The sequence below is a fragment of the Vibrio sp. Vb1729 genome, assembly GCF_033338655.1.
Taxonomy (GTDB): domain Bacteria; phylum Pseudomonadota; class Gammaproteobacteria; order Enterobacterales; family Vibrionaceae; genus Vibrio; species Vibrio alginolyticus.
In genome coordinates, this window is record NZ_JAWOTB010000022.1 from 288,358 (window position 1) to 346,028 (window position 57,671).

49 protein-coding genes and 1 pseudogene (1 of these 50 running past the window's edge) are annotated in these 57,671 nt (G+C 44.9%); 29 read left to right on the plus strand and 21 right to left on the minus strand.

Annotation, left to right across the window (positions count from 1 at the left end; genetic code table 11):
- The first annotated feature begins 263 nt into the window (after nucleotides 1–263).
- On the plus strand, nucleotides 264–971 hold the full coding sequence (locus R7E29_RS12535; protein ID WP_054576535.1) for a DUF445 domain-containing protein: 708 nt from the start codon (nucleotides 264–266) through the stop codon (nucleotides 969–971).
- A gap of 103 nt (nucleotides 972–1,074) precedes the next feature.
- Here R7E29_RS12535 and R7E29_RS12540 read toward each other — a convergent pair whose 3' ends face one another.
- Complete coding sequence (locus R7E29_RS12540) at nucleotides 1,075–1,551, minus strand: Lrp/AsnC family transcriptional regulator (protein ID WP_005374595.1); 477 nt, start codon at nucleotides 1,549–1,551, stop codon at nucleotides 1,075–1,077.
- A 292-nt stretch (nucleotides 1,552–1,843) separates the two neighbouring features.
- The gene (locus tag R7E29_RS12545) at nucleotides 1,844–2,092 is read right to left on the minus strand and encodes a hypothetical protein (protein WP_005374593.1); all 249 of its coding nucleotides are present in this window, start codon (nucleotides 2,090–2,092) and stop codon (nucleotides 1,844–1,846) included.
- A gap of 358 nt (nucleotides 2,093–2,450) precedes the next feature.
- Here R7E29_RS12545 and R7E29_RS12550 point away from each other — a divergent pair.
- Nucleotides 2,451–2,726: pseudogene (locus R7E29_RS12550) on the plus strand (GNAT family N-acetyltransferase); the annotation flags it as partial.
- Between the two features lie 5 nt (nucleotides 2,727–2,731).
- On the plus strand, nucleotides 2,732–3,166 hold the full coding sequence (locus R7E29_RS12555) for a hypothetical protein (protein ID WP_054576534.1): 435 nt from the start codon (nucleotides 2,732–2,734) through the stop codon (nucleotides 3,164–3,166).
- A gap of 91 nt (nucleotides 3,167–3,257) precedes the next feature.
- On the opposite strand, the gene R7E29_RS12560 is transcribed toward R7E29_RS12555, so the two are convergent.
- A complete protein-coding gene (locus tag R7E29_RS12560) occupies nucleotides 3,258–3,497 on the minus strand; it encodes an RNA recognition motif domain-containing protein (RefSeq protein ID WP_213906629.1) in 240 nt (79 codons plus the stop codon).
- A 148-nt stretch (nucleotides 3,498–3,645) separates the two neighbouring features.
- Between R7E29_RS12560 and R7E29_RS12565 the strand changes: the two genes are divergently transcribed.
- On the plus strand, nucleotides 3,646–4,179 hold the full coding sequence (locus tag R7E29_RS12565) for a GNAT family N-acetyltransferase (protein ID WP_017820066.1): 534 nt from the start codon (nucleotides 3,646–3,648) through the stop codon (nucleotides 4,177–4,179).
- A gap of 124 nt (nucleotides 4,180–4,303) precedes the next feature.
- On the opposite strand, the gene putP is transcribed toward R7E29_RS12565, so the two are convergent.
- The 4 genes from putP to R7E29_RS12585 form a co-directional block, all read right to left on the minus strand.
- The gene (gene putP / locus R7E29_RS12570; RefSeq protein WP_005374582.1) at nucleotides 4,304–5,797 is read right to left on the minus strand and encodes a sodium/proline symporter PutP; all 1,494 of its coding nucleotides are present in this window, start codon (nucleotides 5,795–5,797) and stop codon (nucleotides 4,304–4,306) included.
- 136 nt (nucleotides 5,798–5,933) lie between these two features.
- On the minus strand, nucleotides 5,934–6,641 hold the full coding sequence (locus R7E29_RS12575) for a delta-1-pyrroline-5-carboxylate dehydrogenase (RefSeq protein ID WP_005392153.1): 708 nt from the start codon (nucleotides 6,639–6,641) through the stop codon (nucleotides 5,934–5,936).
- Nucleotides 6,642–6,652: 11 nt separating this feature from the next.
- Nucleotides 6,653–9,784, minus strand: a complete 3,132-nt coding sequence (putA, locus tag R7E29_RS12580; protein ID WP_213906628.1) for a bifunctional proline dehydrogenase/L-glutamate gamma-semialdehyde dehydrogenase PutA — start codon at nucleotides 9,782–9,784, stop codon at nucleotides 6,653–6,655.
- A 406-nt stretch (nucleotides 9,785–10,190) separates the two neighbouring features.
- The gene (locus R7E29_RS12585) at nucleotides 10,191–11,003 is read right to left on the minus strand and encodes an AraC family transcriptional regulator (RefSeq protein ID WP_213906627.1); all 813 of its coding nucleotides are present in this window, start codon (nucleotides 11,001–11,003) and stop codon (nucleotides 10,191–10,193) included.
- A gap of 971 nt (nucleotides 11,004–11,974) precedes the next feature.
- On the opposite strand from R7E29_RS12585, the gene R7E29_RS12590 reads away from it, so the two are divergent.
- A complete protein-coding gene (locus R7E29_RS12590; protein WP_017820063.1) occupies nucleotides 11,975–12,694 on the plus strand; it encodes a PAS domain-containing protein in 720 nt (239 codons plus the stop codon).
- 73 nt (nucleotides 12,695–12,767) lie between these two features.
- Here R7E29_RS12590 and pdxH read toward each other — a convergent pair whose 3' ends face one another.
- Nucleotides 12,768–13,403: a pyridoxamine 5'-phosphate oxidase gene (gene pdxH / locus R7E29_RS12595; protein ID WP_005374570.1), complete on the minus strand. Its 636-nt coding sequence runs from the start codon at nucleotides 13,401–13,403 to the stop codon at nucleotides 12,768–12,770.
- Nucleotides 13,404–13,518: 115 nt separating this feature from the next.
- Here pdxH and R7E29_RS12600 point away from each other — a divergent pair, with 115 nt between their 5' ends.
- From R7E29_RS12600 to R7E29_RS12635, 8 genes are all read left to right on the plus strand, one after another.
- Complete coding sequence (locus R7E29_RS12600) at nucleotides 13,519–15,393, plus strand: ATP-binding protein (RefSeq protein WP_213906626.1); 1,875 nt, start codon at nucleotides 13,519–13,521, stop codon at nucleotides 15,391–15,393.
- Nucleotides 15,386–16,609: a sigma-54-dependent transcriptional regulator gene (locus R7E29_RS12605; protein WP_213906625.1), complete on the plus strand. Its 1,224-nt coding sequence runs from the start codon at nucleotides 15,386–15,388 to the stop codon at nucleotides 16,607–16,609. The genes R7E29_RS12600 and R7E29_RS12605 overlap by 8 nt, the downstream gene beginning before the upstream one ends.
- A gap of 173 nt (nucleotides 16,610–16,782) precedes the next feature.
- Nucleotides 16,783–18,174 (plus strand): HlyD family type I secretion periplasmic adaptor subunit, encoded by a 1,392-nt coding sequence (locus tag R7E29_RS12610; protein ID WP_005374562.1) that lies wholly within the window; start codon nucleotides 16,783–16,785, stop codon nucleotides 18,172–18,174.
- Nucleotides 18,175–18,288: 114 nt separating this feature from the next.
- Nucleotides 18,289–18,972, plus strand: a complete 684-nt coding sequence (locus R7E29_RS12615; RefSeq protein ID WP_005374561.1) for a transglutaminase-like cysteine peptidase — start codon at nucleotides 18,289–18,291, stop codon at nucleotides 18,970–18,972.
- Nucleotides 18,973–18,977: 5 nt separating this feature from the next.
- The gene (locus tag R7E29_RS12620) at nucleotides 18,978–20,891 is read left to right on the plus strand and encodes an EAL domain-containing protein (RefSeq protein ID WP_005383568.1); all 1,914 of its coding nucleotides are present in this window, start codon (nucleotides 18,978–18,980) and stop codon (nucleotides 20,889–20,891) included.
- A gap of 15 nt (nucleotides 20,892–20,906) precedes the next feature.
- On the plus strand, nucleotides 20,907–23,021 hold the full coding sequence (locus R7E29_RS12625; RefSeq protein WP_005374556.1) for a type I secretion system permease/ATPase: 2,115 nt from the start codon (nucleotides 20,907–20,909) through the stop codon (nucleotides 23,019–23,021).
- Between the two features lie 493 nt (nucleotides 23,022–23,514).
- Nucleotides 23,515–24,108: a mechanosensitive ion channel family protein gene (locus R7E29_RS12630; protein WP_017820061.1), complete on the plus strand. Its 594-nt coding sequence runs from the start codon at nucleotides 23,515–23,517 to the stop codon at nucleotides 24,106–24,108.
- A gap of 136 nt (nucleotides 24,109–24,244) precedes the next feature.
- A complete protein-coding gene (locus R7E29_RS12635) occupies nucleotides 24,245–24,829 on the plus strand; it encodes a flavodoxin family protein (protein ID WP_017635653.1) in 585 nt (194 codons plus the stop codon).
- Nucleotides 24,830–24,892: 63 nt separating this feature from the next.
- Here the strand turns inward: R7E29_RS12635 and R7E29_RS12640 are convergent, their stop codons facing one another.
- Nucleotides 24,893–26,518, minus strand: coding sequence for an ABC transporter substrate-binding protein (locus R7E29_RS12640; protein ID WP_193239610.1), 1,626 nt, complete (start codon nucleotides 26,516–26,518; stop codon nucleotides 24,893–24,895).
- A 141-nt stretch (nucleotides 26,519–26,659) separates the two neighbouring features.
- Here R7E29_RS12640 and mpaA point away from each other — a divergent pair, with 141 nt between their 5' ends.
- Entirely contained in the window at nucleotides 26,660–27,370 is a 711-nt protein-coding gene (gene mpaA, locus R7E29_RS12645; protein WP_053350131.1) for a murein tripeptide amidase MpaA, read from the plus strand.
- A 19-nt stretch (nucleotides 27,371–27,389) separates the two neighbouring features.
- Here mpaA and R7E29_RS12650 read toward each other — a convergent pair whose 3' ends face one another.
- Nucleotides 27,390–28,241 (minus strand): SIS domain-containing protein, encoded by an 852-nt coding sequence (locus R7E29_RS12650; protein ID WP_005383578.1) that lies wholly within the window; start codon nucleotides 28,239–28,241, stop codon nucleotides 27,390–27,392.
- Nucleotides 28,242–28,483: 242 nt separating this feature from the next.
- Here R7E29_RS12650 and murQ point away from each other — a divergent pair, with 242 nt between their 5' ends.
- The 3 genes from murQ to R7E29_RS12665 all read left to right on the plus strand — a co-directional run bounded on the left by murQ (nucleotide 28,484) and on the right by R7E29_RS12665 (nucleotide 32,073).
- Nucleotides 28,484–29,386 (plus strand): N-acetylmuramic acid 6-phosphate etherase, encoded by a 903-nt coding sequence (gene murQ / locus R7E29_RS12655; protein WP_054576526.1) that lies wholly within the window; start codon nucleotides 28,484–28,486, stop codon nucleotides 29,384–29,386.
- 28 nt (nucleotides 29,387–29,414) lie between these two features.
- Nucleotides 29,415–30,869: a PTS N-acetylmuramic acid transporter subunit IIBC gene (gene murP, locus R7E29_RS12660; protein ID WP_025500819.1), complete on the plus strand. Its 1,455-nt coding sequence runs from the start codon at nucleotides 29,415–29,417 to the stop codon at nucleotides 30,867–30,869.
- Nucleotides 30,870–31,017: 148 nt separating this feature from the next.
- Nucleotides 31,018–32,073, plus strand: coding sequence for a porin (locus R7E29_RS12665; RefSeq protein ID WP_054576525.1), 1,056 nt, complete (start codon nucleotides 31,018–31,020; stop codon nucleotides 32,071–32,073).
- 98 nt (nucleotides 32,074–32,171) lie between these two features.
- On the opposite strand, the gene R7E29_RS12670 is transcribed toward R7E29_RS12665, so the two are convergent.
- The gene (locus R7E29_RS12670; RefSeq protein WP_054576524.1) at nucleotides 32,172–32,828 is read right to left on the minus strand and encodes a peptidase E; all 657 of its coding nucleotides are present in this window, start codon (nucleotides 32,826–32,828) and stop codon (nucleotides 32,172–32,174) included.
- 37 nt (nucleotides 32,829–32,865) lie between these two features.
- Nucleotides 32,866–33,777 (minus strand): LysR family transcriptional regulator, encoded by a 912-nt coding sequence (locus R7E29_RS12675; RefSeq protein ID WP_054576523.1) that lies wholly within the window; start codon nucleotides 33,775–33,777, stop codon nucleotides 32,866–32,868.
- Nucleotides 33,778–33,865: 88 nt separating this feature from the next.
- Here R7E29_RS12675 and catC point away from each other — a divergent pair, with 88 nt between their 5' ends.
- Nucleotides 33,866–34,525 (plus strand): type C chloramphenicol O-acetyltransferase, encoded by a 660-nt coding sequence (gene catC / locus R7E29_RS12680; RefSeq protein ID WP_021821184.1) that lies wholly within the window; start codon nucleotides 33,866–33,868, stop codon nucleotides 34,523–34,525.
- 55 nt (nucleotides 34,526–34,580) lie between these two features.
- On the opposite strand, the gene R7E29_RS12685 is transcribed toward catC, so the two are convergent.
- From R7E29_RS12685 to R7E29_RS12700, 4 genes are all read right to left on the minus strand, one after another.
- Complete coding sequence (locus R7E29_RS12685; protein ID WP_054576522.1) at nucleotides 34,581–36,260, minus strand: DUF342 domain-containing protein; 1,680 nt, start codon at nucleotides 36,258–36,260, stop codon at nucleotides 34,581–34,583.
- Between the two features lie 252 nt (nucleotides 36,261–36,512).
- On the minus strand, nucleotides 36,513–38,540 hold the full coding sequence (locus tag R7E29_RS12690; protein ID WP_054576521.1) for a tRNA(Met) cytidine acetyltransferase TmcA: 2,028 nt from the start codon (nucleotides 38,538–38,540) through the stop codon (nucleotides 36,513–36,515).
- Nucleotides 38,541–38,645: 105 nt separating this feature from the next.
- Entirely contained in the window at nucleotides 38,646–39,620 is a 975-nt protein-coding gene (locus tag R7E29_RS12695) for a ParB/RepB/Spo0J family partition protein (RefSeq protein WP_054576520.1), read from the minus strand.
- Between the two features lie 7 nt (nucleotides 39,621–39,627).
- On the minus strand, nucleotides 39,628–40,845 hold the full coding sequence (locus R7E29_RS12700) for an AAA family ATPase (RefSeq protein ID WP_005374503.1): 1,218 nt from the start codon (nucleotides 40,843–40,845) through the stop codon (nucleotides 39,628–39,630).
- A 1,238-nt stretch (nucleotides 40,846–42,083) separates the two neighbouring features.
- On the opposite strand from R7E29_RS12700, the gene R7E29_RS12705 reads away from it, so the two are divergent.
- Complete coding sequence (locus R7E29_RS12705) at nucleotides 42,084–44,054, plus strand: replication initiator protein RctB domain-containing protein (protein WP_213906623.1); 1,971 nt, start codon at nucleotides 42,084–42,086, stop codon at nucleotides 44,052–44,054.
- Nucleotides 44,055–44,343: 289 nt separating this feature from the next.
- Here the strand turns inward: R7E29_RS12705 and R7E29_RS12710 are convergent, their stop codons facing one another.
- Genes R7E29_RS12710 through R7E29_RS12720 form a run of 3 tightly spaced genes read right to left on the minus strand, consistent with a single transcriptional unit; the run spans nucleotide 44,344 to nucleotide 46,594 of the window.
- A complete protein-coding gene (locus tag R7E29_RS12710; RefSeq protein WP_213906622.1) occupies nucleotides 44,344–44,811 on the minus strand; it encodes a transcriptional regulator in 468 nt (155 codons plus the stop codon).
- Nucleotides 44,811–45,743 (minus strand): ATP-binding cassette domain-containing protein, encoded by a 933-nt coding sequence (locus R7E29_RS12715; protein ID WP_054576518.1) that lies wholly within the window; start codon nucleotides 45,741–45,743, stop codon nucleotides 44,811–44,813. Before R7E29_RS12715 ends, R7E29_RS12710 begins: the two co-directional genes overlap by 1 nt.
- Nucleotides 45,744–45,745: 2 nt before the next feature.
- Nucleotides 45,746–46,594: an ABC transporter ATP-binding protein gene (locus R7E29_RS12720; RefSeq protein ID WP_005374497.1), complete on the minus strand. Its 849-nt coding sequence runs from the start codon at nucleotides 46,592–46,594 to the stop codon at nucleotides 45,746–45,748.
- A 361-nt stretch (nucleotides 46,595–46,955) separates the two neighbouring features.
- Here R7E29_RS12720 and R7E29_RS12725 point away from each other — a divergent pair, with 361 nt between their 5' ends.
- Nucleotides 46,956–47,153 carry a PA3496 family putative envelope integrity protein gene (locus R7E29_RS12725; RefSeq protein WP_005374493.1) on the plus strand — a complete coding sequence of 66 codons (198 nt, stop codon included), beginning with the start codon at nucleotides 46,956–46,958 and terminating at the stop codon, nucleotides 47,151–47,153.
- A gap of 238 nt (nucleotides 47,154–47,391) precedes the next feature.
- On the plus strand, nucleotides 47,392–48,453 hold the full coding sequence (ribA, locus tag R7E29_RS12730; RefSeq protein ID WP_005374492.1) for a GTP cyclohydrolase II: 1,062 nt from the start codon (nucleotides 47,392–47,394) through the stop codon (nucleotides 48,451–48,453).
- Nucleotides 48,454–48,521: 68 nt separating this feature from the next.
- Here the strand turns inward: ribA and R7E29_RS12735 are convergent, their stop codons facing one another.
- On the minus strand, nucleotides 48,522–49,277 hold the full coding sequence (locus R7E29_RS12735; protein WP_005383196.1) for a substrate-binding periplasmic protein: 756 nt from the start codon (nucleotides 49,275–49,277) through the stop codon (nucleotides 48,522–48,524).
- A 68-nt stretch (nucleotides 49,278–49,345) separates the two neighbouring features.
- Here R7E29_RS12735 and R7E29_RS12740 point away from each other — a divergent pair, with 68 nt between their 5' ends.
- The 3 genes from R7E29_RS12740 to R7E29_RS12750 all read left to right on the plus strand — a co-directional run bounded on the left by R7E29_RS12740 (nucleotide 49,346) and on the right by R7E29_RS12750 (nucleotide 52,406).
- Nucleotides 49,346–51,244: a hybrid sensor histidine kinase/response regulator gene (locus tag R7E29_RS12740; RefSeq protein WP_054576516.1), complete on the plus strand. Its 1,899-nt coding sequence runs from the start codon at nucleotides 49,346–49,348 to the stop codon at nucleotides 51,242–51,244.
- A gap of 100 nt (nucleotides 51,245–51,344) precedes the next feature.
- The gene (locus R7E29_RS12745) at nucleotides 51,345–51,554 is read left to right on the plus strand and encodes a DUF3283 family protein (protein ID WP_005374484.1); all 210 of its coding nucleotides are present in this window, start codon (nucleotides 51,345–51,347) and stop codon (nucleotides 51,552–51,554) included.
- Between the two features lie 135 nt (nucleotides 51,555–51,689).
- Nucleotides 51,690–52,406, plus strand: coding sequence for a YebC/PmpR family DNA-binding transcriptional regulator (locus R7E29_RS12750; RefSeq protein WP_005374482.1), 717 nt, complete (start codon nucleotides 51,690–51,692; stop codon nucleotides 52,404–52,406).
- A 73-nt stretch (nucleotides 52,407–52,479) separates the two neighbouring features.
- Here the strand turns inward: R7E29_RS12750 and rodA are convergent, their stop codons facing one another.
- Nucleotides 52,480–53,562, minus strand: coding sequence for a rod shape-determining protein RodA (gene rodA / locus R7E29_RS12755; protein ID WP_054576515.1), 1,083 nt, complete (start codon nucleotides 53,560–53,562; stop codon nucleotides 52,480–52,482).
- A gap of 392 nt (nucleotides 53,563–53,954) precedes the next feature.
- Between rodA and R7E29_RS12760 the strand changes: the two genes are divergently transcribed.
- The 5 genes in view from R7E29_RS12760 to R7E29_RS12780 are tightly spaced (at most 45 nt apart) and all read left to right on the plus strand, a layout consistent with a single transcriptional unit that may run on beyond the window.
- A complete protein-coding gene (locus R7E29_RS12760; RefSeq protein ID WP_005383200.1) occupies nucleotides 53,955–54,623 on the plus strand; it encodes a hypothetical protein in 669 nt (222 codons plus the stop codon).
- A 9-nt stretch (nucleotides 54,624–54,632) separates the two neighbouring features.
- A complete protein-coding gene (locus R7E29_RS12765; protein ID WP_206225787.1) occupies nucleotides 54,633–55,331 on the plus strand; it encodes an ABC transporter ATP-binding protein in 699 nt (232 codons plus the stop codon).
- Nucleotides 55,319–56,587 (plus strand): ABC transporter permease, encoded by a 1,269-nt coding sequence (locus R7E29_RS12770; RefSeq protein WP_017633808.1) that lies wholly within the window; start codon nucleotides 55,319–55,321, stop codon nucleotides 56,585–56,587. Before R7E29_RS12765 ends, R7E29_RS12770 begins: the two co-directional genes overlap by 13 nt.
- The gene (locus R7E29_RS12775) at nucleotides 56,580–57,365 is read left to right on the plus strand and encodes an outer membrane lipoprotein-sorting protein (protein WP_017633809.1); all 786 of its coding nucleotides are present in this window, start codon (nucleotides 56,580–56,582) and stop codon (nucleotides 57,363–57,365) included. Before R7E29_RS12770 ends, R7E29_RS12775 begins: the two co-directional genes overlap by 8 nt.
- A 45-nt stretch (nucleotides 57,366–57,410) precedes the next feature.
- Nucleotides 57,411–57,671 carry the 5' end (the start) of a hypothetical protein gene (locus R7E29_RS12780; RefSeq protein ID WP_213906621.1) on the plus strand. 1,068 nt of this gene lie beyond the right edge of the window, so the window shows 261 of its 1,329 coding nt (coding positions 1–261); the start codon lies at nucleotides 57,411–57,413; the stop codon falls past the right edge of the window.

The following is a 57,671-nucleotide window of genomic DNA, read 5'->3' on the forward strand; positions in this document are numbered from 1 at the left end:
ACAAGCTATTCGGCTACTCAGAAAGATGGAAATGCCAACTTTGTTGTAAGATCTACCGCATCTAAAATTAAAAATAGAATCTTAGTTTTTCTAAGAAAAAGCAGTGGCCCGACAGTAATTGTCGGGTTTTGTTTTTCTGTACATCCATTTTTATCCCTTCGCAACACGGTCACTCATCACGGCAAAACCTAGCATCTCAATGTGACTTAGGTATAGAATCAGGCCCACTTATTTATTCCGATATTCACATATAACTGGTCACTATGAACAAAAGTTTGCTAACGAATGTCCTCGCTATCGCTTTGATGGCTGGAGGTCATCAATTACAAAACGACTATCTTTGGTATGCAGGGCTGTTTGCGTTCTCAGGCGCCATCACCAACTGGCTTGCCATCCATATGCTATTTGAGAAAGTGCCTGGATTATACGGTTCTGGCGTGATCCCCGCGCGATTTGAAGAGTTTAAACTGGCTATCAAAAACTTAATGATGGAACAGTTTTTTACTGAAGCGAACATTGACCGATTCTTGAATAAAGAAATGGCGGGCGGTGTGAACATCGATCTTCAACCAGTAATTGAGAAAGTAGATTTAAATCCAGCATTTGATTCCCTAGTGGAAGTAATTGAAGGCTCTCAATTTGGCGGCATGCTAGCGATGTTTGGCGGCTCGGAAGCGCTACAACCCATGCGCCAACCTTTCGTCGAAAAGATGCAAGAATCCATCATTGAGTTGAGCAAGAGCGATAACATCAAAGAAGCACTGAAAGAGCAATTCGAATCTCCTGCAATGATGGATGAGATAAAGCAGAACATTGAAGGTATCATCGATCAACGTTTAAGCGAATTAACACCGGCATTAGTTAAAGAAATGGTGCAAAAGATGATTAAACAACACCTTGGCTGGCTAGTCGTTTGGGGCGGTGTTTTTGGAGGTTTAATTGGCCTTATCAGTACCTTTATCGGGGCATAATCGCTCACCGATTTATTAAAAAAGGAGCTTCGGCTCCTTTTTTAATCGAGAAAAAGTAATATACCAAGCCACGCTAAATAAGGAGGCTCAACACATGCCTCGCCTAACCAAGGAGCTCGGGATTAACACCAAATCCCGTTTTATGTTCTTCAATGACCACTTCACTACGAGTTTGAATCACGCCCGGAAGCGTGCCTAACTTGCTCGACATAAACTCCTGATACGCTTTCATGCTCTTAACACGAACTTTTATCATGGTATCGAAATCTCCAGAGAGCGAGTAGCACTCTTCAATTTCAGGCATCAATTCCACCGCTTTCGCAAACTTTTCAAAAATAGAAAAACTGGTTTGGTCTAAACGAATATGGATGAATACCTGCACATCCAGCCCCAACTTTTCCGCATTCAACTCTGCATGGTAACCATTGATATACCCTTCTTTTTCTAGTCGCTTTACACGGTCAGAACATGGAGAAGTCGTTAAGTTAATCAGCTTTGCTAGTTCTACAACTGGAATTCTGCCTCTCGAATGAAGCACTCTCAAAATATGTAAATCAATCCGGTCCAATTGATAACTCATTAACCCACTTCCTTGTAACCACTTAGAAAGCATCACATTAATCGTTGCTCAAAAAATTGCAAACCATCAAATGCACAGCATGTGAAATTCAGCAGAGAATAACCAGAAAACAACGAAGGAGGGAAAGTGCTATGATTATTGCCGCTCACTTAGTAACCGTGATATGAAGATAAAAAGCAACCTAGCGGCTCCCGCGGAGTCGCAAATTTGAAAGCGCATGACACGCCTGTATAGATATGTCGTTCGGGCAACGCCGCCCTATTTAGCCATTAATTATGGCTATCACTCAGAGTTAGAGTGCGGCCGATGTATGCCGTGTAGGATGTGGAACAACCTCTCCAATTGCACGATGATTACAACAACGGCAGTAGTATTGAGGCTCCATCTCGTAATAATGTTCACCTGATACAAATTTCGCCATCAGCTGTGTAAAACTCACCATTTTGCCTGTTAACGAGTCAACAGACTGAGGCTCGCAACGCTTCATAATCACTTTATGTTGCGTTGATTTTCTACAAGCTGCGCAATATATATCCGGCATTTCTCTTCTCCCTACTTTTTCGTCCTACTGACAATTGACATATTTTGTTCAAAATAATTCCACAATTAAAAAGCTCCTTTAATTTTTTGTGCCCTATCTTCAAAAAATTGAACGAAAGTATCAAAAAACTGAGACATTGGTCAGACCTCAACTTTTGTACCATCAATATGAGCAAACGTGCTTATGTGTGTAATAATACGACACATTACACATAAGCAATTGTTCGGGCTTATTATTTAGTAAGGCGCATGACAACTTTACAGCTGGCTAGATCGAGCTTTCGAGACGCCTTGTTATCTTGATTTACCCCGCAAACCAGTTGCTAGCAGCTATAGCCGTCTCATCAAGGAAGAAATGCATGACGATACAACCGATTCTCACTACCGAAAGACTCGTCCTCCGGCCATTCAATATCGATGACTGCCAACAAGTGGCTTTACTCGCTGGAGATAAGCGAATTGCCGACATGACAGCAAACATCCCTCATCCTTATGAGCGACCGATGGCGCAAGCATGGATAGATAGGCACGATCCGATGTATCAGCAGCATCAAGGCGTGGCGTACGCTATTACCTTGCAAAACACTGGGGAGTTACTTGGTGCAGTGAGTTTACCGCGTATCGAAGAGGGATATGTCGGATGATCATCCATGAAACTTCACAAAATCTGCCCAAGAACAACCCTTTCTTGCTAGGAACTGTATTTTTGTCGCTGTTCTATTTTTCCTACCTAGCAGACAAGATCGTCGAGTTTGGACTCGTAGCACTCACAATAATAGGATTGAAACTTCTCTCAACGTACTTCACGCGCCGCGTGTTCAATCCTAAAACGCTAGATATCGATGCAAGCACCAACACCTTGAAGTACCGCCAGGGCTCAACGGTTTACTTCCGTCTACCTCTTGATGACATTGTCAAAGTCCAAATACAGAAAGAGTTCTTCTCTAGCAAAAGTTTGATGCTCTACACAGTCAACGACGCTTACCAAGTGCCGAATTCAAACAATTTCGATTCTCTACAGTTAAAGGATTTAATGAAACAACTTGAAGAGAGAATTGATGATCAATCTCGCTAAAACGAAAAGAGAAGACATTCTAGAATGTTGCCAATTTGGTCTCTAAATAGAAAGACAAAAAAGCCAGCAATAACGCTGGCTTTTCTCTGTGTTAGTCTTGTGCGACTTTCACGCGAATTTTGCTTTTTTCTACGTTCGTCAAATTCAGTGCTTCAAGAGCAGAAATGGCTTCTGCTTCGTCCGGCATGATGACAAAACCGAAGCCTTTCGACAAACCCGTGTCTTGATCAAGCACTAGCGAACACAGTTCTACTTTGCCGTACGCTGAGAATAATTTGCGGATATCTTGCTCGGTCATGTGACGAGCCAAGTTTCTTATTAAAAGTTTCATAATGAACCTAGTTGGTTTGATAACGGTTCGATTCTCTCAGTTTCTCTCTGGCAAACCAAGTGAATAATATGACGGCGTTGACTAGATCATTCTAAGTACATCTGTTTAAATGATTTTCCGCTCATTTTTCACCCATAGGAGAGTCGGCATGGAAACGAAACGTCTCAAACTCATCCCTGCTTGTTTAGAACGAGCCGAAGAGGCGCATCAAGCTGTCGTTCGCAGCCAAAAGACTCTCGAAGTCTATCTGCCGTGGGTGCCTCATGTGCTGACATTAGAAGCGATGATAGAAGGGACAGAGAAAGCCATCGCAAACTTTGAAAACTTCGAAGAAGAGCTGCGTTACTACATCATTGAAAAGGAAAGCGATCGCTTACTGGGTGCGGTCGGCTTGATGATTCGAGATCCCGACGTACCATCCTTTGAGATAGGTTATTGGTTAGATAATGCTGCCGTTGGCAATGGTTATGTTGCCGAGGCTGTACTCGAAGTTGAGCGCTATGCGTTTGATGACTTGGGCGCCAAGAGAATCGCAATTCATGCTGATAGCACCAACCAAAAGAGCCGGGCTGTAGCCGAGCGCTGTGGTTATGAGTTCGAAGGAGAGCTCAGAAACGAACGTCTGACTACATCGGGAGAGTTGAGTAACACCGTTATTTACGCCAAAATTCGTCGCGACTAACACTCCAATCTAACCGAGCAATGCTAAGCTTTGATCTCAAGCTACCACCATTAACGTTAATTAAGTTTCAGATAAAACAAAGCCCGCTAAAATAGCGGGCTTTGTGTTCATATACGGGAAGTTACTAGTCTAGTTCAACCAGTTTTTTCTCGAACGACTGGTGTTGGTCTAACACGTCTTGCGCAGCACCGCCCGTTGCTTTACTTACCACAATGATAGCAAGCGTAGAGAAGATGATGCCCGGTACGATTTCGTACACATCAAACCAACCGCCAGTTAGCTGCTTCCAAACCACGATAGTGATACCACCAACAAGAATACCTGCTAACGCGCCGTTACGGTTCATACCGCTCCAGTAAAGGCTAAGTACAACCGCAGGACCAAATGCCGCACCAAAACCAGCCCAAGCGTAAGATACAAGACCAAGTACTGAGCTATCAGGCGTCATCGCTAGGAATAGCGCAACAAGCGAAATAACGATAACACCGATACGACCAATCATTACGATTTCTTCAGAAGACGCTTCTGGCTTGAATACTTGCTTGTAGAAATCTTCTGCAAGCGCTGAAGATGAAACAAGGAGCTGTGAGTCAGCGGTACTCATTACCGCCGCTAGGATTGCTGCTAACAACATACCCGCAACGACAGGGTGGAATACTGCGTTAACCAATAGCATGAAGATCTTCTCGCCGTCTTCTAGTTGAGTACCCGGATGACCCGTAACCCAAACCAGACCAACAAGACCAACAAGCATTGCACCAACCATAGATAGTGCCGTCCAAATCACTGCGATACGACGTGCAGTCGTTAGATCTTTGTTTGAACGAGACGCTTTAAAACGCGCTAGGATGTGTGGCTGACCAAAGTAACCAAGGCCCCACGCCGCTAGAGAGATAATGGCAATCGCAGACAATGGTTCGCCTTTCGCGTCATTCCATAGCGTTGCAAGTTCTGGGTTGATGTCATGTAGATCAGAACTTAGCTGACCTAAACCACCGTCCATTACCGCTATAGGAACAATCATTAGCGCAGCCGCCATTAGCAGACCTTGCACTAAGTCAGTCCAAGATACCGCTAGGAAACCACCGAATAGTGTGTAAGAAACGACACACACCGTACCGATGATAACAGCGTAGGTGTAATCTAGACCGAATACCGTCTCAAACAGTTTGCCCCCTGCGACCAAACCTGAGCTGGTGTAGAAAAGGAAAAATAGAAGAATGAAAAACGCAGAGATTGTCTGAATCAGTTTCGACTTATCGTTGAAGCGACGTGACAGGAACTCTGGCAACGTTAGCGCGTCAGTTTGGATACTGTAGGTACGGAGGCGTTTTGCACTGATGAGCCAGTTTGCCCATGTACCAAGAAGTAGACCGCCGGCTAACCAGAAGGCCTCGATACCCGCAGCGTACGCATAGCCAGGCAAGCCTAGCAGCAACCAACCACTCATGTCTGAAGCACCTGCAGATAATGCAGCAGGCCACGGACCTAGGCTACGGCCACCTAGGAAGTAGTCAGATGAATTGGAAGTCCTCTTATACGCGTAAACGCCAATAGCAACCATAATCAGTAAATACGCCACAAAAGTGGACGTGATAGCAAAGCTATTTTCTATCATTAGATAGTCCTCGTTATAATTATTTCCTTCCTTGCCTGCCCTGATATTTTACCGTCTCAGCAATACATCAGAGTATAAAAAACCAATCTGGACCGGCTCTCAGTCCAGTTACTCCAGATTGGCATTACAAGTCAGGTTAGTGAGTTTCGTTCCCCAACTCGAGTAGAGTTGCGTTACCACCCACCGCGGTAATATTTATCGTTCGAGTGCGCTCAGTAATGAAGCGCAACGAGAGATGAGGATCATGAGCCAATTTCGGTGACTCTAAATCCGTTTCAGAAACTAAGCCGACGATTGCACCGTCACGCTTAGCTAGTTGAAGATTGAGCGCATGCTCAATCTGTGAACGCCCAACATAACCCACACTACGTACATCGCTCTCAAGCAACGGGGCAGACGCATCGTACGCAACAACCTGGACTAAGTTAGATGGGAAGTTTGCCAACGCTACAGCTTGCTTAACCAATTGGTTTAGCTCTGCATTGTCACTGCAAACGACCACACTGTTGCCTGCAATTAAGGCACAGGTGATCATCGCAAAAGCACTGTATAACGCATTATCAGCAGGCTCGATGTTGTTTTCACAAATCACCAAAGCCACACCGCGTCCTGCGGCATACAGTTCGTTAGTTTCCCCTGTAGGGCCAACTAACTGGTGAGTTTCTGCAAGAAGAGCTGATGCTTGTTGCAAGTGGTAAGAAACCACTTTGGCAACGGTAGACTGCTGCCCTTCTAGTGCAGATTTAAATGCCAGAACATGCTCGCATTTGTAATCAAAATCAGTCAGATTCCACTGCTCCCACGCAGAGAATGCATCTTTAAAATAGGTGATCTGATGAACCATAATGCGACTCCTTATGCGTTTTCTGCTTGAGCAAGAAGATGTTGAGTAAATCGGAATAGGTAGTGTGGACCACCAGCTTTCGGGCCAGTACCTGACAAGCCTTGACCACCAAACGGCTGTACACCAACCACAGCACCAACTTGGTCTCGGTTGATGTAGCAGTTACCTACTCGTGCATGTTTCTCAATCCAACGGTACGTGGTTTCGTTACGGCTATGGATACCCATCGTCAAGCCAAAACCCGTTTTGTTGATCTGCGCAACCACGTTCGGTAATTCAGACGCTTTAAAGCGAACAATGTGCAAGATTGGACCAAATTGTTCTTCTTTCAGCACATCGATGCCCGAGATTTCAAACGCACTTGGTGAGACAAAGTCACCATGCTGGCACGATTCATCCAGCTGTAGCTGAGCGACTTTAGTCTGTGTTTTGCTCATTTGCTCAAGGTGAGCAAGGAGTTTTTGTTTTGCATTGCTGTCGATAACCGGACCAACATCCGTTTTGTGTAGGTAAGGTAAACCAACATGCAGCTCATTCATCGCACCTTGAATCAGGTTGATCATACGGTCTGCTACATCTTCTTGTACAAATAAAACACGAAGGGCAGAACAACGCTGACCTGCAGATGCAAACGCCGAACGAATCACATCACGCACCACCTGCTCTGGCAATGCAGTACTGTCCACAATCATTGCGTTTTGGCCACCTGTTTCCGCAATAAACGGAACCGGTTTCGCGCTGCGCTCCGCAAGCGTGACGTTAATGCGTTGCGCCGTTGCCGTTGAACCAGTGAATGCCACACCAGCAATAGCATCATGAGAAGTCAGTGCATGACCGATCTCAGCGCCGCGACCAGTAAGTAACTGAATCACACCAGCAGGGAAACCCGCATCAAGCATTAATTCAATAGCGCGAGCGGCAATTAAGCTTGTTTGCTCAGCAGGTTTTGCAACCACAGTGTTACCTGCAATCAGTGCTGCCGTTACCTGACCAAGGAAGATAGCCAACGGGAAGTTCCAAGGGCTGATACACACAAACACACCAAGACCTTCACGGCTAGAAATGCGTTTCACACCGTCAAAACCTTCTAGCTCAAATGGCTGTAGGTTTTGCGCTTGTTTCGCGTAATAACGACAGAAATCCACTGCTTCACGAACTTCATCAATGCTATCGTGAATCGTTTTACCCGCTTCTTTGTGACAAATCGCCACCAGCTCAGCCAGATTTTCTTCCATTAAGTCAGCAAGCTTTTCTAAACAAGCCGCTTTTTGCTCAACAGGAACACCTTTCCAATCAGAGAAAGCAGTTTGCGCCGCATCAATTGCAGCGGAAACATGATCAAGTGTTGCAAATGCCACTTTGCCGACTTCAATTCGGCGATCGTATGGTGCGGTGATGATCTCAGCCGCATTTTCCTTGATCATGCTTTCGGCAAAGCGTTCACCATTGATCATCGGGCCTGCAACCCACTGGTTGTCCATGAAGCTTTCGACCTGAGCTTCAAATGGCTTCGCTTCACTGTCGATGTCAATGTTGACGCCATATGAGTTCTTACGCTCAGGGAAAATATCGGCAGGCAATGGAATTTTGTCGTTGTGTAGCGTGTCAAAACCCGTCAACACATCCACAGGGTGGTGGGTCAACTCATAAATCGGACAACGCGCATCAACTAGACGGTGTACAAACGAGCTGTTCGCACCATTTTCAAGCAGACGACGAACCAAGTACGGAAGAAGATCAGCATGGCTACCGACAGGAGCATAAATACGTACTGGCTGACCGTACATTTTCATAACATGGTTATACAGTGAATCACCCATACCATGTAGGCGCTGGAACTCGTATTCTTTGTGCTCCGCCATGACAGCAATTGCCGTAACTGTGTGAGCATTGTGGCTTGCAAATTGTGGGTAGATATTACCGCGAACACCTTCGCTAAGTAGGAAACGAGCACAAGCTAGGTATGCAACGTCCGTCGCTTCTTTGCGAGTGTATACTGGGTAATTTGCATAACCCGCTTGTTGAGACCACTTGATTTCGCTGTCCCAGTACGCGCCTTTAACCAAACGCAGAGGAATAACGTCACCTTGCTCTTTTGCGAGTGCATTTAGCCACACCAAGACTGGTAGCGCACGTTTTGAGTAGGCTTGAATAACTAAACCAAACTTGCCCCAACCTTTCACAAGATCGCTACGGTACACTTTCTCAAATAGCTTCAGAGAAAGCTCAAGGCGATCCGCCTCTTCTGCATCGATTGTGATTGCAACGTCGACTTCAATAGCACGTTTTAGTAGTTGCATTAGTGAGTCATACAACTCTGTCATTACACGTTCTTCATTTGCGACTTCGTAGCGCGGGTGTAATGCAGAAAGCTTGATGGAAATCGAAGGCGCAGGGCTGGTGTCGTTACCGTAAGTCTCGCGACCTACCGCTTCGATCGCCATTAGGTAATCTTTGAAGTACTTGTTCGCGTCCGCTGTAGTTAACGCCGCCTCACCCAACATATCAAACGAGTAGGTGAAACCTTTGTCGCGCATTGGGCGACCGTTCTTCTGCGCTTCTTCGATCGTACGACCACGAACAAACTGGTGACCCATTATCTTCATTGCCTGATACATGGCTTTACGAATCACGGGCTCAGAGAATTTATTTACCAGACGGTTTACAGCCTGACCTGGGCTCTGGGTGCCTTGCTCACCAAGACCAACCACTTTACCTGTTAGCATAAGGCCCCATGTTGATGCGTTAACAAACACAGAGTCAGAGTTTTTCAGGTGAGATTTCCAGTCTGCGACACTCAACTTATCTTTAATCAAAGAATCTGCTGTCGCGGCATCTGGGATGCGCATTAATGCTTCTGCAAGACACATCAGCAAGATACCTTCTTGAGTATCTAAGCTGTATTCCAGCAATAAAGCATCAATCATCTGGATTGACTTCTTATCGGCACGAATGGCTTCGATAAGGTGGGTCGTTTGGGTAGTGATCGCCGATTTTTCATCCTCTGTCGGCGTCGCTAGTGGCAATAGTTGCTCTAGCCATTGAGACTCGTCCACCATATATAATGGCGAGATCAGTGACCACAACTTATCAAGCGGCTGCCCGATAAATTCCGGTGTCAACACGTTCGTAGCTGTAAACATGTGTGTTCCTCAATCTTACTCCTCGAAAACCGCTTCGAGGATTATCAATGGCTGGCAGTGTATTTTGAGGCCGATAAGAATACTTGTCAAAAACTACGACATTTTTGCCAAAAACTCGCTTTTATAACAAAACATCCACATAGTCACATTCAAATAGGTAATATTTTGTGTTGTAAATTTTAATTTTTTCATTGCATTCACAACAAAATATCAAGAATATCAATAAGATTTTTGTGAAGAGCTCGTTCTAAGAGAAAATGTAGGATCAAGTGGCATATCAACCACTGCAAAGAACAGAGAATTTAAAAAAACGAGAGATAGGTCACGTGAATAAAACATAAAAAAACCATGCATAGTGCATGGCTTTATTCTAATTGATGATTATTTAACCTAAAAAAACGCATTGTTATCCAACTTGTTTTTTATAACGGGAAGGTGATATTCCCTGTAAGCGAGTAAAAGTATGAGTAAAAGTACTCTGGCTTGAGAAGCCAGTAAACTCGGCAATTTGCCCTAAAGAAAGGTGACCTTGCTCGATTAATTCGCGAGCCATGTCGATTCGCTTTCCGAGAACATATTGATGAGGTGTAATCCCCATCTGCTCTTTAAACAAGCAATGGAACTGACTTTCCCCAAGAAACACTCGCCCGGCCAATTGAGCCACACTAATCTTATGACTCAGGTGCTGCTCAATGTAACGATCAATCGCCTCCAAATCAAAGCGCGACTCTTTTCGACTGGTCTCAAATGCCGAGATATGGCGCTGCATTAACGCAATCACAGTGTCGTTACACGCACGACTTAACAGCAGGTCATCCGGATGGTTGCGCATTTCCTGAACCAACATCTGTATCAGCTTCTGAATTTGACTATCTAACTGGAAGTAGACATGGTCTCTCTCCAGGTTATTGATTTTTTGAAGCATTTCAGGATCATCATTTGTCGGTTTGGGCATATTCAGCACCAAAATATCCGATTGATTGATGACGCCACCGAAAGCATGATCAGAGCATGCGGTAACCACACAACCTTGACCAGGGCCGACAAGATTACCTCGCCCGCGCACTTCAAATTCGGCTTGCCCTTTTAAACCAATCACGATCTGCGTATAAGAATGATCGTGGCAATCCATATAAGACGGAAGTGTGATCAGCTCCGCCGGCTTTGGCAGCATAATCTCTTGATATGAAAGGATTTTTTGTTTATCTGAGTCACTCATTTTAAACAGTCGTCTTTACACGGTCAGCTTACGTCTTCGCATCATATACCTTCTTTGTTGGGTTGCAACTTTTACCCAACTCAATCGACAAGATCAAATCAGCATGATCAAGTTCATTTACATGATCATAGTTCCGGAACGATGATCATGCGAGGTTAATTTACGGTCAGTGAGCAACCAATTTTATTAACAAAAACGGATAGATAGGCAACACCTTACGTATACATAATCAATCAATGTAAAGATCCTTATTACCGAACAATCTGTTATTTTGTAAAACACCGTGCTCCATATTAGATAAGTCGCCCCTGAAACGGATCGAAACCCACTCTTAAGCTCAACATAGAGGGATTTCCCCCCTTACTAATATGCCTCTGATTCAATACATTAGTTATCGAGCTTTAAGATGCATACGATCTAAAGCTCTCGGTATCTCATTGATACCTCTAACTTACTTAGCAGACCCTCGCTAGGTAATTTAGAACCTCTTCTACACGTCGACAAGATTATATCTTGTGTTGCCAGCCCGTCTTCAGGCTGGCTTTTTTTTCGCTTCTCAACAATGAAAACAATGGCATAAGCTGATATCATAGCTTTTGTCTCACTGTCCCTCTCATATGCTTAGGTGCTGCTCTTTCGCTCACAAGTGATATGAACGTCAACCACATTACAACTGAGTTGTAGGAAGCATGATCAAGGACGATACGAGTTGTAAGCCGAACATTGGCGGACATCCGTGAGCGCACATATCTGTAATGAAACAGACCATTTTCCCAATTAAACTCTTCGTTCCATTTCGTCGTTGTCTATGACTACCTGACGAAAACATCGAACACCATGAATTTAATTGGATTGAGCGCCAATCAACGAACGTGTTCTAGCAACGTAACTGCCTACTTGGCAACATCAATACGAGCCATGTAACACGGACGTCTCTGTATTGGTAAAAGCAGTATGTAGTGAGTCCTTTTGTGAATATTTCAGTCGATACCATAGAACAATCCCTCCTTAAACAGCTACCAGGTTGTTGGGGATGCAAAGATAAAGATTCGGTATTCCTATACGTAAACCAGGAATACGCAGAACTGTTAGGGCACACGTCGCCCGAGGAGTGCTTGGGTAAAACTGATTTTGATATGGCCAGCCCAACCACTGAATGCGCGCAAGAATTTCAACGCCAAGATAAACACGTTCTCGAAACTGGCGAGTCACTAAAAATTCTGGATATCCACCCTTATCCAGATGGCCGCTGGCGAGCACATATATTTACTAAAACACCGTGGCGAGATGACAAAGGCGACATCGTAGGCACCATTTTCTACGGAAGGGAACTCACCGACACCGCCGTGATTGAAGTCGGGTATTGGGTTTGTCGTGCAATCAGTACCAACCCAAATCAACAATCCATCTTTCGTTTTTCTGACTTACAACCAAAACCAGAGAAGCTCACATGCCGCGAGCAAGAAACGCTTTTCCTCTTGCTCTATGGCAAAAAGCCTCAATTTATCTCTCAGGTCATGGGCATATCAACAAAAACCGTTGAAGGTCACGTCGCACGCTTACGTAATAAGTTTGCAGCGAACAGCAAGAACGAGCTAATAGATAAAGCAATGGAAGCAGGCTACGGCTCTGTTGTACCCAAAACGCTGCTTAAGCATCAATTATCGGTTGTGTTGAATGGAGAGCGATAATTCGCATCGCTTCTACCTACAAAAACACCGCCCCAATTCGGCGGTGTTTGTTTATTCATGAGGAACCATAAGCCTATGGCGCTAAACGATCAATGTCCCAACTTCCATCATGCTGGGAGAAAAGAAAACGATCGTGAAGGCGATGCTCGCCACCTTGCCAAAATTCGATGCTCTTTGGTTTTACGCGAAAGCCACCCCAAAAGGTTGGTACTGGTATTTCACCCTTAGCAAACTTCTGTTTTAGCTCTAAAAACTTACCTTCCAACACACCTCTGGCAGAAATACGGCTACTTTGTTTGCTCGCGATTGCGGCCAACTGGCTCTCTTTAGGACGAGAAGTAAAGTATTTCATATTCTCTACGGCGGTAAGCTTTTCAGCCACACCAGTAATATGAACTTGGCGCTCTAACGGATGCCAAGGGAAGTGCAAACTAATATTGCTGTTATGCTCTAGCTGCTGGGCCTTGCGACTGCCTAGGTTGGTGTAAAACACAAAACCATCTTTGTCGACGTTTTTCAATAGAACAATGCGTTGAAACGGCATGCCATTTTCATCAACCGTTGCAACTGTCATCGCTGTCGGGTCCGTTAAACCCGCTTCAACTGCTTGCTCTAGCCACAGATTAAATTGATCAATAGGATCAGCTTTCAAATCTTTACGACGCAGCCCACCTTTGGTGTACTCACGACGAATATCAGCAAGTTCCATCTTTACTCCTTCACTCGTTTTTGTCGATTGTGCTCCCGATACTGAGGAAATACAAGGACATCATTGTGCTTGTTATCGTTGCCGCTCACAGCATCACAGTGCTTCATTTGATACCATGACACAAAAAACCAGTGAGCCGATCGTGAACTTACTCAACCCCAAAGCCCTACGTCATTTTTTACTGCTACTGTGTGCCGTTGGCATTTCAGGGCTTGCGCTTACTCATCATTACGCAACTCAATACCAACATGATCAATGGCAACAAAAGCTAGAGAGACAAGCCGCGCAAGTATCACAAGAAGTGGACTACGAGCTGGCAAAGTTTGAACAGATACCAAACCTATTAAGTCACGATCCGAGATTACTCCAAGCAGTAGAGCGCGGAACGCCCTCTCACGAGCTCAACCTATTGTTAGCAGATTGGTTGAAGCAAAGTTTGGCCGATACGATTTACGTTCATGACCGCACCGGGTTAGTCATTGCCTCAAGTAACTTTCAGCAAGAAGATACGTTTGTTGGCTCTAGTTTTAGCTATCGCCCCTATTTTAAAAATGCGCGACGCGGTGAGCCCGCTCAATACGTTGGATTAGGCGTTCGCTCGAATAAACGTGGGTACTTCTTCTCATCTCCGCTGTGGGTAAATGAGGAAGTCGTTGGCGTGATCACAGTAAAAGTGAATTTGGAGCAATTAGAACAGCGCCTTTCGCAAACCACGACTGACGTACTCATTACAGATAAACACAATGTCGTGTTTATGAGCAATTTACCAGACTGGCGCTATCGTGCACTTTTCCCACTGTCATCGAGTGCAATAAATGAACTTACCGAAACGCGTCAATATGGCGATACCTTACCCGAATATTTTGGTGAGTTAACGGCACACAGTGGTGTCACGGAGTTTGATGACAATCAATTGCTTCTATCACCGAATTACCTCGCATACGCAACACACTTATTGGATAAAGGGTTTCGCGTCGTTGCCTTAATTAACCACAACAGCGTTCTTGCCGCCGTTTTACAGGCCGATATCGTCTTCCTGATCTTATATGCGCTCATTGCTCTAATTGCGTTAGCGTGGTTCCAAACCCTAGTTAACAAAGCACGCCTTGCCCATCTCAATGTGAGCCTAGAAGAAAAAGTAGTGCAACGGACACTAGTTCTGAGTGAAGCCAACCAAAAGCTACAACAGACCATCCGCCAATATGAGCAAAGCCAACAAGAGCTTAAACAAACACAACAAGAACTGACGCAAGCCGCGAAATTGGCACTGTTGGGCGAGCTATCAGCCAGTATTAATCATGAGATAAATCAGCCACTTTCCGCACTAAGAACCTATACCGAAAACTCGCAGCGTTTGTTGGCAAGGGAAAAATACCCAATGGTCGCCGACAATTTGGACAAAATGCTGACACTTAATGACACCATTTCGGAAGTCATTGCCCGCTTAAAAGTCTTTACTCGGAAAACCACGCACGATTCACACAATGAAATCTCAGTACTGCACGACGCGGTACATACTGCCACCAGCATTTTGAGCAACAAGCTTATTAAGCAAGGAGTAACACTAAAAGTTCCGGCCATCGACTATGATGTGAAGCTGGCCATTCACAGCGTTGAATTAGAACAAGTGCTGATCAATCTCTTCCACAACGCGGCACAAGCGATGGAAAACCACTGTATCGATCCGCAAATATCCATTGCTGTTCAGTGTCATGATGACAGTTGCGACATTCTTGTTTCCGATAACGGACCAGGGATGTCAGACGAAGCCCTAGCAAAAGTGTTCGACCCATTTTTTACGACTAAGCCGGAGGGTCTTGGATTAGGTTTAACAATCTCCAAGCGGATTATAGAGAGCTATCACGGCTCCCTCTGTGCCTATAAACATCAGAACACAGAACAACAAGCAGGAGGGATGACCTTTATCGTGACGCTACCAATAGTCAATCAGAATAAACGTACCCCAGAAGTGGAAAACGACCATGAATAACCCAGTTTTCTTTGTTGATGACGAACCACACATTCGTGATGCCGTGTCTCAAGCCCTGCTGATTGAAGGGATAGACGTCACCTGCTTACCAAACGCAGTAGAAGCCTTACGCGTAATCGACTCAAATACACCTGCGATTATCATTACCGATATCCATATGCCCGTGATGGATGGCTTGGAGTTTATGCGAACTTTGCGAAGCAAAAACGATCACTTTCAATTCATCGTACTTACTGGACATGGAGATGTGAAAACCGCGGTAGATGCGATGAAAAGCGGCGCGTACGACTTTCTAGAAAAACCGTTTTCAACGGAACAGCTCATGAAATCGCTCAACAATGCCAGCGATAAACTGAACTTGTTGCAAGAAAACATCTGGCTTAAGAAAGAGCTCGACATGCAAACTCATGTTGGTCCGAAAATGATTGGTCACAGTAAGGCCATGGTTAGTATTCGTCGCGCCTTGATCAGTGCGCCCACAAGCCAGCAGCTCATTTTTGTAGGTCAAGATGGTACGGGTCGGCGACTCGCTGCACAATTTGCCCACGACATACATGCAACACCGGATAGTGAGCTAATCGCCGCTTCTGGTGAAGACCTCTATGAGCTTTCATTAGAAGCGCTCGACAAAGCCATACACCGCTTAAGTGAAGGAAAACGCCACTGCAGTTTGTACTTACATAGCGCAGAGCATGTATCATTTGAGCAATGGGAATACTTATTCAAGCACCCAAAACTTGAACGTGTTTTTGGCGCGACCACCCAAGCCGAGCCGCCTCTAAAATCCCTGGCGACTCTAATTCACTTACCGACGCTCGATGAGAGAAAGGAAGATATAGGGCCTTTATACAAGCACTTTGTGCGCCACACCGCGAGCCGATATCAGTTACAGCCGCCACATATCAGCCTAGAAGAGGTCAAACACCTCACCAGTCTCGAATGGCCAGAAAACGTTAAGCAGCTACGCCAATTTGCTGAACTTCGTGCCCTCAAGCCAGATACTTTTAGAATGGAAGATTGGAACAGTGAGAAAAGTCTTGAAATTCAGAGTATGACTCAGCGCACAGAATACTTTGAATATTGCTTGTTATTCGATGCATTGCAAAGACATCGCGGCAGACTCAAAGAGGTTCAACTAGAATTACAGGTATCACGCAAAACCTTGTACGACAAACTAAAAAAACATCAGTTGGATAAAGCCAAGTTCAAGGCGTAATAGCTATACTCCGGCGCTAATTATGCTTTTGTTTGATTTAGAAAGTGTAAGAAAGCTCATTTGAAGAGAGAATAACCCTCTTCTCATATTTTATTAGCCGAGCATGCTGACACGATCGGTTAATAATAATAAGATCAAAAAGATAATCCGTAATTATATAAGCAGGGACTGTGATGAGCCGAGATAACTACAACAAACTCAACGATGAAGAGTTGGATTTTGTTGATGACAAAACTGCAGCATTGCTCCTCAATACCCCCAACAGCGCGCGTTTTATGCTTTGGGTTATGGTGCTATTTTTCATTGCAGCAATAGGTTGGGCATCTTGGGCTGAAATCGACAAAGTCACGGTTGGTCAAGGCAAAGTGATTCCCTCCTCACAGATACAAGTAGTCCAAAACTTAGAAGGTGGCTTAGTCAAAGAAATCTTGGTCAAAGAAGGTCAGTTGGTTGAAAAAGGCCAACAGTTACTGCTTATCGACGACACCCGCTTTCGCTCAGATTTTCGTGAACGTGAGCAACAAGTTGCCAACCTTACCGCATCTGTGCTGCAACTATCCGCTTCTATTAACAGTGTTGCCGTTAATCGTGATTTTGAAACGGAAAACTGGCGTCAAAGTGTACTACTTGATTACGGTAAACTGACCTTCCCACCAACCTTGGAAGAGACTCGACCTCAACTCACACAGCGTCAAAAAGCAGAATATCGCGAAGATCTAGATAATTTACGCAACCAACTTTCTGTTATTGACCAACAAGTGCAGCAAAAGCAGCAGGACTTGGTAGAGATCCAAGCACGAGTAAGGAACTTGCGTCAAAGCTACCAATACGCGAAAAAAGAACTCGATATCACCAAACCTTTGGCAGACGAGGGCGTTGTTCCTCGTATTGAACTGCTCAAATTACAGCGCCAAGTCAACGATACCCGTCGTGAAATGACGTCCAGTGAGCTCAAGATTCCCGTATTGCAATCAGCGATTCGAGAATCCATGCTCAACCGTATTGATGTTGCACTCAAATTCCGCTCTGAACAGCAAGAGAAACTCAACAGCGCCCAAGACCAGTTATCTGCCTTGGTTGAATCAGCGGTGGGCTTGGAAGATAGAGTAAACCGAACGGTTGTGAATTCGCCAGTAACAGGCAAAATCAAAACACTGAACATCAATACTGTCGGTGGTGTTATCCAACCTGGTATGGATATCGTCGAGATCGTACCAACAGAAGACACACTATTGGTAGAGGCGAAAATTGCGCCAAAAGACATCGCATTTTTACGCCCAGATCTTCATGCTATCGTGAAATTTACAGCTTACGACTTCACAAAGTACGGCGGTTTAGAGGGAGAGTTGGAACATATCAGCGCGGATACCACTCAAGATGAAGAAGGCAACAGCTTCTACATTGTTCGTGTACGCACCGAAAAAACAAACTTTGGTCAAGATGCAGATTTACCAATCATTCCAGGAATGACAGCATCGGTCGATATCATCACAGGGAAGCGAACCGTTTTGGAATATCTACTTAAACCGATTTTAAGTGCCAAAACGAACGCCTTGAAGGAGTAAACCACATTAAGATACTCGCGATAGGGAGTATTGAGCGATAAGTGATTAAATAAAAAGCACTTATTTCTCACTGACGAACTCTCTAGAAGAGTATACTTGTGATACGAGTCGAATATGCGATCCAATTTGCAGCGTAAAGTTACATTATTAATCAGCTTAAGTTGTTTGTCGTTCCAACTTGGTGCGCTGAACAGTAAAGAACAACGATGGGTCAATACGGTCACAGCGGTGTACGGCGAACGTGCGGGATTGCGCGTAAATACATGGCGAAAGAACCTCGACTTATTTAAACAATTAGAGACTCATGAACAGCTCGCTGGCGTTAACGACTTTTTTAATCAGCTGTATTTCGTTGACGACATAAAACTGTGGGGAAAGACAGATTATTGGGCTACGCCACTCGAATTTTTAGGGAGTAACGCAGGAGACTGTGAAGATTTCACTATTGCTAAGTACTTCTCTTTACTCGAGCTAGGAATACCAGATTCAAAGATGCGGTTAATATACGTAAAAGCCATCGAACTGAATCAGTTTCACATGGTATTAGCTTACTACCCTACCCCAAGTTCTGAGCCGCTCATTCTCGATAATATCAATCCTGACATTGTCCGAGCCTCTAAGCGTAGCGACTTGCTACCGATATACAGTTTTAATGGTACAAACCTGTGGTTGATGAAGTCATCTGCTAGCACTGGAGAGCTGGCAGGGAAAGCATCACGGTTGAGCCTTTGGAATGACTTACGCTCGCGCGAACGTAAGTTGCAGTTAAATAAACCTAAAATTAACTATGACGAGTGAGAAACATGACCCTATATAAGAAGCTTGTGGTGGGGATGGTTACGGTCTTTATACTCTTGTTGGCATCAGTATTCGTAATCCAATTCAACACGACTCGAGACAGCTTGGAGCAACAGCAACGTTCAGAGGTCAACAACACTATTAACACCGTAGGTTTGGCATTGGCTCCTTACCTAAAGGACAAAGATAAAGTCGCGGTTGAGTCCGTGATTAATGCTCTGTTTGACGGCAGCACCTACTCAGTTGTTCGCCTTACAGCATTAGATTCTGACTACCAGATCGTGCGTACTTACCCAGTTAAACCAAGTACGGTGCCACAATGGTTTATCGACATGAATCTATTTAAAGCGATTCACGATAAGCGTGTTGTGACCAGTGGTTGGATGCAGCTCGCCGAAGTAGAAATCATTAGCCACCCAGGCGCAGCTTACGAGCAGCTCTGGCAAGGTTTTATTGGGTTGCTGTCTGTATTCAGTGTCATTTTTCTGGCTGGTTTAGTGGCAATTTCATACATCCTACGTCGCTCGCTAAAGCCGTTAACGGCCATCGTGAATAAAATGCATGAAATCGCGAATAACCAATTTGGTGAACCGCTTGCTCGTCCAAGAACCAAAGATCTTATCGCGGTGGTAGATGGCATTAACATGATGTCTGCTCAAATCGAGCTATCATTCAAAGAGCAAGCCAAAGAGGCGCAACGTCTGCGTGCTCAGGCTTACCTCGATCCTATATCTAAATTGGGTAACCGCTCATTCTACATCAACCAAATCGACCAATGGCTTGCAGAGCAAACGCAAGGGGGTATCGCGCTACTCCATGCTGAATACATTGGAGACATTTACGAGACCAAAGATTACCAACGCGCAGATGCCCACGTTAAAGAACTGTCTCAACGTTTGAAAAACACCATTGATGTACCGGGTGCCACTATTGCTCGCTTATCTAGTGATGAGTTCGGCTTGCTTTTCCCTCATATGGATGAGAGCGAGTTACGCATTTTATCGGACAGCATCGTCAATTGTGTGAACGGCCTAAATACTGACCCAACAGGCTTAGCAAAACCTAAAGCGTCACTAGGGGTTGCACACAGCAAAGATCAGAAAACGCGCTCTGAAATCCTCTCGATGGTGGACAACGCACTATCGAAAGCCAAAGCGCAACCAGACAAGCCATACGGCTTCATTGGCAGTGATACACCTTCTAGTTTGATGGGTAAACAGCAATGGAAAGCGTTGGTTGAAGAAGCCATTCATAGTGATTGGGTTAAATTCCGTTTCCAAGCTGCGAAAAACACATGGGGTAAAGTATTCCACAACGAAGTATTTTCAAGCATCGAAAAAGATGGTGAAACGTATCGTGCGAATCAATACCTATTCGCACTAGAACAGTTAGACGCCACCAACATCTTTGACCAGTATGTCATTGAATCAATGATTAAGATGCTAGAAAGTGGTGAACTTAATGACCCAGTCGCGATTAACATCGCGCAAAGCAGCTTATCTCAACCATCGTTTATTCGCTGGACAACTAGCATGCTGGAAAAACACGCCAAAGTGGCCTCTAAGCTACACTTTGAAATTCCAGAGGAATGCTTTATCGATCAGCCTCACCACACAGCACTGTTATGTAATGCCATTCGCCAATCAGGTGCTGAGTTCGGCGTAGATAACTACGGACGTAACTTCCAATCTTTGGAATACATCCAAGAGTTCCGCCCGAACTATGTGAAGCTCGATTACCTATTCACACACAACTTGCACGACGAAAAACAGAAATTCACGCTAACGTCGATCTCTCGTACTGCCCACAACCTTGGTATTACGACTATCGCATCGCGTATCGAAACTCAAATCCAGTTGGATTTCCTCACTGAACATTTTGTTGAGGTATTCCAAGGATTCATCGTCGACAAGGAATAAAAAGGTTTATCAACGATGAAAGACCCTTTACTGAATTCGCTCATCTACGTTAGCCGTTACTATGGGTTAGCTAACTCGCCAGAAGCGCTAGTCAACGGACTACCGCTATCTGACGGTAAACTGACCCCATTTTTGCTACCAAGAGCAGCGGAAAGGGCCGGATTGGTTGCCAAGGAAAACCGCGCAGAGCTGGAGAGCATCTCTAGCCTAATTCTGCCGGCAATCTTAGTTCTTAAAGGCGGTGACTCTTGCGTTCTCAACAGCATCAATATGGAGAAACGCGAGGCCGAAGTAACCACCCTAGAAAGTGGAATGGTGCCGATCTCTATTCCATTAGAAGACCTACTTGAGCAATACACTGGTCGGTACTTTTTAGTTAAAAAGCAATTCCGTTTCGATGAGCGCTCTCCCGAAGTGCTCAAAACCAACGAAGGCCACTGGTTCTGGTCCACCTTGTGGCAGTCAAAACGCATCTACCGTGATGTTTTAATCGCATCACTTCTTATCAACCTCTTTGCGGTTGCCGCTCCGCTATTCACTCGCTTGGTGTACGACAAAGTGGTTCCGAATCTTGCGTTTGAAACCCTATGGGTACTAGCGAGTGGCATCTTTGTCGTGTTCCTGTTCGACTTCATTCTCAAGTCGCTGAGAAATTACTTCATTGATGTGGCGGGCAAGAAGTCTGACATTCTAATTTCATCCAAACTGTTCAGCAAAGTGATGGGGATTAGAATGGAATCAAAGCCGCCTTCGGTCGGTGCCTTCGCTCGCCATTTACAAGAATTCGAATCTATTCGAGAGTTTTTTACTTCAGCGACCGTCAGTGCTCTCATTGATTTGCCTTTTGCCATTTTGTTCTTAGTGATTATATGGCTAATGGCTGGCGATCTTGTGTATGTACCGATGGTGGGCGTGGTCATTTTGATTATTCACTCGCTACTGATACAAGGGCCGCTGCGCCGCTCCATTGAGGAGGGTTCACGCCTAGCATCGCAAAAATATGCCAATTTGATAGAGAGCTTGGCTGGGTTAGAAACCGTAAAAATGCTCAGTGCGCAAAGCCAATTCCAATACCGCTGGGAAGAGGCAGTTGCGCACATGGCGAACTGGAATATAAAAAGCCGCCGAATTACGGATAGCATTCAAAACGCAGCAGGTTTTGTGCAGCAAAGTAGTAACGTAGGGATGATCATCCTAGGCGTTTACTTGATTGCAGAGGGCGACTTAACCATGGGTGGCTTGATTGCCGCAACCATGCTTAGCGGCCGCGCGATTGGTCCTTTGGTTCAATTATCCTTACTCTCTACGCGCTACAACCAAGCGAAGTCTTCTATGACAATTATCAATCAAGTCATGGAAATGCCGGATGAACAAGAAGAAGGTAAACGTTACATTCACCGTCCAATAGTACAAGGCAAAATTGAACTTGAACGCGTGACCTTCCACTACCCAGATTCACCGGTGGCGTCGATTCGAGATTTGAGCTTAACCATTAACCCAGGCGAAAAAGTAGCGATCATAGGCCGTATTGGTTCGGGTAAAACCACGTTAGAGCGTCTCATCATGGGCTTGTATCAGCCGACGGAAGGTCATGTTCGCATTGATGATACCGACATCGCACAGCTGCATCATGTCGACATTCGCCGTAATATTGGTTGTGTGCCGCAAGATTCCAATCTGTTCTTTGGTTCTATCCGCGACAACATTACGCTAGGTCGCCCATTAACCGATGACCGTGACGTACTAGACGCAGCGAATCGTGCCGGTGTTACTGCGTTTACGCAATCTGACCCAGCGGGCTTAGAACGCCAAGTTGGTGAAGGTGGTGCAATGCTTTCGGGGGGTCAACGTCAAGCAGTCACGATCGCTCGTGCATTTTTGGGTCGTCCTCCTGTTCTACTCATGGATGAACCAACCAGTGCGATGGATAACCGCTCAGAGATGCACATTAAGCATCAATTAGCACAGTTGAAACCTAGTGAAACGCTGATTCTGATTACGCATAAAACGTCTATGCTCGACATCGTTGATCGCGTAATTGTGATGGAGAAAGGCAGCATCATCGCAGATGGCCCTAAAGCGCAAGTGCTGAACGATTTGAAACAAGGCAAAGTGCGTGCGGTTAGCTAACCTGAATTCACATTGATAAAAGACAAAGGCCCCGTTTAACTTGTGTTTAACGGGGCTTATTTTATTGGGAGCCCGAGATAATTAAGTTCTTCAAGCGCGACCCAAACGAGTACAAGGCCAACAATCACGAATAAAATCATAATCGCCTTTTCATCTTCTTCCATTTTTCAACGCCCTAAAAGCTATTTCAATTAATACACCTTAGGTTATCAGGACAAAAGTCATATTCAGCTCGTTTATAAGGAACTAGCGTCATAGAATGTCGGATATGGGATACAGCTCAAAGATTGCTCTCTTCAAAATCACGTCAGCTTTGGTTGAATATAAGTAATGAAGCCAAAGAGTTCGCAATGCTCACTAAGTCTTTGATTAACCAATATAGTACTCTGTGGTACCTCAACACAGAGACAAATGGTGTAAAGAAAAATTGTGATTACTTACAGCAAAAAATCAGCTATAAAAGCCGCTTTCTAGATATCGTCGAGATGAAGAAATGAATGATTGGATCCAATTAGAGCAAGTGAGCCAGTATTTCACTACGGGCTCCCTCGGTTACAAACTATTGATGGGCATTTTTGTCCTGATCGCGTATCGCATCCTGAAGAGGATTGTAAATAGAGCCATCCTAAATTTGGCAACAACGAAAGGTGTAAAAAAGGCTCGTTTGAGTTTTATTCAGCGCTGTTTCAATGTCGCGCTGCTATTTTTGACCGCCTCTATTTTTGCCATTATCACAGGTATTGGCTATGGCGATGTGTCTTTGTTCCTATCGTCCATTTTTGCCGTATTAGGTGTGGCGTTTATTGCGCAGTGGTCAATTCTGAGCAACATCACTGCCAGCTTTTTGATCTTTTTTGTCTTCCCATACCGAGTGGGTGACCGAATTAAAGTCGTAGACAAAGATGAAGACATCTGCGGTGAGATTCAAGAAATCAGCATGTTTCACGTGTTAATTAAGCACGACAACGGTAACTTGATCACTTACCCAAACAACCAGATTTTGCAAAAAGCAGTGCTAAAGCTGGCAAAAAACAAGCCAGAGCCAAGTAAAGCAAAATCTCGGATTTATACTCGCAGAAAGAAATAACCCACTAAAAAGCCGATGTATCTACATCGGCTTTTTTAATGCACTTCTTTTTAAGTTTTAGTGTTGACCTCAACTTAGCTTGAGGTTTTAGCCTTAGTCGGACGATTAAAAATCAACAATGAAAAAAGGAACCATTGTGTCCAAAATTGCGATTATTTATTTCTCTAAAACCGACGTTACTGGTCAGCTTGCTCGCGCGATTGCCGCAGGCGTTGAACAACAAGGCATTAAGCAGCAAGATGACTGTGAAATCCTCTCTCACCGAATTGAAGGCAATGAGATTATTGAGGGACGTTTTGTGAACCCTAAACTAATGGATGAACTTGCTGAGTGTGATGCGATTATCTTTGGCTCACCGACCTATATGGGCGGTGTAGCAGCGCAGTTTAAAGCATTTGCAGATGCAAGCAGTGAATCTTGGTATTACCAAAAATGGGCGAGCAAAATCGCGGCTGGCTTTACCAGTGGTGGGGCAATGAATGGCGACCAATCTTGCACATTACAATATCTACAAACGCTCGCTAACCAACACGGCATGATGTGGGTCGGGTTGGATAAGATCAGCAATTCTGGGGAGCAAAACCTGAATCGTTATGGTGTACAAGGTGGTATTGTTGCACAAGGTGGTGAAGATGGTCAGTTGCATGCTTCTGATGTTGCAACAGCAGAGTATCTTGGCAAACGAGTCGCTATGCTCGTGAACAAGCTCTCCACTCGCTAACAATAAAAAGAAGCCCCGTAAGATACATCTTCGGGGCTTCATATTTATCGCTTGTTTTGAGCGCTACTTCTTGATGTAGAGGTCTTTCGAGTAGATACGACCTTCTACGTTGTTCTTGGCAAAACCGCCAACCGTAGGACGAACCAAACGCGCTTGCATGTAGTAGTAAATCGGTGCGATTGGCATATCCGCCGCCAACAATTGCTCGGCTTGATCATAGAAACCTTGGCGCGCTTTCTCATTGGTTGCGGCCAATGCACTGTTCATCGCGTTGTCGTACGCTTCACTGCTGTAACGTGCAAAGTTACCCGAGGAACCTGAGCGAAGTAAGCTCAGGAAAGTAGACGCTTCATTGTAATCACCACACCAGGAAGCGCGCATCACATCGAAATTGCCTTGTTTACGCGCCACTAAGTATGACTTCCACTCTTGGTTTTCTAACTCCACGTTTGCACCGAGATTTTTTTGTAGCATCGACGCTATCGCAACCGCGATCGATTTGTTTGCCTCACTGGTGTTGTACAACAATTTAAAATCGAGCGGCTTGTCTTGGCTGTAACCCGCTTCTTTTAACAACTGACGCGCTTTCTCGTCACGTTGTTGCTGACTCCACTTACTGTATTCAGGCGGCGTCGCATCAAACCCTGCGGTGTACTGATGCGCAAAAGTATAAGCAGGAAGGTTGCCCACTTGCGTGACACCATTCGTAATCACATCGCGCATGATGGAGTACGACACCGCTTGACGCACTCGCACATCATCAAATGGCGGACGAGTGGTATTGAACGCGTAGTAATACGTGCACAATAATGGCACCACCGTGTAAGCCTGCTTGTAATCTTGTTTAAGCTTCTGCGCCATATGAGTCGGCACATCTGACGTGATATCCAGCTCTCCTGCCGCATAACGATTGATCGACGCGTTTTGGTTTTCAAACGGAATATAAGTCACTCTGTTTAGATGCGTATCTGCGCTGTCCCAGTAACTTGGACTCTTAACCAGTTCAATGCGCTCATTCACGACCCACTTATCCAATGTGAATGCACCGTTGCTAACAAATTGGTCTGGATCACTCCACGGCTTGTCGCGGTTTTCCACTGTCGCTTGATGCACTGGCATCATGGACGTGTGCCCAGTCATAGCAACAAAGTACGGCACTTGACTGTCCAACTCAAAACGTAGGGTGTATTTATCCACTGCCTTGATACCGAGATCGTCCAAAGGCTTTTTGCCCTCTGCTACATCGGTGATGTTTTTGATCTTGGTGAGTTTGAGATACCAAACATTTGGAGAAGCGGTTTTCGGATCTACCGCTCGGCGCAGTGAATAGACAAAATCATCCGCTGTCACAGGCTCGCCATTCGACCATTTCGCGTCTTTGCGCAAGTGAAAAGTAAAGGTTTGGTTGTCGTTGGTTTCCCATGATTCTGCCACACCGGGAATAATGTTTCCGTCACGATCTTGAATCACAAGCCCTTCAAATAAGTCACGAATCACATGCATTTCTGGCAGACCTTCGGCTTTCGCTGGGTCAAGCGTCGCCGCCTCTGCGTCATTCGCACGTACTAAATGCTGTTCTGCGGCAAGTTGAATGCCTTTAGGTAAGGTCTCCGCAGCAACTGATGTAGCAAGAAAAGGGGTGAATAAAGAGGAAATCAGCAACGCCGTTGAATGTTTTTTAAAATCCATATCGTTTTTCGTTCTCCTAACGCGTCTTGTGAAGCAAGTGCCACAATTAACATTTCAACCGTTGACGAGTTTAAACGGTTCAGTTTAGCTAGGTGTAATTAGCTTAGATATTGATACTACTTCATCAATCAGGAGATTACGGTGAGTCTAATTCCAAGAACGGAAAGAGCGGCATTTTTAATTCGGCCAACATCATACGGTCAATCCGTGCTTGGTGCGCCATTACTGTATTTTCCGGCTCAAGTCGAAAGTGCTTCGCGAGGTTTGATTTTGGCAGGCACTCACGGGGACGAGACGGCCTCGATTGCAGGTTTGTCCTGCGCGCTAAGAAGCTTGCCTGCTGATAACTTACGACATGATGTGATCCTGTCAATGAATCCTGACGGCAACCAACTAGGCACACGTGCAAATGCAAACCAAGTGGATCTCAATCGCGCGTTTCCAACCCAAAATTGGACTGAGCATGGCACAGTGTATCGATGGAGCTCTCACACACCCGTTCGAGACGTACAGGTGAAAACTGGCACTAAAAACCAACTAGAGCCTGAAGTGAGCGCATTAATTAACTTGATTGAACTGCGCAAGCCAAAGTTTGTGGTGTCGTTTCATGAACCGCTTGCGTTTGTGGATGATCCCAAACATTCCGACCTTGCCAAATGGCTCGGCGAGCAGTTCCAGCTGCCAATCGTAGACGATGTCGACTACGAAACACCCGGCTCATTCGGCACTTGGTGTAGTGAACGTGATTTACCTTGCATCACGTTGGAATTACCCGCGATTTCTGCCGATCTCACCATTGAAAAACATCTCTCTGCCTTTATTGCTTTGCTGAGGCACGATCCGGATCTTTAGTCCGCTGTTGGTTAAGCGATCATGTGAGGATCTGTTTGATGTCGGTACTGATATCGCTGATCAACTGACGGGCACTGTCGTCTCTTTGCTGAACCAAGATGATAAACAGCAAATCGGTGATCACGTTTTGCGCGGTACGCGAAGCAATGGATGAGCTGCGATGTTCCGTTTCATTGGCAATCGTATCAAACGTAATATCGGCAATACCGCGCAAGCGACTTCTTCCAGGCGCAGATAACGCAATCACCTTCGCGCCCTGCTCTTTTGCCGCTTCTGCCGCGACGAGAATTTCTTTGCGCTCACCCGAAAACGAGATTGCGATCTGAACATCTTCTGGAGAGAGCGTGCGGGCAACAGCAATCTGCACGTGGCTGTCTTGTTCAGAAAGCGCCGTAATACCAAGTTTAAGCAGTTTAAAGCTTAAATCCTTCGCGGTCAGTGCAGAGCCCCCAATCCCGACCACTTGCACTCGACGCGCTTCACTCAACCATTTTACCGCTTGGTGACACGCTTCGTAAGACAGCGTATTGGTGGTTTGAAACATAGCGTCGGTTTTCGCTTTCACCAGTTTCTGTGAAATAACCGCAATGGGGTCGTCAGCCAAAATATCACTGTGCAGCGGTGTCGACTGCATCGCATGCTTACGGCCAATCTCTTCATTCAGAGCTAACTTAAACTCGCTGTAACCTTTAAAGCCGATACGCTGAGTAAATTTCACAATGCTCGATTGACTCACTTTTACTTGCGCCGCAAGTTCTTGGCTGGTGAGCAGCGCCGCCTTTTCTGCGTTTTCAACAATCCAATCGCCAACCAAACGACCGCTTTGCGAAAGCTGAGTACGCCTCGCTACTATCCTATTGATAACTGACACAACAAAAACCTCAAAAATTTTAAATAAATTATTCCAAAACAGAAATAATAGGCGTTTGATTTAACCCCCTGATTATTCTAACCAAGACAGTTAATCCCGGATGTAATAGACGTATATTTTCTCTCATTATTCCAAATTTCTCCTGCATAAAGAATAACCTCAAGTGTGATTTTTATCACCAAACCTGAATATTTTATTCCATAAAATCGCCCTCAGATTGAACATTACAAAGAGTGCAAAACATGAAAATTGATTTAAGCAGATTGGTGACAGAAAGCCGTAACCCAGCCAGTGCCGAGATCGATACGCTTTCGACAATCGAGATGCTGCAAGTCATTAATGAAGAGGATCAAAAAGTCCCGCTCGCGGTAAAAGCGGTGCTACCACAAATTGCAGAGACAGTTGACGCAATTACTCAAGCTTTTGCAAATGGTGGCCGTTTAATTTACATGGGAGCTGGTACGTCAGGTCGCTTAGGCATTCTTGATGCAAGCGAGTGTCCTCCTACCTACGGCACGCATCCAGATATGGTGATTGGCTTAATTGCTGGTGGACATCAAGCGATTTTAAAAGCGGTAGAAAACGCAGAAGACAACGCGAAAATGGGTCAAGACGACTTAAAAGCACTTCACCTCACCAAGCATGACGTGGTTGTAGGCATTGCAGCGAGTGGCCGTACACCTTATGTACTAGGTGGTTTGGACTACGCTAAATCCATCGGAGCCACGACCGCATCTATCGCCTGTAATCCAGAATGTGCCATGGCAGAAGCGGCCGACATCGCGATTCTGCCGATAGTTGGCGCAGAGGTTGTCACTGGATCTTCTCGCATGAAATCCGGCACCGCACAAAAACTGGTGCTAAACATGCTCACGACAGGTGCAATGATTCGTAGCGGTAAGGTATTTGGTAACTTAATGGTGGATGTAGAGGCCACCAACGCCAAGCTCATCCAACGCCAAACTAACATTGTTGTAGAAGCAACTGGCGCATCAAAAGAAGAAGCAGAGCGAGCATTAAATGCCTGCGATCGCCACTGCAAAACTGCCATCTTAATGATTTTGGCCGATTTGGATGCCGAACAAGCCAAATCACGCCTCGCCGCGCACAACGGCTTTATTCGCGCAGCACTAAATAATAACTAAATAATCCGAGTTCTGAAGGATAGACCCTATGGCAAAAATAACTTCAAACACAGTATCGCAGTTGCTGTCCGCAGTGGGTGGCAGTAGCAACGTAAGCAAATGTGGTAACTGTATGACGCGTTTGCGTTTATCGCTCGCCAACAATGGCTTGGCTGATCAATCAGTTATCAAGCAAATTCCCGGCGTAATGGGTGTGGTGGAAAGCGATGAGCAGTTTCAGATCATTCTCGGTCCCGGAAAAGCTCAACAAGCGGCTGAGATGATGAATCAATTGATCGACAGCTTAACCTCTGGTGACAGTGAAGAAGCAGATATGCCGCAACAAGATCTTTCTGCCGTCGCAGCCGAGCAGAAAAAGCAGATGAAGAGCAAACAAACCAGTGCGGTTCAGCGTTTTTTAAGCAAGTTTGCCACTATCTTTACGCCGTTGATCCCTGGTTTTATTGCCGCTGGTTTGTTGCTAGGTTTTGCGACGTTATTGGAACAAATGTTTGTTCTCGACCAGACACCAAGCCAGTTTATGTTGGATTTGATCGCCTACATGAAAGTCTTTGGTAAGGGTCTGTTTGCTTTCCTAAGTATTCTGATTGGTTACAACGCGCAGCAAGCGTTTGGCGGCTCTGGTGTTAATGGTGCCATTCTCGCCTCTTTGTTTGTGCTGGGTTACAACCCAGAGGCTACATCCGGTATTTACTCTGGCATGAACGAGTTTTTCGGCTTTGCGATTGATCCGCGCGGCAACATTATCGGCGTACTTTTGGCGGCGATCATCGGTGCGCAAGTCGAGCGTAAGGTTCGTCAATACATGCCAGATGATCTGGACATGATCTTAACGTCCGTTATCACTCTGTTGATCATGGGTGCGGTAACCTTCTTGATCATCATGCCAATCGGCGGCGAGCTGTTTAAAGGGATGTCTTGGTTGTTCCTCAACTTGAACGATAACCCATTAGGCGCTGCAATCTTGGCAGGTTTGTTCTTAATTTCTGTGGTATTTGGCATCCACCAGGGTTTTGTTCCTGTGTACTTCGCATTGATGGAAGCACAGGGTTTTAACTCGCTGTTTCCTATCCTGGCGATGGCTGGTGGCGGTCAGGTTGGCGCGTCAATGGCGCTATATTTCAAAGCAAAAAAAGACGCTCTACTGCGCACTCAAGTTAAAGGCGCTATTATTCCGGGCCTTCTAGGCATTGGCGAACCATTGATTTACGGCGTGACATTACCACGCGTAAAACCATTTGTTACCGCTTGTATTGGTGGTGCTGCGGGCGGCTTCTTTATCGGTTTAGTTTCTTACCTTGGCTTACCAGTTGGTCTTAATACGGTGTTTGGCCCGTCCGGTATCGTGGCGATTCCTCTCATGACATCTGAAAATGGCATCTTCCCGGGCATGATGGTGTTTGTTGCTGGCCTGCTTATCTCTTACATCGTCGGCTTCCTCGCGACTTACTTCTTTGGCTGCAAAGACGTCGATTTAAGCTAAATCATTCTTCCCCTATAGGAATGGACTAGCTCGCGCCCTTGGCAAACAAGGGCGCACCCTCTCTCTACTCCACGACAGTTTTTCTTATTCCGTTACTCGGAAGGGGCTTTGTCGTACCTAAAACAATAGAAATGAAAGGTCGTTAATCATGAAAAAGCACATTTTGACTCTACTTCTCCCTACATTGATGGCATCAAACGCAATGGCAGCGCAGCTGTATCAAGCGGAAGATGGGTCAGTTTTAAATATTTACTCTCGTCTTGGTTTCAATGTCACCAGTAAAAATGACGAGCACGGCGATGCAAATGGCGAGTTTGATGGCCGTATTGGTTTAAACGGTTCACAAACCATCAACGAGTACGCGTCGATCATCGGCCAAGCGCAATACCAAGTGGGTGCAGCTGAATACGCAAACCAAGTAAACGACAAACCGTCTCTGACCGCACGTTATGTATGGGCGGGGATTGATGCGAAAGATTATGGTCGTATTACTGGTGGTCGCGTGGCATCTGGATTGATTATGTTTACCGACATTGGTGATGTGTTCGCCTCTTCCGATGTTTCTATGGCGCGCCAAGCGAATAAAGTCGACAAAACCGCGACGCAAGTTTTCCGTCAAGATGGCACGCTGCAATACCAAAACAACCTAGGTAATTTCGATTTTTCTGTCGCGTACATTTTAGGAAACAACACTTCTGAGCTCGACTACGGTTACAACACTGCACTGCGTTATACGCTAGACATGGGAAATTTGGGTACCTTGGCACCAGTGGTGGCGATGCAGAAGAATAAAGGTGATGCACGTGAAAGCAACGACACCGATTACACATTCTGGGGCGCAGGTACGCGTTACTACCTAGGTGATTTGATGTTGGGTGCGTTGTACTCGGAAGATGAACTAGAGGGCTATTACTCACAAACCAGTACCGACAAAGTGATGGAACTAACGGCGGTTTACAGTGTAAATGACAAATGGGTACTGCGTGCTGGTTATCGTTCTTTAGAAAACAGTGATGGTGACGAGCTAGAGCTGAAAGATACAACGCTAGAAGTGCAATACAAACTGACGCCTCGTTCTTCTATCTACACAAACTACGTTGATCGTAACGGCTCGCGTGGCTACAGCAATGGACAAGAAGTCTCATTTGGCGGTGCGCACGCAGACGAAAGCTACTACCACTTAGGTCTACGTTACGAGCTGTAAGCACGATACTTAATGTAAGTTAGCTGAATCCATGAGCTTCTTCTGTGTCCGGTCAGTAGTTATTGCCTTTAATGCTGATTTGAAGAAGCTCACCCTCGTCATATGTTTTCTTCGTTACCTGTTTTAACCAATACGCCTGCATCAGGGAAGCTGGTGACAGTAGCTAACAATTTTCCATCAACAAAGTGCAATGCCGCATAATCGTGAATGCCATAACAAGTGATGCTAGGTTGAGAACAAGCAAAGGCTTGGAAAACCTCGAACTTCTCACCTACATGAGAAAAATGCGCCGCAGCCAAACCGTCAATAAATCCAAGACAACGCATAACTTGGTATGCTTCGGGATCACTGTCTGTCACCGCAAACTCAAACCAACAAATTGCACCTGCGCTCATGCCACAAATGATGATGCCTTGTTCATAACACTGCTTGAGTATTCTATCGATTCCCCATTCGCGCCAAATGGCCAACATCGAACGCGTATTACCGCCACCTACGTAAATGATGTCTTGTTCAAATAGCGTTTCTTTCCAACCAGCTTCAAACTTAAACAGCGGAAAATGGGTCACGTTTTCACTAAGCTTCGCATCGTAAAAACGTTCAATCACTTCATCGGCATCTCCCGTGGCTGTCGGTAGAAAACAAATGTTTGGATTCTCCTTACCAGACAAAGACAAAATGTATTGATCGAGCGGGCTCGGATTCTCTCCCATCATCCAGCCCCCACCGCCAATCGCAATACAGTGTTTTCGCATTCCTTTGCTTCCTCAATTGTTGCTAAGTTTGTTGTCGCTATTCGCCGACAGAATATATGTTCCTAAAGTGATCAATGAACGCTCGCGTTCTTCTTGGTAAGTGCTCACGTTTTGGGTAAAGCAGATAAAGCGGCAAAATCGCATCCGTTTGCCATTCTGGCAGCAAACTCACGAGTTGTTCTTTTTGTGCAGGGTCGAGTTTAGCCAGTGCAAATTCATCTAACATGGCTACACCACAGCCAGCCAAAGTAGCATCCAACATGGACTGGACAAGATTAAAACTCAGCGTACTTTCTAACTCAATGCTGCACTGCTGTTGAGTTTGCTTATGCGTAAACGTCCACTTGTCTAACACCAAGTCGCGACTTTTATAAAGGATGTGCTCTAAGTCACCAAGCTCCTCTGGCGTACTTACATTTGGTTTATCAGCTAAATACGAGCGATGAGCGATCGGTTTACAGTGTAAAGCGCGTAACTGATGGCCGACGTAACCCTCAGGAGGAGTATCGGTAAAGTAGAATGCGATATCAAACCCAGCTTCAATCAAGTCGAGAGGTGTCTCTGTGAATATCACTTCGACGCTCACTTGTGGATGTTGCAATCGAAAATCGATCAATGTTTGGCTGAGTAACGCGGCTCCAAAAGAAGCGGACGCCGCTATTCTCAATTTTCCCGATACGATCTCGTTTGCCATCACTTGCTCATTGATCTGCTCAGCGCCTTCGAGCAGTTGCTTTACCTGCTGATAAAACCGCAAACCATCGTAGGTCAAATTAAACTGGCGCGTAGTTCGCTGAATAAGCTGCACCGACAATATGTCTTCAAGCTGTTTAAGTTGCCGACTTACATGCGCATTCGAACAATTCAGTCGCTTTGCTGCACCAGCAATACTTCGTTCCTCACACAAAGCGAGGTAAAGTGGTACGTAGCTGAGCCATTTTATTTCCATACAGTAATTCTGAATCTCTAAAATCAAACTACTGGAAATAATAGAAAGCCTCTAAACTCTGTACAACCTAAATTTGAAAGGATGAGTTATGAGTGTTTTCGACACGTGGTTAAAAGGTCAAGTCATTAAAGATCACATCACTAATCCCAATATCATCGTTGGCGATTACAGCTATTACTCGGGCTTCTATCATCAAAAAAGCTTCGAAGAGCAAGCGGTACGCTACTTGTTGGGTGACCCCGTCACACTTCAAGAATGGCAAAGTAGAGAACCCGATAGCATCGACAAATTAATCATTGGCAAGTTTTGTTCCATCGCTTCTGGAGCCACCTTCATGATGGCAGGAAACCAAGGTCATCGCATTGACTGGATTTCGACCTTCCCCTTCTCTCCTGAAGAATTTGGAGAAGGCGTACAAGACGGTTTCGAGCGTGCCGGAGATACAGTGGTGGGGAATGATGTTTGGATTGGCAGTGAGGCGATGATCATGCCCGGAGTAAACATCGGCGATGGAGCCGTCATCGGAGCACGCGCCGTAGTGACGAAAGACGTGCAACCTTATTCTGTGGTGGTTGGAAACAACCAAGTCGTACGTCAACGATTTAGCGATAAAGAGATTGAAACTCTACTCAATATCCAATGGTGGAACTGGCCAATAGAACACATTAAACAAGCAATGAAAGTAATGTGTAGCAGCCAAGTCGGTGCGCTTGCGGACTACTATCAAGAGCACATTGTCGATTTGTAGATAAAAAAAGCCCACACATCTTGTTGCGGCGTGTGGGCTCAGTGAGTAAGAAAGCTTAAACCGCAGCGACATCCTCTTCTTCCAAGTTCGCCGAGACTTTAATTTCGTATTGATTGAAACGGAACGAACAACCGCCATGAGTGCGCTTTGTCGTTACTTGCTCGTCGCCAAACTGCACCGTCACGCGAGTGAAGACACGCTCTTTGGCTTCGACAATATTTTCTTCTAACGCGACTTCAAAGTCGTGTTCCGTTTGTTCTAGCTTTTGCTTTATCGCTTCAAGCTGCTCGTTGTTTTGTGTTTTCATCACGTCAATCTGAGCTTGTTCTTCGTCGGTACGTTCGGCTTTAGGACGTTTCTTAAATTCGAGCTCTTTACGAATCACATCCATCGTTCCTTCTTGAGCGTATTTGTATTGATCTTTGAGCTCTGCTAATCGCTCCTTAAATGCAGAATAGCGTGCGAACGCTTCTACCTTAGTGGCGGTGTCGCCTTCTACGCCCAATTGTAAGCACACCACTTTGCCACCGACTTTTACATCTCCGCCGCTAAGCGTGCCGTTCCTACCGTTCGCATCTAGCACCGTCAGATTGCGCCCACAAACAATATCGTTATTCATGCTGTGCACCGCCAACTCAATATCTTCGCCGGCTTGCAAATCACAATATTGGGCGTAGCTGGCACGAATCGAACCTTTGGCTTTGACGTGACAACTCTTTGGCTGGCCATCACTCACGGTGTGGCCAATGATCCCTTTACCAACTTGAATGTCGTCTTGCGCTTGTACGTCAGCCGATTCAATGAAGCCGCCTACAGTAATAGAACCCGTCGCTTTAACAATCATGCCGGATTCAATGTTGCCACCGATAATCACATTCCCTTTGAATTTCACGTGACCTGTATTCACGCCAACGCTATTGAGACAGAGTGCGTTATCAACTTCAATGGTTTTGTCTTTAATTAGAGGCGTACCGGATACCGATGCAATCAATAGGTTTGGGTCGTGCTTGCTTATCTCAGTGCCTTTGCCCGGCTTCATTGGGCTGTCTTTTCCGGCTTGCGGAGGAATCACTCGCCCTTGAACAGTAAAGCCAGGCGTGCCTTTGGTCGCAGGCGTGCGGCGCATCACCTCATCGCCTACGTCAACCGCGATAGTTTCACCGAGGTTACGTAAATCAATTTTGTCGCTAGCAGATTGGCCGTCTTTGGGTTTGAGGATGCGTTTGGTGATGTCTTTGACAAGAGGAGTAAAAAGAGCGTCTTTGCCTTTGATAGGTTGCTTACCAACCGCTACAGGTTGAGAAAAAGTTTCGCCGGGTTTGAGCTGAGTGCTGACAACCAACACTTTCTTCAAAGCCAGTTTGTTGATGCCTTTCGAAACTCGCGCTTGAGCAAGGGCTTGAACAATCTCGGGGCCACGTAAACCTCGGCCTCCGTACGCGCCGACAACGTTCATGCTGGCGAGCATGTCATTATTCGACAATTCGACCTCAACTTGTGCGTTGCGTTTTTCTGCAATGACGATGCCTTCGTAAGCTTCAGCTTTACGTTCTTTGGCGCAGTTAATGAACCTAACGACTTCCCCCTCTACAACAAACATCTTTTCGGCGTTCATTACGACGAGCTGCTCGTTTAATTCATTTTGATTTAGCTCACCACCGAGATCCACTTCACCCGGAAGACGGGCTATCACCTTGGTCTTATCTTCAGATAACTCAAGACACAGCTTCCACATACCCTTACCACTTTGCTTCCCATCAACACTCTCAGTCTAACCAAATCCGTTTTCTGAACAAACCTCGCATTTCTTATTATAGGGCTCACGTCACTAAAGAAAGTAATCCATCAATAACGGTTAAACAGGATATTAAGAGAAAACTCGATTTAGCCTAAAGCTCAATCAAAATACACGCTGAAACAAAAAAGGAGCTGGATTTACAGTGTAAAATCAGCTCCCAATAATTTCATTTACAGTGTAAATTCCTCTTTATTGTTTACAGTGTAAATCGCTCCAAATGTGCTTTACTTCGTCCCTTAACTGCTGCTCAACTTGCCTTCTTCCAGGTAAACCAAATTGCTGAGCACATTCAGTCCAACTACGGTTAAGAAAAAGCTTACTGATCATCAAGTCGGAAGCGGAGTTCAAACCTAAGTTAAGTAACCACTGCTGAAGCCACACAGACACAGACTCATAACTGTTACCACCATCAGCATAACATTCAATTAGTAATAATTTAGCGGGATGAAGTGGACTCATTCCCAAAGGTTGCGGCAATAGAGCTCGAAAAATAGGGGCTTCTAATTTTGGATAGACGTCAGCCACATTGTTAGACAACATTTCTTCAAATAGCGCCTGAGATTGGTCGACCCAAACCGTCTGTTGGGAATCACAAGGTTTGACCATCAAGACTGAATAACAACCGCTAGCAGCATCGCGCATTGACCCTAAGCGAATTGTACGGAAGTTCGATTGTCGCCAGAAATAGAGCAACTCTTCCGTCGCACCAAAACTCGTGGATAAGTAGGCAATGTGTTTAGCAGCCATTTGCTCAAGTTGCTGCAGAATTTTTTGACCAATGCCTTTGCCTTGCAATGCCGGATGAACCGCAATTCTCATGACTCGCAGCGTCGATAGATTCGCGACATTCGGGAATCCTAGGTGGTTTGCAATCGTAATTGGGGCTAAGTGTCCTTTAGGACGACGCTTACCAAGCTGGATTTCTTCAACTAATTCATCGTCAAGGCCCCCCTCTTCGACCGCTAATATCACCCCCACAACCGCATTATCTTGCTTAGCAAAATAGAGCTGACTGTTGTCGTCTTGCAAAAGGTGAATCAAATCATTCGGAGAGGTCTGATAATGAGCATTCACCAAAAGAGCGAAGCACTCACGCAGCAAACTAGGCTGCGATATCAAATTGTTCTTATCGGCTTTAGAAAGGGAAATTGAGTCGACCTGGTTAAGTTGATGGTGCGTTAACTCCGCATCCAACAAAAACGCGTCATAGAGCCATGATTCGAGCGCATCATTCATGCTCCAGCGGATGGGCTGTGTCATGTGCCATGTTTTCATTCCCGAACGCTGTTTCTGAAGCCAATCAACAAATTTAATCGTAAAGCCCCGGCCACAACCTTCATAACCGTGAATAGTCGTAGAAAAAACGAGTCGATGATAATGTTCGGTAATGCTTTTGAGCATAGGAACTGGAATTGCAGCCGCTTCATCGACAAGTAACAAATCACATTCAGGTCGACTCAATAATAGTTCATCTGGAGCAATGAATTGAATGGATCCCTGCCCTGATTCTAATCTGTCCTTCCTAATACGCTGCGCATTAGGAAGTAGCCGCAAAGCATGCTGGTAAACAGGCTCAACGGCTTTTATAGATGGTGCCGTAATTAAGATTCTAAGTGGCTTCTGCTGTAATAAGCTCGCACACGCGATGCCGAGAGCACTTGTTTTTCCGCGCCCACGATCAGCGGTCAAAACTAACGGTCGCTTTCGATGTCCTGTCACCACCTTTTCAATTAGAGAAATGGCATGTTCTTGTTCCGTGTAGTGGCTTTCTTTTTCTGCTTGCTTGATGTCTGGAGCCGTTGGCAATGGTTTGTCTTGCTCAATAACAACGAGCTTCTCCCATTGTTTGTGCATCCATTGCTGAGCAAAATTCGCAGTTTGTCGCGGCTCAGTAATGACAATAAGAAAACCGCCGCCAACCAATGAGCCAAGCGCAGCGGTAAAACTATTTGCGTCAAAGCCATTTCGAGCATCAAACAATAGAACGTCACACTCTCTGCCTAGCAACATGTGCCCTTGTTTAGACGAAACACTGGATACGTTTTTCAAACCAAAATCACCAACAGAAAACCAACGTTGATGGCGCTGCGTTTTATGGAACTCTGACATCAACGCATTTTGCCAAGAAGCCTCGCCTTGAATGACTACACCAATCCTTTGGAAAGATTGGTGAGCTTGATGTTGAAGTGATGAAAGGAAATCAGATTGTGTCTGCATTTTGTCTATCCAACGTTGAACTGACGTAATGGTATCACATCTTTAATTTGACGCTTCTCAGATATAAAAAAACCGCCCGGAGGCGGTTGATTCAATCATCATTTGTTATTGCAGTTTGGTTTGTACAAACGCAAGAATCTCTTCCATTAAGCTGTCGTCAACTTTCTTCAAGTTCAACGCCAGGCTGCTACCTTTTCGGCTATAGCTTGCTCGACCTTTTACTAAGTCGACTTTTTCCGTCTTCTTGCCAGGTTTTGCTGGTGCAAGTTCAGTAATCCAATTTTCGATGCTTTCCGTGACTTCTTTTGTCAGACGAGCAACGCCTTGAGCTGTGCTTCGCTGCCATAAAAACCCTTCGCTAGAGCGACATTTATCTAACAGCTCTTGCTGCTGCTCTGGCGTTAGCGTTGAAAACTGTTTGTGCAGTTTCACGATTGTTGGGCGACCGAGATCGCCAACATTCGGATACGCTTGAAGTAGTTCTAACGGTAATGCTGCGGCTTTTAAAGCGCCACTTACCAACGCTTCACTGCACTGGAACATTTTTGCCAATGCTTTCTGATCCTCAGCTTCACCACTATCAAGCTTAGCCTGCATCTCTTTACCTTTTTCGTATAAAGAGAGCGGTTTGTGAGCATTTGCCACATCAGACAAAAACTTAGCATGGTCAGTATTGATGTTGTCAGCAACATAAACCAAAAAATCTTGTTCAGCGAGGATACAAGACATGCGACGACGGCTACCATCTAAAACTTCGATCTTGCCATCTCCAGTTCTACGACCCACAGCTGGATATTGTTGGCCACGCTCTTTGAGTGTGACTAAAACATCAGATAAAGCATGTTCGTTTAAGAACGATTGCTCACGAGCGTTATCAACAAATACTGTTGTTTCTGTCGCAACTTTATTTGCAGGAATACGCACAAGTTCAAACTGAACAATATTTTCACCTGCAACTGCTAGTTCAATCGTTTGAGCTTTCTCTTTTGCCGCAGTTTGCGCCTCTTGCGGAGTCACAACACGACGCTTATTCGTTTTGCCAAATAATTTCGCGTTTAATTCAGACGTTTTCAAAGCCATTTACTTATTACCCCTGATTCAATGACGGCCAATTAGAGTGCAGCACACGCTCTAATTCCAGTGCGCTTTTATGAACAGCGTCTTGCGCGGTAGCTAGTGTCTTCTTACCGCCTTCAAAATCGCTTACTGTCAGATCAAATACTGTGCTGTAGGTATCGGCACAGGTTTCAAACGCACGGCTACGAGGAATAGTAGCCATCATAACTTGGTCACCTAGAAGATAGTTCATTTCAGTTAAAACAGAAACTTGCTTCTTATTGTCGTCCTCAAACATGGTTGGCATCAAGCGAACAAACTCAAGACCATTCCAGTCCTCCGGGAACATTTCATATACCGTAGGCAAATGCTGGAAGAAGTTTACTGTTGAAGCCCAGTCCAGACGCTTAGCCGCACAAGGAATTAGCAAGGCATTTGATGCATACATCGCATTCCATACTAATGGGTCAACGTGTGGACCGGTATCAATCATAATGATATCGAAGTCATCAGCAATTTTATCAATCAGTTGCTCTTTCAGCAGACGGACGATATCGAGTGATGGGTCTTCAGATAGCGTTTGCCATGCTTCCGCATTAAACATCGCGTCTTCTGGAAATGCTGAAATCGACTTTAAGTTCGGATATTGCGTTGGCAGCAATACGTTTTTACGTAAAAATTCACTGTCAATTTCCACACCATCAGGCACGTTACCCAACATAATGTCTACCGCAGAATAGATATTATCATGCTCTGCCATGCTGATTTGCGGGTTGAGGAATAAACGTAGCGAGCCTTGTGGGTCTAAGTCGATTAAACAAATACGGTATCGTTTATCCAAATTTAGCGCTAAACATGCCGCTAAATGAACCGCGGTCATTGATTTACCTGTACCGCCCTTTTGGTTCTGCACATTAATAATCCAAGGTTTGTTACCTGAATTCTTTTTACGCTCATGAAATTTAGGCACTTCAGCCGCATCCATGAGCATGTGTGCTTCTTCTAACGTAATTGAATAATGATTCGCGTTGTTTTTAGTAAATTGATGCCCAGCGGCTTCCATTTTACCAATCGCGTCGTCGAGCTTACGGCGAGTTAGACCAGAACGGGTTTCCATCATCGCTTTCGACATTGGTGGGAAATAGTTATCGCTTCGCTCTTCTAAAACAATTTCAATACGGTCAGCTTGAACCTGCTGAGTCAGCTCCGCTAACTCAAGAAGGTTTTCAATCGTTTTTTCTCTTTTCATGCCAAATTCCGTTGGAAGGATTTATAATTGCAATTGTACAGCAGTAAAGACCAAAAACAACAAAAAGGTGCACGAACATTTTGAATTACCATCACATAAAAAAACACCCAAATCGACGCTTTTATGATTTATGGTCAAAAAGATAACTATTTTTAATCAAATAATCTTCTCATAAGTGGACACCTAAACTCAAAAATAAAAAGTGTTACAGCATCACTTATTTACAATGTAAATCAATTTTCTACCGGAACGATTATAATCTTAAGCTAAATTACGGATTATGTTAGACCAACCTAATTTAAACGAAAAATAGTAAGTAATATCGGAACAATAAAGACCTGAACACCTTGATCATGTCTCCGAGCAAAATAGGGCAGTTCCAGCGAAACATCTATGGAAGTATGATCAAGGTATGCTTATGATCATGCTTCCGTGTTAATAAGCAAATTCGAAAGCATGATCATGGAAAAATAGAGCAGAGTACGGTGTAAACACGCAAATAAAATAAGATCCATTAATCGGAAATATGATCAAGCCTTAGAATCTCTCGGAAGCATGAGTTTTCTTCTCTGATTTACGGTTGAGTGCAGACAGAATGGGGGATTGAGCAGAAATTGACGTTATAGAAGCCGGAACAATGAAATTGCTCAAGTTGCTATGATAAATCACGCTCTCATGATCATGCTTCCTGTAAATAAGCAGAGACTAGGATTTACTTCTAAATATGAGCGACTTGAATGTATTTTAATCAGATGAGTGATATCTCATCAATATGGGCGCCAGAACGATAGATATATTGGCTCTTGATCATCGATCCGAGTATAAATAACATCACCAATGCACAATATAATCATCGTGAAGATCATTATTAAATACTGCATCTGTGGATAACCTGTAAAAACATCATGATCATCGTTTCAAGACTCTTTTGATCATCTTTTCATAACCTTAATGATCATGCTTACGAATAAATATGATCATGCTTTCAGGTTATTGTTGATCATACTTTCAGACTTCTTATGATCATAGTTCCGAAACACATGGAAATAATAGTCTTATAGAACAAAAGCTTAGCGAGAGATTTCAAGCCAGATCATTAGATCATATAATCAATTAAGATCAGATTAATCAAAAAGATCAGTTATTTAAAAAACAATCTTTTTTCTTTATTTATGATCTGTTTTTCTTTATTCTTCGGAACCATAGCACAACTACGGCTAGTGTGATCTGGATCTAAAATGACGGCTGATGAAAAAATTCTGATTAAAGCACCGAGAAGCCACAAAGATGGCCATCTTTTTGAGGTACATGAATCCTCTGCGGATTGGGTAGAGCAGTACCAACATTTCAAAGGGGTGACCAAAAGCATCTTAGAGTTGCTTAATCTGATCTCATTACGAGGCTTCAGCAGCAAGGATGGTTTGGTTTCAACCACAGAGATTGTGGAAGCAACAGATGGGCAACTCACACGTGCAGCTCTGCAACAACGTTTGCGCGCGGCAGTAAATATTGGTTTATTTACTCAAACTCCAGTGCGTTTTGAAGAGGGACTTGCTGGTAAAACGATGCTACATAAATTTGTGAATCCCAATCAGCTTATATCTGTGTTGGGAGCAACAAGTCTTGTTACCGACAAAGTTCGCCAGAACGAAAAACAAAAACGTTCGAAAGCATTGGCTCAGACTCAAGTAAACAAACGTTTGTTGAATGAGCACGGGTTAAACACACCTCCCACGATGAAAGATGAAGCCGATCAATTTGTTGTATCTCCAACAAATTGGGCTGGGATCATTGACCAAGCACTTGCGCCACCAAGAACTCGAAAAAGTTATCAGAAATCCATGGTGTCGATCTCTGGCACAAAAGCCGTTATTGAGACGCGATCATCCAAAAATATCATGACTGTGGATGATCTCATGACCCTGTTCGCTCTCTTCACGTTAACGGTTCAGTATCATGATCATCACAAAGATCAGTATCAGCTTGATGCGGCTCACGTACCAAACAAAACGCCGCTATACATCACTGATATTTTGTCGCTCAGAGGCAAAAAAGACAGTGGCCCAGCTCGTGATTCCATTCGCGATAGCATTGATCGCATTGAATTCACTGATTTTCAGCTCCATGAACTTACTGGACGTTGGCTAAGTGAAAACATGCCAGAGGGCTTCAAAAGTGATCGTTTTCGTTTTCTTGCACGAACCATCACAGCCTCTGAAGAGGCACCTGTGGAGGGAAGCGATGGTGAAATTCGTATCAAGCCAAACTTATATATTTTAGTTTGGGAACCTTCATTTTATGAAGAGCTGTTAACACGCGATTATTTCTTCTTGTTTCCGCCAGAGATCTTGAAACAACATACGTTGGTGTTTCAACTGTACTCTTTCTTCCGTAGTCGCATGGTTCGTCGTCACACGGATTGCATGCTACTGAGTGAGTTAAACCAGAAACTTGCACGTAACATTGAATGGCGACGTTTCTCCATGGATCTGATCCGAGAACTAAAGCGTTTGTCTGATGGAAAAGGGAATGATGCTCTATTCGTCGTTAATTTGTGGGGTTATCACCTGACGATCGAAACCATGATCGAAAATGACAAAGTGATGGACTACCAGATCGACATCAAATGTGATGTCGAAGAGGTCTTACGTTACTCGCGAGCGCGAACGACCAACGCAGGCAAGCGCAACATGGCGCCTACGCTGCCAAACCCGCTTCGTAATGAGATGGTAACCCGACAGCAGCTTGAGGAGCTCTCAGGCATCATAGATGGCGAATTTGAGCCCATTCAACGCAAAGCACCGTCTCCAAGAGGAAATTTAGGGCGACGCGTGAAGCAAAGAAAACATTTGGTAGAGATCAATGCTGATGAGATCACCATTACTCTATCTAAATATACCTCACCAGAGGCTCTAGAACGCAGTATAACGGCTTTGTCTGCGATGACAGGGCACTCGTATGCCTCAATCAAAGAAGAGTGCTCAGATTACATAGAGAAGCTCGATTGGCTAAGGGTAGGGGATGAGCCGATTCCTTATGAGACATTAAGTAAAACCGTCGAGCTGTTTAACACCCAGAACGATGTTAAGCATCTTACCATCGAGCGCCTGATTGCGGGGTTAGCGGTGCGTCGGAAAGTTTGTCGTCAAATCTTCGATGGTCACATGGATGAAATGGTATTTCGTGCCTTGGATGAAATGGCGATTTAAAAGTGTCGCTTGATGTGTATCAAGCTATAGGTGTGATGTATCGGTTTGAAATGTAACAATGTCTTTCGATGATAAAAAACAGACTTAACTCTTACAAACCACTGACATTAGAAGCTAAGCCTAATACTACTATTTATCCCGAATAGACAACCTTTTGTCCTTTCTGATGATTAATAGATTGGCTCATATTGTTACATTCATTCTGAATAGACTTCGCGAGTTTCTCCTCAGGAAACTCGCTTTTTTTTGCCTAAAATTCCGCTAATTAAGCCTTGATCATTTTTCCGGACTAATGAGGTAAACCTTGATCATGCTTCTTGGGTTCATTCCAATGTAATGAACGCATCAACGCAACATGTGATTCGATTAAGCTATGGGCTTGTTCCTGCCACTTGTTTTGATCACACTGCTGATTACAAAACTCTAACGCCACAACGGTGAGATGCTGAAGTCGTCTCAAACACCAATCTTTGATCAGAATATCAGTCGAGACTTGGCATGCTGCTTGTTCAAGCTTTGCACTCGTATAAAGCAAAGTTTGATATGCTTTCTGAGGGTCTTGGTACCTTGCATGTTGAAACACGCGTAAACATCCATCCAACCAGCAAGCAATCGCTTTACTTTGAAGATCACTCAATTCGGGTCCAAGCACGTCATCAGGCACCTGATATAAGATCGTTTCCAATTTTTCTACTTGATCATGTTTCCGCTGTTCGTACCACATGGCGATTTGATCTTGCCAAGTACTCAAATCCATTACGCTGCCTCAGTCCATTGTTTTACATAGTGATTTGGTCCTATTTGATCAAATTCGTCGACAATTATGCTGCTACGTTGACGAATTTCATCGGCATCTATCGAATAGTTTGGTTCATTTTTCACTAAGTTACCAAAAGGTAAGTCAGGATCAGGAACGGCAGAAATCAACAGCTTAGTATAAGGATGCTGCGGGTTCTTAAGTATTGAATGAGTGTCGCCCCATTCAACGATTTGCCCTTTGTACATTACTGCGGTTTCTTCCGCGATGTAGTGCGCAGTCGCCAGATCATGAGTGATGTATAAAAAACCAATTCCCAGTTCTTGCTTCATCCGTTGCATTAAATTCAACACTCCCAAGCGAATAGAAACATCCAGCATAGACGTAGGCTCATCCGCAAGAATGATTTGCGAACCTACCGCTAAAGCCCTTGCTAAGTTTACTCGCTGACGTTGCCCACCACTGAGTTCGTGAGGGAACTTATTCAGTGTCTCTTCAGGTAGTTCCACCAGCTTTAGGAGCTCTTCCAAGCGGGCTGGGATGTCGCGCTCGTTTTTGACTTGTTTATGAATTTTTAAAGGACGTGTTAGGTGATGGCGAATGGTATGAGTTGGATTGAGAGAGCCAAACGGATCTTGAAACACCATTTGTACTTTACTGCGATATTCTTGTAGAGCCGATCGTGACGTGATCTCATTTATGTCAGTTCCATTGAAAAGGATCTCGCCTTGCGTTGCTGGATAGACTTTGGTTATTAAGCGAGCGCAAGTACTCTTACCGCAGCCTGATTCTCCAACCAAAGCCAAGGTTTTTCCTGCGTACAGATCAAAAGTCACTCCTTGAAGCGCACGAAAGGTTTCCTCTTTCGCTAAACCACCGCCCAGTTTGAATTCTTTAATCACATTTTTCATTTGGATGATAGGCTGGCTCATGGTTACGCTCCTTGTAACTCTGGTTGTTTGTGGACGTCATGGATGTTTGGGAAAGAAGCCCATAGCTTTTGCGTGTAAGGGTGTTGAGGATGATTGCGTATATCGTATGCTCGATTGACTTCGACGATTTCTCCGTGACGCATGATTGCAATTCGATCACATAGTTGGCTCATGAGTGCCAGGTCATGAGTGATAAAGAGGACTGAAAAACCGAACTCATCTCTAAGCTGATAAATTTGCTGTAAAATTTCTCGCTGTACCACTACATCTAATGCTGTTGTGGGCTCATCCATAATGATCAGTTTTGGATTTAGAGATAAAGCAATGGCTATCACCAACCGCTGACGCATTCCTCCTGAAAATTGATGAGGATATTCTGCTAAGCGTTCTCGAGGAATATTGACCAAGTCCAACAACTTTTCTGCTCTATCTTTTGCTTGAGCGTTAGTGAGGCCTTGATGGTGTCGTAACACATCTGCAAATTGCTCTTGTATCGTTAAGACAGGGTTGAGTGAGTTCATCGCGCTCTGGAACACCATGGCGATTTCACTCCACCTTAGAGCGGTCAGTTCAGAGTCTGAGATACTAAGGATATCTTTGCCATCAAACCATATTTTACCGCCAGAAATGAACGCTGGCGGCTTATGAAGACGATTTATTGAGAATGCAATTGTGCTTTTACCACATCCAGATTCACCGGCAAGACCAAATACTTCGCCTTTGCCGATATCAAAGCTGACGGACTTTACCGCATTAAAATCACCATTATCAGTGATGTAATCGACGCACAAATCTCGGATCTGGATGACCGGGTCATTGTGGTATGCATGACTTAAGTTAATACCATCCATATAAACACCTAACCAATCTAAAAGATAATTATTATCATTATCAGGTGTGACGGTTTTTAGAAAGTATCAAACCATGAATCAGTGAAGTGACTCGAAAGTTAGGTGAAACAGGAAGTGGTGTAATGCGTCGTTGATAAAACTAAAGAAGAGCAGAATTGAGAGCTAGATCAGCACACTTTTCGTAGGGGGAATTACTCAAATTTAATCGTAAATTTGTCCCTTGGCAAAACTTAAATGATGAATCTATTAAGGAGTTAACGAAAGGGCGGGAGGGGTCACATTTCCCTACAGTTTTTCTTACCACCTTGTTCCGGTTTTGCTATAGATTACGCATCGAAAACATGGTGTGTTCGGAGGAAATATGTCCATTAATTCTATCGACCATGACGAGATGACCAACATCGCTCACAAATGGGAATTACCTGATGAGGAAACCGTTGTGAAGCCAGAGAAAACAGTGAAATCAGCAGAAGCCAGAAGACGCATTGAAGCGTTACGTGAGATCCGTGAAAGTGGGTTGACCATTGAAGAAGCAAGGGAGCTTGGCTTGATACACTGATCGCCTCAGGTTGGTTTAGCAACCCATAGGGTAGTCGACGGACTGCCCTTTTTATTTTTTCACTCTATTACTCTCTTATTCAAACTCTCCATTTATCTGTCTTGCGCCTCAAAAGCACGAGTTTCACACTCACGTCCCGTCCCGAAGAAGTTTGACAATCTGACCTTGTGTTACTAGATATATCAGTAGCGATATGCTTTTTGTTGATTATCGCAACCACAAAGCAAGGAGCGCAAGTATGGTTGATCAAATCCTTTTTTATGAGCCCGATGAGCCCCACGGTTTTCTCTCAAATTTTTGCCATGCCCCAGTCAATATCTCCTCCCAAACTTGGCCCACCAGCGAACATTATTACCAAGCCCAAAAGTTTCTCGATGCTCAGTTGCAAAGTAAAATTCAGCACGCAAGCACCCCTGACGAAGCGTTTGCTTTAAGCCGCAAATACGAACACTTTGTCAGAAGCGATTGGGACGATATAAAGTTGGCTGTTATGGCTTTCATCGTTAGGGAAAAGTTTCTACAAAATCCACCATTAGCGCAGCAATTAATGAGAACGGGTAACGCTTGCCTAACAGAGCATTCTCATAAAGATGCCTTTTGGGGAGACGGGGGAGATGGTAAAGGAGAAAATCATCTAGGAGAGATTCTGATGAATGTTCGAGCAGAGCTGAGACATGTTGAGCCTTACAATCTCGTGAAGTTTATCGATAAAGCCAAATTGCCCACCCAGTGGGGCACATTTATGATGTACGGCTTTATTGAAGCCGCGACAAATAAAGAGCATCTTGCTCTGGTCTATGGCGAGCCAACAAAAAGTGCAGCACCACTTATTCGGTTGCATTCGGAGTGTCTTACCGGAGATGCTCTATTTAGCACGCGTTGTGACTGTGGTTTTCAGCTTAATAGAGCGCTACAAAACATCGTCAAAGAGGGATGTGGCGTGCTGCTTTATTTACGTCAAGAAGGGCGTGGAATCGGCTTGATTAATAAAATTCGTGCCTATCACTTACAAGATGATGGCGCAGATACCGTGGAAGCAAATGAGCGTTTAGGTTTTGCCGCTGATATGCGTGATTACGCGTTCTGTAAAGGAATGCTAGAGCATTTGGGGATTGACGCTGTGCGTCTAATGACGAATAACCCACGCAAGCTCGCCGCCTTAAAAGCGGTTGATATTAACGTCATTGAACGAGTGCCATTACAAGAAGGGAATAACCCAAGTAATCAACATTACCTGCAAACCAAGGCGAGTAAATTGGGGCACATGTTTGATCCTAAGTTTGTTAACCACATTAAGTAAGTGCTACAGATTTCCCAGAAACAAAAACGCCAACGTATCATCGATGGCGTTTTTGTTAATGAGTTGATTCATTGATACTTTTGAATGATTTCATCAATTTCCCCTGAGGTTTTTAATTCAACGAGTCGTGTATTGATGTAATTTTGAGTTTCTGGTTGCATTTGAGGTGAAAAAGCTAGGTAGATTGAGTAGTCAGGAATAACCGAGCTGAAAGGCTGTATCTGAAAATTCTCTAACGGCAAATTGAGTCGCTTTAAGTTGTAAAGGACTCGGGATTCCATCTCGACAAAAGCTGTATCTCCAGGGGTTCGGCTTATCACTCGGTATGCGGCGTTGTAGTCTTTCACACGCATTTCATTGACACTGCCATTTTCAAAGAACGGTGTTAAATTTGGATAATCAAACCCCAGCAGTAATACAATAGAACGACCATGCATCGTATCCATATTTTTGAATTCTAAAGGCTTCTCGCTACTCGACACCAGTACATGTTTTACAGTGTAAATGGGCTCCTCAGATAAATTTTCCGATTGCACCTTGCCCCAGTTCGGGCTGCCATAAGTTAACCAGTTTGGCTCAGCGCCTTCTTCCAATATGGAAATCATACGTTTAAATGGATAAGTATGATAATTCACTTGGTAATCCGACTCCGCGAAGATAGCGCTGACGATATCGGTCACAATTCCGGAGTGCATTTGTCCCTGTTGTTCAATTTGAAATGGTCGAGCTTGTTCAGCAATGACGTAATAGTTCACTTGATTTGCGGTCACATGAGAACTTACAACAATTAAGCTAAAAGCCAATCTAAGTAGAAGTCTTTTCATCGTATCCTCGATTATTATTTGTGCGTAGCTATATTTAGAGTAGCGCAAGTTTATCGGAGCGGTTTCATATGGATGAAAAAGAGCGATCTCAACGTCGTTTTAGTATCGGCAACCAACTTATGTTGGCGGTATTAACGTTGAGTTTAATCTTTACGGTCATCATTTCTACAGTGAGCTTATATCGAGTTTTTCACGAAGATTTAGCCCATTTAGATGTTGAATTAAAGCAGGTTGAGTCTAGCTATTTATCGAGTTTTTCTGCGAGTTTGTGGGTAGAGGATAGGGAGCTGTTGCTGACACAAGCTCAAGGTGCAATGCGTATGCCCTCGGTGGACTACTTACGTATTGCTAGTGAAGACGAAGTTATCATTGAATTAGGTTCGGCGCTTTCTGAGGATGTTGTCGAGAGAAGCTGGCCGATGCAGTATCGGGTCGGCGATAAAACGTATGATCTCGCGATATTAACGGTTCAATCGGATCTTAGCGCGATATATGAAGATCTTTGGCAGCAGTTCTTTTTTCTACTTACGACAGAAGCGATCAAAATTCTTGTCCTCATCATTGGCGTTCTTTGGGTGGCGTTTCGCTTGTTGGTCAATCCGTTACAATTGCTGTCTGGTGCGGTGAGCGATTTTCGTGGCGGTACAGTGCCGAGTAAAGTGACTCTCCCTAAACGATGGTGCTTTGATGAAGTGAGTGTTTTGGCAGAGAAATACAACCGAAGTGTTGAGAAAGTGAAAGAGCACCAGACTGAGTTAGAGGCTGAACGCGATAGGGCAGAAGTCGCTAATCGTAAGAAAAGTGAGTTTCTTGCCACTATGAGTCATGAGATCCGCACACCGATGAATGGCATTATTGGTGTGTCGTCGTTGCTCAATGACACCGACCTCGATCCCCAGCAAAAAGAGTTTGTAGAGATCATTGACAGTTCTTCTCACTCACTAATGACGATCATCGACGACATTTTGGACTTCTCTAAAGTTGAAGCTGGCAAAGTAGAGCTGGAATACACGAGCTATGATCTTCGCGAGCTACTTGACGATATCATCAGTTTACATAGTGTCAAAGCCAAGCAGAAAAACTTACAGCTGCTCAGCGATATTGATCCTCACTTGCCAATGGAAGTGCAAGGTGATGCCACACGATTGAAACAAGTTCTGAACAATTTGTTGAGCAACGCGATTAAATTTACCGAGCGCGGCCATGTGAAGCTTCTTGTAGCGTTATCTCGACTTGATGGAGAGACCGCTCATATCCGGTTTCGGGTTGTGGATTCTGGTATTGGTATTGCGAAAGAGCACCAACAAGCAATCTTCGAACGCTTCCAACAAGCTGATGGTAGTACCACCAGAAAGTATGGTGGGACAGGGCTTGGTTTGGCGATAGCTGCACAGTTGGTTAACTTGATGGGAGGGGAAATACAACTAACAAGTGAGCTTGGGCTGGGAAGCTGTTTTGAATTTTCGATTCCTGTTGCTGTAATAAATGCGCAATCGACCTATACCGACCAACTTAATGTATTAGATTTCCGGAAAGCGGAAGACAACGAAATCAGCCCTCAAGATAATGATAAACCTTGGGTATTGGTTGTTGAAGATACCATCGTCAATCAGAAGGTAGTTCGCATCATGTTAGAAAAACTGGGTGTGCGAGTGAGTGTCGCCAACCATGGCGAAGAAGCATTGCAGCTGTGTGATCAGCAGCCTTTCGATTTGATTTTTATGGACTGCCAAATGCCTGTGATGGATGGGTTTATTGCTACGGAGCGAATTCGAAAAATGGGAGAGTGGGGGAAACACGTTCCAATTATTGCGCTAAGTGCCAATGTCATTAAAGAGGATCAGCAACATTGCTTCGATGTTGGGATGAACGAGTTCGTGGCTAAACCCGTTACCAAGACTCGATTACAACAAATATTCGAACAGCATTTACCAAAAGCACTGAAAATCAGCGCTGTGCCTAAATAGTTAACTTGAAATCGATCAAGTTAAGTGCGTTTCTATTCTGTAATTGTAACTCTGTGTGATATAGTGCCCGGCTAGTATTTAAAGTACCTTGAGGCTGTGAATGTCGTTTAATCTATCCCTATTGCCGCCTGACGAAAAAAACAAAATCGAACTGGATAAGCAGGCGTCGTTTTTGGTTTGGAAGCTCAGAGAGGCCAAATCTGGTCCTGAAGCAATAGAAGAACAGTTGTCCAAGATTAACGATGCTGATGAAAAGGCGTTTTTCCAGCAATCGGTCGAAAAGTACAAACGAGTAATGGGTGTCGCTTAACGCGAACCGTGGCAATGGTTCAATCCAATGCGACGAATGAGGTAACCTCCCTATTCCTTTGCTAAGCGAAATTGAAAAGGTTTCGCTTTTTGCTAAAATCCTTCGCATTAAATTTGAATTTAGAGAGACATCCCGATGGGAAGAAGTTTTGAAGTGCGCAAAGCCTCTATGGCGAAAACTGCAGGCGCGAAAATTAAAGTTTATTCCAAATACGGTAAAGAAATTTACATGTGCGCGAAAAACGGTGGTGGTGATCCAGACATGAACTTGTCTTTGAAACACCTGATCGCAAAAGCGAAAAAAGACCAAGTTCCTGCGCACGTTATCGATAAAGCGATCGACAAAGCGAACGGTGGCGGTGGTGAAGACTACACTCCAGCACGTTACGAAGGCTTCGGCCCTGGCGGTACTAGCGTTATCGTTGACTGTCTAACAGACAACGGCAACCGTACTTTCCAAGATGTACGCCAATGCTTTGTGAAAGTCGGTGCGAAAATTGGTGTTGAGGGCTCGGTTTCTCACATGTTCGATCACCAAGCGGTATTCCAGTTCAAAGGCGACGATGATGAAATTATTCTAGAAACGCTAATGATGGAAGACGTAGACGTTACTGACGTTGAGCTAGAAGACGGTGTTATCACTGTATTCGCACCTCACACAGAATTCTTCAAAACAAAAACTGCGCTTAACGGTGCATTCCCAGATCTAACGATCGATGTTGAAGAAATCACATTCGTTCCGCAAACTCATACGCCTGTATCGGGTGAAGATGCTGAGAAGTTCCAGAAATTCCTAGATCTTCTAGATGACTGTGATGATGTTCAGCAGGTTTACCACAACGCAGAGCTGTAATTAATTCGCTCATATCGTTGTAAAAAGGCTTCCTCAGGGAAGCCTTTTTTTGATCGCTTTTTCTCAAGCAGAGCTATGCGTTACGATATTTGGAATAACACAGCGACATGATTACACCAAAACAGATACCTTGAGTTAGCATCGCCGTGCCGCCATAGCTAAAGAAGGGAAGTGGGCTACCCATTACTGGCAACAAGCCACTCACCATGCCCGTATTGATAAAAGCATACAGAAAAAAGCTCATCGCTAATGCGCCACTTACCAGCCGACTAAAAAAGTGGTCAGACTGACATGCAAGCAACATAACGCGTGCAGTAATAAACAAGTACAATGCGAGTAAGACTAAACTGCCAACAAAGCCCCATTCTTCCGCATAGGTCGAAAAAATAAAGTCCGTATGACTTTCTGGAATAAAGCCAAGTGTTCCTTGCGTAGCATTCATCCAACCTTTGCCTTTCATACCGCCTGAGCCAATCGCAATCAAAGATTGGATGATTTGGTAGCCCGAACCCAGTGGATCGGACTCAGGGTGCAAGAACTGTGTTACACGGATCTTTTGATAGGTTTCCATAACGAAGAACCATAAAATAGGTGCTAACGTTAAAATGCTCGCAATAAACCCGCAGATTATTTTCCAGCTCATGCCAGCCAAAAACAAAACGAACAATGCATAAATGATGGTAAAAACTGCACCGTCTAAATCCGGTTGTAGCGCGATTAACCCGGCAGGAATCATTGCAATAAGTAAGCAAAACGCAATTTTCCGACTGTCTGGTCGACCTCCTTCAATATGCAGCATCCAGGCGATCATGATTGGAATGGAAAGTTTGATTAGCTCAGACGGTTGAAAGCGGAAGAAGCCGATATCGAGCCAACGTTGAGAGCCATTGGTGCTATCACCAAATAAAGCGACAGCAAGTAGCAGAGCAACCGCAATAATGTAGAGATATGGAGCTGAGCGCTGATAGCTGGACGCTGGAATCGAGGACATGACCAAGATACAAACTAATGTCAGTCCGCAGCGCGCCAAATGTTTGAAGAGCATCGCCTCATTAAAGCTACTGGCACTCCAGAGAGTGAGCGAACTTAACAGCATGATCGGAATGATCGCCATGAGCAGTGGCAAATCAACTCTTGGGAAATAACGCTTATTCATTTTCAACGACCTAATAACGCACCTATTTTGAGTGCGAAAACAACTAAAACTCGAAGAGTTCAAACTATTCCGATGCTAAGAATCTCGATTTGGAAACAACAGACACCATGCAAAGGTGTGTAAGAAAGGAGAGTGCGCACTGTCTGTTATGGGTAGTTGTGGGATGGATAAATACACTAGCCTCAGATTTTAAGCCAGTGTTTTTATTGTGACTGCCGTAAAAATGTAGCGTTACGAATGAACGGAATTGTATTTTCTGTTTAAGTGAATGTCATTCATCCTCTCTCAATACCATTCACTCTGCATAACTGCCATTGGTCGCATGCAAAAGCAGCGTGCGATCTTCTCCCTTAATCTGAAACCATCAAATCACGTTCAACTAAGGACAGTACATGATGGTTTCTCAATCTCGCTCAATCAAAGCTCTTAAACTGGCAAGTACCTTTATCGCCGCATTTGCACTTAGCAGCAATCTGGCTCTGGCTAATCCAAGCGAGCGCACACTCAGTCAATTCAACCAAGCAGCGCAGGGTGACTCTGGCTTAGTTGATACCGTTTACGGCGAATTATCTAAACAACTCGAAGAGCAAGGCGCAACGCCGGTGACCTTGGTTTACTTAGGTAGTGCGGAGACGTTGCAAGGTCGTGAGGCGTTTATGCCTTGGAACAAGATGAAGTTCACCGAGCGCGGTCTTGCCACAATCCAAAAAGGTTTGGATCTAATGGCGAATCAGCCAGTACCACTGCAAGAACAACAGCGCTTACAAGGCTTGCCGGAATATCAATTAGCCACCGCCATGGCAGCCACTACCTTTACTTCTCTGCCAGATATGTTCAATCACTTTGAGCGTGGCTACGAGCTGTACCTTTCTCTGCTCGATGAACCGAGTTTTAGCCAACAACCTTTCGCGGCTACTTCGTGGATTTATCGCTACGCCATTGAAGCGGCACTGCGCGCTGAAGATGTTCAACAAGCCAAAATATGGTTAGCGCAAATGGAGCAATTGGGCGACAGCAATCTAGAAACGCAAACCGCGAAAGCGTTGCTAGCGAAATATTAGGGAGGCGTCATGATCGATTTTAATCAACTTAGTCGCGATTACGCCCTTGGCAGCCAAACGGTACGTGCATTGCGAGACGTGTCTGGTGAAGTGTTTTCCGGCGAAATGGTGGCATTGTGCGGGCCGTCTGGCTCAGGCAAAAGCACCTTACTTAACGTGCTTGGCATGCTGGATACTCAATACCAAGGTCAGGTGACATTTGCAGGCAGCCCATACCCAACCGGACAAATGCAGGCTGCGAAAATGCGCCGTGAAAAGCTTGGTTTTGTGTTCCAAAAATTCAATCTTGTCCCTGTGATGACGGCGTTAGAGAACGTGGCGTATCCGCTGCATCTCAACGGTTTTTCAAAAGCGGAACAAACCGAGCTCGCCACACAAATGCTAGAACACGTTGGCTTGGGTGAGTTTATTCATCACATGCCCGATAACTTGTCGGGCGGTCAGCAGCAGCGTGTGGCAATTGCGCGCGCCTTAGTGCACAAACCTGCATTGGTGATCGCTGATGAGCCAACCGCAAGTCTTGATAGCCAAACTGCCAACAAGGTCATCGACATTATGAAAGGGCTCGGACACGAGCTTGGCACCACTTTTATCGTCGCCACTCACGACCCTCGCATGGCATCCCGTTGCGATCGCACCATTGAATTGGTGGATGGCAAAATTACCCAAACGCACGCAAGTGTGGAGGAGGTTTCATGGGCAAGCTAATTCCAGTTTCCGTTCGCCTTGCTTGGTTGAACCTGCAACGCAATCGCCGCCGCAGTTTGTTGTCGATGCTGATCATCGCCATTGCCGTGTTTGCCTTAACCAGTGCGGGCGGTTTTGGTCTGTACACCTACGACAGTTTGAAAGAGTCGACAGCTCGTGACACGGGGCATCTGACGTTAACCACGCCGGGTTACTTCGCTAAAGAAGAAGAAATGCCACTGAGTAACGGGTTAACTCATGCTGACGACATCACCAAGCAATTGATTGGGTTGAATGAAGTGCGAGGTGTGCAGCCTCGAGTTGAGTTCAGCGGTTTGATTTCCAACGGCAACAAGTCATCGATCTTTATCGGCATTGGTGTTAACGAACGCGAATTCGATATGAAAGGACCGTTTTTGGACGTGCGCGAAGGGCAAACGCTGTCCAAAATTCATGCATCGCGTTATGACCCTACAGAGCCAGAAGTGATGCTTGGCGTTGATTTGGCGAACAACCTAAGCGTGCACGTTGGCGATTGGATTACCTTGCTGGCGACCACTACCGATGGCGCATTGAATGCGTATGACTTCAAAGTACGAGGCATCTACTCAACAGGCGTGCCTGAGCTTGATAAACGCCAGCTTTACGTACACATCAACAGCGCGCAATCGCTGCTCGGTTCAGACAAAGTCAGCGCGTTATCTGTCTTTCTGTTCGATACCAGTTTAACTAGCCAAGTCGAGCAACAAGTGGCTTCGGTTTTGAGTAAGCAAAAGCAGAACTTTGGCGAGCAAGATATTGAGATCACGCCTTGGCAAGAACGTGCGTTCTTCTATCTCAAAGTGAAAGATTTGTACGACCGCATCTTCGGCATCATGGGCGCAGTAATGGCGTTGGTGGTCTTTGTCGCGCTGTTTAACACCATGACCATGTCGGTAACGGAACGCACCCGTGAAATTGGCACCTTGTCAGCACTTGGTAGCTACCCTCGCGAAATTATTGCTGGGTTCTTGCGCGAAGCAGGGTTACTTGCCGTGATTGGCAGCTTAATCGGTGCTTTGTTTACGGCGCTAGTCACCGTCTTACTGATGGTCGTGGATGTGCAAATGCCGCCACCGCCAGGACGCACAGAAGGTTACCCATTGACGATTTACTTCTCTTGGGAGCTGGTGGCTATAGCTGGATTTGCAGTATTGATGATTTGTTTGGTTGCGGCGTTTTTCTCGGCACGCAAAGGGGTGAACAAGCCAATTACGGAGGCACTGATTTATGTTTAATTTCAAATCACTATTACCAATTTCACTGTTGATGGTAAGCAGCATTGCAAGCATGAATGCCAGTGCGAATGAAACAGCGCTAGATGCACAGCAAGTCGCGCAATTGATTGAAAAAGCGGATAGCTACCGCTTGCAAGATGATTCCTCCAAAGTGGTGTCACTGGTGCGCTTATATCAAGACCAAGAATTAGATAAAACCCGCCTTTACCATGTGTACACGCGTCCAAATCGTGAATCGCTGGTGGTGTTCAAATCGGCGGTTGAAGCTGGGCAAAAGATGCTGATGATGGGCGATAACTACTGGCTGCAAATGCCAAAGAGCCGCCGTCCGATTCGAATTACGCCAATGCAAAAACTGCTTGGTGAAGCGTCTATCGGCGACATCTCAACCCTGACGTGGAGCCAAGATTATCAAGGTGAATGGAAAGCGACAGAAACCGTTTCGGTGAACGGAGAGAGTGTTGCGGCTTATCACCTTGCCTTAACCGCGAAAACCAAAGGGGCGAGTTATCAGAAGATCGACTTGTGGTTGTCTGAGCAAGATGCGTTTCCAATCAAAGCCGATCTTTACCTGCGCTCTGGCAAACTTGCCAAGCAAGCGCAATACGGACGTGCAAGCGACAACGGTGAAGACTACGTCAGTGAGATGACCTTGCTTGATAGCATTCAGCCGAGCAAAAAGACCGTTATCGAGTACCAAGAAATCGTGCCTTGGCAACTGGATAACAAGTTCTACAACCCAAGCTATCTGCCTAAAGCCAATACGACTCAGCTTTAGCCTGAACTCAGTAAATAGAACCATGAAAACGAGCAAGGAAGTTACATGAAACCGCACCAGCCTAACCTTAACAAAAGCACCAGTTTGCTGATTGCTGCCTCATTGTGTGTGGGTGCGTCAGCCCCTGCTTTTGCCAATGACGAACTGAGTTTTGAGTGGGATTGGGCTGTCAGTTACGAAACTGCCAAGCAGCGTGACAGCGCATTTATGCAGGCGCAGGGCAGTTCTCGTGATTCACTTAATGCACTGTTGGATGTGCAGGTGAATTATCAGAACTTCAGTGGTTTGTTCGCTCTGTACAGCCAA

What these genes read in the sequence shown, in the direction of transcription:
- pdxH (WP_005374570.1), bottom strand. Translation starts at nt 13,403, where the DNA reads ATGGAACTTGCTGATATTCGTCGTGAGTACACCAAAGGTGGGCTGCGT.
- R7E29_RS12610 (WP_005374562.1), top strand. Translation starts at nt 16,783, where the DNA reads ATGAGCCGAGATAACTACAACAAACTCAACGATGAAGAGTTGGATTTT.
- murQ (WP_054576526.1), top strand. Translation starts at nt 28,484, where the DNA reads ATGAAAATTGATTTAAGCAGATTGGTGACAGAAAGCCGTAACCCAGCC.
- R7E29_RS12565 (WP_017820066.1), top strand. Translation starts at nt 3,646, where the DNA reads ATGGAAACGAAACGTCTCAAACTCATCCCTGCTTGTTTAGAACGAGCC.
- R7E29_RS12720 (WP_005374497.1), bottom strand. Translation starts at nt 46,594, where the DNA reads ATGGATGGTATTAACTTAAGTCATGCATACCACAATGACCCGGTCATC.
- R7E29_RS12760 (WP_005383200.1), top strand. Translation starts at nt 53,955, where the DNA reads ATGATGGTTTCTCAATCTCGCTCAATCAAAGCTCTTAAACTGGCAAGT.
- R7E29_RS12620 (WP_005383568.1), top strand. Translation starts at nt 18,978, where the DNA reads ATGACCCTATATAAGAAGCTTGTGGTGGGGATGGTTACGGTCTTTATA.
- putP (WP_005374582.1), bottom strand. Translation starts at nt 5,797, where the DNA reads ATGATAGAAAATAGCTTTGCTATCACGTCCACTTTTGTGGCGTATTTA.
- R7E29_RS12665 (WP_054576525.1), top strand. Translation starts at nt 31,018, where the DNA reads ATGAAAAAGCACATTTTGACTCTACTTCTCCCTACATTGATGGCATCA.
- R7E29_RS12625 (WP_005374556.1), top strand. Translation starts at nt 20,907, where the DNA reads ATGAAAGACCCTTTACTGAATTCGCTCATCTACGTTAGCCGTTACTAT.
- R7E29_RS12685 (WP_054576522.1), bottom strand. Translation starts at nt 36,260, where the DNA reads ATGTGGAAGCTGTGTCTTGAGTTATCTGAAGATAAGACCAAGGTGATA.
- catC (WP_021821184.1), top strand. Translation starts at nt 33,866, where the DNA reads ATGAGTGTTTTCGACACGTGGTTAAAAGGTCAAGTCATTAAAGATCAC.
- R7E29_RS12710 (WP_213906622.1), bottom strand. Translation starts at nt 44,811, where the DNA reads ATGGATTTGAGTACTTGGCAAGATCAAATCGCCATGTGGTACGAACAG.
- R7E29_RS12600 (WP_213906626.1), top strand. Translation starts at nt 13,519, where the DNA reads ATGACACAAAAAACCAGTGAGCCGATCGTGAACTTACTCAACCCCAAA.
- R7E29_RS12715 (WP_054576518.1), bottom strand. Translation starts at nt 45,743, where the DNA reads ATGAGCCAGCCTATCATCCAAATGAAAAATGTGATTAAAGAATTCAAA.
- R7E29_RS12690 (WP_054576521.1), bottom strand. Translation starts at nt 38,540, where the DNA reads ATGCAGACACAATCTGATTTCCTTTCATCACTTCAACATCAAGCTCAC.
- R7E29_RS12765 (WP_206225787.1), top strand. Translation starts at nt 54,633, where the DNA reads ATGATCGATTTTAATCAACTTAGTCGCGATTACGCCCTTGGCAGCCAA.
- R7E29_RS12560 (WP_213906629.1), bottom strand. Translation starts at nt 3,497, where the DNA reads ATGAAACTTTTAATAAGAAACTTGGCTCGTCACATGACCGAGCAAGAT.
- R7E29_RS12695 (WP_054576520.1), bottom strand. Translation starts at nt 39,620, where the DNA reads ATGGCTTTGAAAACGTCTGAATTAAACGCGAAATTATTTGGCAAAACG.
- R7E29_RS12745 (WP_005374484.1), top strand. Translation starts at nt 51,345, where the DNA reads ATGTCGTTTAATCTATCCCTATTGCCGCCTGACGAAAAAAACAAAATC.
- R7E29_RS12585 (WP_213906627.1), bottom strand. Translation starts at nt 11,003, where the DNA reads ATGAGTGACTCAGATAAACAAAAAATCCTTTCATATCAAGAGATTATG.
- R7E29_RS12605 (WP_213906625.1), top strand. Translation starts at nt 15,386, where the DNA reads ATGAATAACCCAGTTTTCTTTGTTGATGACGAACCACACATTCGTGAT.
- R7E29_RS12540 (WP_005374595.1), bottom strand. Translation starts at nt 1,551, where the DNA reads ATGAGTTATCAATTGGACCGGATTGATTTACATATTTTGAGAGTGCTT.
- R7E29_RS12670 (WP_054576524.1), bottom strand. Translation starts at nt 32,828, where the DNA reads ATGCGAAAACACTGTATTGCGATTGGCGGTGGGGGCTGGATGATGGGA.
- R7E29_RS12640 (WP_193239610.1), bottom strand. Translation starts at nt 26,518, where the DNA reads ATGGATTTTAAAAAACATTCAACGGCGTTGCTGATTTCCTCTTTATTC.
- R7E29_RS12725 (WP_005374493.1), top strand. Translation starts at nt 46,956, where the DNA reads ATGTCCATTAATTCTATCGACCATGACGAGATGACCAACATCGCTCAC.
- R7E29_RS12735 (WP_005383196.1), bottom strand. Translation starts at nt 49,277, where the DNA reads ATGAAAAGACTTCTACTTAGATTGGCTTTTAGCTTAATTGTTGTAAGT.
- R7E29_RS12630 (WP_017820061.1), top strand. Translation starts at nt 23,515, where the DNA reads ATGAATGATTGGATCCAATTAGAGCAAGTGAGCCAGTATTTCACTACG.
- R7E29_RS12535 (WP_054576535.1), top strand. Translation starts at nt 264, where the DNA reads ATGAACAAAAGTTTGCTAACGAATGTCCTCGCTATCGCTTTGATGGCT.
- rodA (WP_054576515.1), bottom strand. Translation starts at nt 53,562, where the DNA reads ATGAATAAGCGTTATTTCCCAAGAGTTGATTTGCCACTGCTCATGGCG.
- R7E29_RS12700 (WP_005374503.1), bottom strand. Translation starts at nt 40,845, where the DNA reads ATGAAAAGAGAAAAAACGATTGAAAACCTTCTTGAGTTAGCGGAGCTG.
- R7E29_RS12770 (WP_017633808.1), top strand. Translation starts at nt 55,319, where the DNA reads ATGGGCAAGCTAATTCCAGTTTCCGTTCGCCTTGCTTGGTTGAACCTG.
- R7E29_RS12705 (WP_213906623.1), top strand. Translation starts at nt 42,084, where the DNA reads ATGACGGCTGATGAAAAAATTCTGATTAAAGCACCGAGAAGCCACAAA.
- R7E29_RS12775 (WP_017633809.1), top strand. Translation starts at nt 56,580, where the DNA reads ATGTTTAATTTCAAATCACTATTACCAATTTCACTGTTGATGGTAAGC.
- R7E29_RS12615 (WP_005374561.1), top strand. Translation starts at nt 18,289, where the DNA reads ATGCGATCCAATTTGCAGCGTAAAGTTACATTATTAATCAGCTTAAGT.
- R7E29_RS12555 (WP_054576534.1), top strand. Translation starts at nt 2,732, where the DNA reads ATGATCATCCATGAAACTTCACAAAATCTGCCCAAGAACAACCCTTTC.
- murP (WP_025500819.1), top strand. Translation starts at nt 29,415, where the DNA reads ATGGCAAAAATAACTTCAAACACAGTATCGCAGTTGCTGTCCGCAGTG.
- R7E29_RS12750 (WP_005374482.1), top strand. Translation starts at nt 51,690, where the DNA reads ATGGGAAGAAGTTTTGAAGTGCGCAAAGCCTCTATGGCGAAAACTGCA.
- R7E29_RS12575 (WP_005392153.1), bottom strand. Translation starts at nt 6,641, where the DNA reads ATGGTTCATCAGATCACCTATTTTAAAGATGCATTCTCTGCGTGGGAG.
- R7E29_RS12740 (WP_054576516.1), top strand. Translation starts at nt 49,346, where the DNA reads ATGGATGAAAAAGAGCGATCTCAACGTCGTTTTAGTATCGGCAACCAA.
- putA (WP_213906628.1), bottom strand. Translation starts at nt 9,784, where the DNA reads ATGTTTACAGCTACGAACGTGTTGACACCGGAATTTATCGGGCAGCCG.
- R7E29_RS12545 (WP_005374593.1), bottom strand. Translation starts at nt 2,092, where the DNA reads ATGCCGGATATATATTGCGCAGCTTGTAGAAAATCAACGCAACATAAA.
- ribA (WP_005374492.1), top strand. Translation starts at nt 47,392, where the DNA reads ATGGTTGATCAAATCCTTTTTTATGAGCCCGATGAGCCCCACGGTTTT.
- R7E29_RS12675 (WP_054576523.1), bottom strand. Translation starts at nt 33,777, where the DNA reads ATGGAAATAAAATGGCTCAGCTACGTACCACTTTACCTCGCTTTGTGT.